The following is a 56,596-nucleotide window of genomic DNA, read 5'->3' as shown; positions in this document are numbered from 1 at the left end:
CGGCGCCTCGGTGCTGCTCGCCGGTCTGTTGATGCTGTTGTTCATCGCCGCCATCGCCTGGTTTTTTGCCCTGCCCGCCTGGCTGTGGGCGCGCTGGCTGCGGCGCAACGAAGCGCCCCTGGCCGACGCTCTGGCCTTCGCCGCGCTGTGGTTGGGCCAGGAAGCTTTCCGCGGCTGGTTCCTGACCGGTTTCCCGTGGCTTTATTCCGGCTATAGCCAGCTCGACGGCCCGCTGGCGGGGCTCGCGCCGCTGGGCGGGATGTGGCTGATTTCCTTCACCCTCGCCCTGACCGCCGCGCTGCTGTACAACGCTTCCTGCCTGCTGCGCGCCGGGCGCAAGGGCTTCATCGCGGCGGGCCTGGTGCTGCTGGTCGGTCCGTGGGTCGCCGGCATGGCGCTCAAGGGCCACGCCTGGACCAGTCCTTCGGGCGACCCGCTGAGCGTGGCGGCGATCCAGGGCAATATCGAACAAAGCATGAAGTGGGACCCCGAACAGCTCAACGCGCAATTGGCCCTGTACCGTGACATGAGCCTCAGTTCCAAGCGCGTCGACCTGCTGGTCTGGCCGGAAACCGCGGTGCCGGTGCTCAAGGAATCCGCTCAGGGTTATCTGGACATGATGGGCAGCTTCGCCGCCGAGCGGCATTCGGCGCTGATCACCGGCGTGCCGATTCGCCAACTGGTGCGCCACGAGAAACGCTACTTCAACGGCATCACCGTGACCGGCGAAGGCGATGGCACCTACCTCAAGCAGAAACTCGTGCCCTTCGGCGAGTACGTGCCGCTGCAGGACCTGCTGCGCGGGCTGATCGCATTCTTCGACTTACCCATGTCGGATTTCGCCCGGGGTCCGGCCGATCAGCCGCTGCTGCAAGCGAAGGGTTACCAGATCGCCCCGTTCATCTGCTACGAAGTGGTCTACCCGGAATTCGCCGCCAGCCTTTCGGCGCGTAGCGACCTGCTGCTGACCATCAGCAACGACACCTGGTTCGGCACTTCGATCGGCCCGTTACAGCATCTGCAAATGGCGCAGATGCGCGCGCTGGAAGCCGGCCGCTGGATGATTCGTGCCACCAACAACGGCGTGACCGGCCTGATCAACCCCTTCGGCCAGATCACCGTCAGCATCCCGCAATTCGAGCGCGGCATCCTCTACGGCGAAGTGGTGCCGATGCAAGCCCTGACGCCTTACCTGCAATGGCGTTCGTGGCCGTTGATCATCCTGTGCGTGTTGCTGCTGGGCTGGGCGTTGATGGCCGGACGGATGGCCAGGACCGTTTGACACACCTCTTGTAGGGCTGGATATCTCTGTGGCGAGGGAGCTTGCTCCCGCTCGGCTGCGCAGCAGTCGCAAAACCGGACAGTGCGGTTTACCTGAAGCACTGCTGGGGCCTGCTTCGCAGGCCAGCGGGAGCAAGCTCCCTCGCCACAATAGCGTTCACCTTGATAAGTCAGCGGTAGAACAACCAATACCCCACCTGCCCCACCGCTTCATTCATCAACTGTCCCGACTGCCAGATCGACTTGAACTCCGGCATCCAGCCGCCCAATGGCCGGGCGTTATCCTGGCCGAGAAACCCCATCGGCGCGGGAACCACCTCGAAACCCGCCCGCTGGAAGCTCCAGACTGCGCGCGGCATATGCGCAGCATGGGTCACGACGACCACGCGCTTGACCCCTTCAGGCAACAGGATCTGCGCGCTCATCTGGGCATTTTCCCAGGTCGTGCGGCTGCGCTCTTCCAGCCAGCGTACGGTCACCCCGTGATCATCGAGCATCGCGTCGGCCATCAGCTTCGCTTCGCTGGGCGGAGTGCCGTAGTGCAAGCCACCCGTAGTCAGCACAGGCAGGCCGGACGCCTTGGCCAGGCGCGCCGCATAACGCTGGCGCTCCAGACCGATACCGGTGGGCTGGTCAGTGCCCCAGGCCAGGTCGCCTCGCTCACGACCGGACCCCAGCACCACGATGGCGTCGGCACGCTGAGCCAGGGTTGCCCATTCACTGCGCGCCAGTGGCGGCTCACGCTCCAATGCCTCGGCGCTCCACTGCACCACCACCGGCAAGCTCATCAGCCAGAAACCGCCCAGGCCCGCGGCAAAACACAGGCGAGCCAGGCGCGGCCGGGAGTCGCGCCACCACCAGGCAAGCGCCAGCAGGAGTAAAAGAATGCTGGGCGGCAATAAAAGTTGTTTGATGAAATAACGAAACGGCATCGGGCATCTCCAAAGATGCCCGAAGCCTAGGTGGGTTGACGCAATGCGACAACAGATTCGAAAAAAGCCGAATCAAAAAAAAGCGACACGCGTGGATCCGGCTTCACTTGAACTGCAGCGACCGGACCTTTACAGCATCCTTGTCGGGCGTCCGGTCCTTGAGCCAGACAACCTTGGCCGGACGGGGCGCATCGAGACGCTTGTTTGCCTGGACACCACTGGAGGAGGCCTGGTGCCCGACCTGCTCAAGGTAAGCCTTGACCACTTCGAACTCTGCGGGGCTCAAGCCGCGTAGTTCCAGCTCTGCCGGGCGCTCATCACGCAAGCGACCGGCGGTTCTTGCCGCGTCCAGGGCGACCCCGAGACGATCGATCAGTTTTTCGTACAACTCAGGTGTAGCGACTTTTCGTTGTAATTCAACCATCCCTCACCTCATTGAAGATAAGACTCACTCCCCATTGAGAAGCTTAGCTTCGCTGGGCAAACCGGCAGGACGCCGCGACCAACGGCCCTGAACGCCGGCCGTCGGCAATGGTCGGCAACGCCTGGACACGCAATCAAGGTTTCCCTCGGCAGAGCGCGGTCATGTATGCTACGGCGCTTCCTGTAACTCCACTTCCAGCCTGGCTGGGCATCGAAAACGCCGCATCCGGCGTCGTCTGCGTCCAGCATGGCAATGAAGAGGATTGGGCCACCCCATTCAGTACAAAAGTAGCCATGCACGAACACTACCAGCCCCGTGAAATCGAAGCCGCCGCCCAGTCGTTCTGGGATGAGCAAAAGTCCTTTGAAGTCAGTGAACAGCCAGGCAAGGAGACGTACTACTGCCTGTCGATGTTCCCTTACCCCAGCGGCAAGCTGCACATGGGGCACGTGCGCAACTACACCATCGGCGACGTGATCTCCCGCTACCAACGCATGCAGGGCAAGAATGTCCTGCAACCGATGGGTTGGGACGCCTTCGGCATGCCGGCGGAAAACGCCGCGATGAAAAACAACGTGGCCCCTGCCAAGTGGACCTACGAAAACATCGCCTACATGAAGACCCAGCTGCGCAGCCTGGGCCTTGCGGTGGACTGGTCCCGCGAGGTCACCACCTGCAAGCCCGAGTACTACCGCTGGGAGCAGTGGCTGTTCACCCGCCTGTTCGAAAAAGGCGTGATCTACCGCAAGAACGGCACCGTGAACTGGGACCCGGTGGACCAGACCGTACTGGCCAACGAGCAGGTCATCGACGGTCGCGGCTGGCGCTCCGGCGCGCTGATCGAAAAGCGCGAGATCCCGATGTACTACTTCAAGATCACCGCCTACGCGGATGAACTCCTGGAGAGTCTCGACGAGCTGACCGGCTGGCCCGAGCAGGTCAAGACCATGCAGCGCAACTGGATCGGCAAGTCCCGGGGCATGGAAGTGCAGTTCCCGTACGACGTCGCCTCCATTGGCGAAGCCGGCACCCTGAAAGTCTTCACCACCCGTCCGGATACCCTGATGGGCGCCACCTACGTAGCCGTGGCCGCCGAACATCCGCTGGCGACCCTCGCGGCGCAGAGCAACCCCGAGCTGCAGGCGTTCATCGCCGAATGCAAGGGCGGCAGCGTCGCCGAAGCCGATGTCGCCACCCAGGAAAAGAAAGGCCTGCCGACCTCGCTGTTCGTCGAACACCCGCTCACCGGCGAGAAACTGCCGGTGTGGGTCGCCAACTACGTGCTGATGCACTATGGCGACGGCGCCGTGATGGCCGTGCCGGCTCACGACGAACGCGATTTCGAGTTCGCCCACAAGTACAACCTGCCGGTCAAACCGGTCGTGCGCACCAGCGCCGGTGACCAGACCCCGGCGCCATGGCAGGATGCCTATGGCGAGCACGGTGAGCTGATCAATTCCGGCGCGTACAACGGCCTGGATTTCGCCGGCGCATTCGATGCCATCGAAGTCGCCCTGATCAAGAAAAACCTCGGCGCCTCGCGCACCCAGTTCCGCCTGCGTGACTGGGGCATCAGCCGCCAGCGCTACTGGGGCTGCCCGATTCCGATCGTGCATTGCGACACCTGCGGCGACGTACCGGTACCGGAAGACCAGTTGCCTGTGGTCCTGCCGGAAGACGTCGTACCCGATGGCGCCGGCTCGCCCCTGGCGCGCATGCCCGAATTCTACGAATGCAGTTGCCCGAAATGCGGCGCACCGGCCAAGCGTGAAACCGACACCATGGACACCTTCGTCGAGTCCTCGTGGTATTACGCCCGCTACACCTCGCCGCATTATGAAGGCGGCCTGGTGGAAAAATCCGCGGCCGACCACTGGTTGCCGGTGGACCAGTACATCGGCGGCATCGAACACGCCATCCTGCACCTGCTTTACGCGCGCTTCTTCCACAAGCTGATGCGCGATGAAGGCCTGGTGAGCTCCAACGAGCCGTTCAAGAACCTGCTGACCCAAGGCATGGTGATCGCCGAGACTTACTATCGTCGCGAAGCCAACGGTGCCTACACCTGGTTCAACCCGAGCGACGTCGAACTCGAACGCGACAGCAAAGCCAAGGTCATCAGCGCCAAACTGATCGCCGACGGCCTGCCGGTGGAAATCGGCGGCACCGAAAAAATGGCCAAGTCGAAGAACAACGGCGTCGACCCACAGTCGATGATCGATCAGTTCGGCGCCGACACCTGCCGCCTGTTCATGATGTTCGCTTCGCCACCGGACATGAGCGCCGAATGGTCCGACTCCGGCGTCGAAGGCTCGCACCGCTTCCTCAAGCGCGTCTGGCGCCTGGCCCAGGCTCACGTCAACCTGGGTCTGCCGGGCAAACTGGACCTCGCCGGCCTGAACGACGAGCAGAAGGCCATTCGTCGCTCGATTCACCTGGCGATCAAGCAGGCCAGCCATGACGTCGGCCAGAACCACAAATTCAATACGGCCATCGCCCAAGTGATGACGCTGATGAATGTGTTGGAAAAAGCCGCGCAAGACACCGAACAGGATCGCGCGCTGGTTCATGAAGGCCTGGAAGCGGTGACGCTGCTGCTCGCGCCAATCACCCCGCACATCAGCCATGAACTGTGGAATCAACTGGGTCACGCCGACCCGGTGATCGACGCCGGTTGGCCGGTGGTGGACGAAACAGCGCTGGTACAAGACAGCCTGACCCTGGTCATCCAGGTCAACGGCAAGCTGCGCGGCCAGATCGACATGCCGGCCGCCGCCACTCGCGAAGAAGTCGAAGCCGCCGCACGCGCCAACGAAAACGTACTGCGCTTCGTCGATGGCCTGACGATCCGCAAAGTGATCGTCGTGCCCGGCAAACTGGTCAATATCGTCGCAAGCTAATTGGATCGGGCGTCCAGGCCATCGGCCGGACGCCGAATATGACCTGCGGGGCCGCACAGTCGGCCCATGGGTTTCAAGGGGAGCAACAAGATGATCAAACGTAATCTGCTGGTTATGGGCCTGGCGGTCCTGTTGAGCGCCTGCGGCTTCCAGCTGCGCGGCACTGGCACCACCGAGCTGGCCATCAAGGAACTGGACCTCAGCGCGCGGGACGCTTATGGCGATACCGTGAAACTGCTGCGTCAGACCCTGGAAAACAGCGGCGTGAAAGTCTACAGCGGCGCACCGTACAAGCTGGTATTGGCAAGCGAACAGCAAAGCCAGCGCAGCCTCAGCTATGCCGGCGCCGGTCGTTCGGCCGAGTACGAGCTGACCAACGTGCTGACCTACGAAATCCGCGGCAACAACGGTCTGTCGTTACTGGACGACAAGCTGCAGGTGCAGAAGGTCTACCTGCACGACGGCAACAACATCACCGGTTCCGATCAGGAATCCGTCGAAGTGCGCGGCGAAATGCGTCGTGAACTGGTCCAGCGCATGATGTTGCGCCTGCAACAGCTGAGCCCGGCTCGACTGGACCAGCTGCAACAGACCGCCGACGCTCGCGCCAAGGCCGAAGCCGAAGCGCTGGAAGCGGCACGCAAGGCTGAGGCGGAAACTCCGCAACAGTCGCCGTTGCAGATCCCGGCCCAATAAGCCTTGCGGGGCGCTCCGGCGCCCCGCTCGCCTGCGCCTATGAAACTCGCTCCCGCTCAACTCGGCAAACACCTGCAAGGCGCCCTCGCGCCCGTCTATATCATCAGCGGCGATGACCCGCTGCTGTGCCAGGAAGCTGCCGACGCCATCCGTTCTGCCGCCCGCCAGCAAGGTTTCGACGAACGTCAGGTGTTCGCCGCCGACGCCAGCTTCGATTGGGGTACGTTACTGCAGGCCGGGGCAAGCATGTCGCTGTTCGCCGAGAAACGCCTGCTGGAACTACGCTTGCCCTCCGGTAAACCCGGTGACAAGGGCGCCGCCGCGCTGATCGAATACTGCTCGCGGCCCGCCGAGGACACGGTACTGCTGATCAGCCTGCCGAAACTCGACGGCAGCGCGCAGAAAACCAAGTGGGGCAAGGCGCTGGTCGAAGGCCAGCAGACTCAGTTCGTGCAGATCTGGCCGGTGGATGTCAGTCAGTTGCCCAGCTGGATCCGCCAGCGCCTGTCCCAGGCCGGCCTGTCGGCCAGCCAGGACGCGGTTGAGCTGATTGCCGCCCGGGTCGAAGGCAACCTGTTGGCCGCCGCCCAGGAAATCGAAAAACTCAAGCTGATGGCCGAGAGTGGCCAGATCACGGTGGAAACGGTCCAGGCGGCCGTGGCCGACAGCGCACGCTTCGATGTCTTCGGGCTTACCGACGCAATCCTCAACGGTGAAGCCGCCCACGCCTTGCGCATGCTGGAAGGCCTGCGGGGCGAAGGCGTCGAACCGCCGGTGATTCTCTGGGCGCTGGCCCGGGAGTTGCGCCTGCTCGCGAACCTGTCGTTGCAATACAGTCAGGGCGTGCCGCTGGACAAAGCCTTCAGCCAGGCCCGGCCGCCGGTATGGGACAAACGCAAACCGTTGATGAGCAAGGCGCTGCAACGTTACTCGGCATCACGCTGGGCGCAATTGCTGCTCGAAGCCCAGCGCATCGACGCACAGATCAAGGGCCAGGCCGCAGGCTCGCCGTGGATGAGCCTGAGCCGGTTGTCGCTGTTGATGGCTAGCCAACGGCTGTCATTACCCGCTGAATAAACCGGTACCTGTGGAGAGGGAGCAAGCTTCCTCGCCACAAACTCCGTTCACTCAGGTGACATATCCTGCACAGCGCAGGGACTGGACAAAACCCCAGCCCTGACCCATCATCTGCCCCGCTAAACCCAACCTGTGAGAGATCCCATCATGAGCAAAAAGCCATCCAGGCATGGCCCCAACAAGGCCAAGTCCATCGTCGCCCAGCCCCTGTTCCGCAGCCGCCAGGAACGACCCGCCAAGGGTAAAGGCAGCTACCGCCGCGAAGCCTTCCAGTCTGACAACTGGGAGGCTTCTTGCTTTCTGGCAGCCTGAAACACTCGAACAAGCTCTACAGCCCCTGCCCATGTTAAGGTCAGCACTTGATTCGTTTATCTGGACCCGTGCATGCCCCTTTGCCTTTCCCGTCGTTGGCCACTGCGCCAATTGATAGCTGCCGCAAGCGTTGCGTTATTGGTCGCCTGCGCTGAAAAACCCACCGCCGCCGACGCCCAACCGCTCAAGACCCTGCCTGCCGTGACCGCACCGGCCATCGTGCCGCCCGTAGTGCCGACCGGGGAGAACCTGGATATTGCGCCGACCCAGACCTTCGCCGAATGGCAAGCCGGGTTTCGCAAGGAAGCACTGGCCGCCGGGATCCGGGCCGACCTGTTCGACCGTGCCTTCATCGGCGTCAGCCCGGACATGAGCGTGATCAAGGCGGATCGCAGCCAACCTGAATTCAGCCGGCCGGTATGGGAATACCTTGATGGCGCCTTGTCACCTTTGCGGGTGCGCAAAGGCCAGACCTTGCTCCAGCAGCACGCCGACATCCTGCAAAGCATCGAACAGCGCTACGGCGTTGATCGCCAGGCGCTGGTAGCGGTGTGGGGCATGGAGAGCAATTTCGGCCAGTTCCAGGGCACCAAGTCAGTGATCAACTCCCTGGCCACCCTCGCCTACGAAGGACGGCGCCCGGGCTTTGCCCACGCACAACTGATTGCCGCGCTGCAAATTCTGCAACAGGGCGATATCACCCCGGAAAAAATGCTCGGCTCCTGGGCCGGCGCCATGGGCCAGACCCAGTTCATTCCAACCACCTACAACACCCATGCAGTGGACTTCGATGGCGATGGGCGTCGTGATATCTGGGGCAGCGCCACCGACGCCCTGGCCTCGACCGCGCATTACCTGCAAAGCTCCGGCTGGCAGCGCGGCCAACCATGGGGATTCGAGGTCTCGCTCGGTGAAGGCTTCGACTACACCCTGGCCGATGGCACGATTCGCAAACCCGTCTCCGAATGGGAGCGCCTGGGCGTTTCCGAATATGGCGGTTTGCCGATTGCCCCGGATGATAAACAGCTCTCGGCTTCCCTTCTCCTGCCGGCAGGCCATCGCGGCCCGGCATTCCTGATATTCGATAACTTCCGAGCCATCCTCAAGTACAACAACTCATCGTCCTACGCCTTGGCGGTTGGGCTGTTGTCGCAGCGCTTCGCCGGCGCAGGCCTGGTCTACGGCCAGTGGCCAAAGGAGGACCTGCCCCTGAGCCGCAGCGAACGTATCGAATTGCAGACCCTGCTGGGCAAGCACAACTACGATGCGGGCACGCCCGACGGCATTATCGGCGCCAACACCCGCAAGGCGATCCGCGGCGCCCAGCAGTCCTTTGGCTGGCCGGCGGATGGGTATCCGACGCACAAGTTGCTGGAGGCGTTGCGTAGTCGCTGAATCGATGTAGGGCGGCTGACGCCATCGCGAGCAAGCTCGCTCCCACAGGTGTTCATATATCCCCTGTGGGAGCGAGCCTGCTCGCGAAGACTGACTACCAGGCAACAAAAAATTAGCGACTGAACACCACATCCTGCTCCAGCACCAACCTCTTCCCCCCCGCATCCAGCGTCACCAGCGCGCCCATCGGCAACGTCAGGTTCGGATCGCAGTGCCCGCTGCGCCAGCCGGACAACACCGGAATACGCAGTGGTTCGAAGGTCTGCTTGAACAAGCGGTTGAGCGCCTCGCCATCCACACCGGCGACATCCCCCAACAGCACGCCTCGCAGCTTCGCCAGGGTGCCTGCCAGCCGCAATTGGGTCAGCAGACGGTCGATGCGATATAGCGGTTCATTGACGTCCTCAACCAGCAGGATCACGCCTTCGGCATCAATTTCGTAGGGCGTGCCCATGGTCGCGGCGATCATCGACAGATTGCCGCCCAGCAGGCGCCCATGGGCGATGCCGGGTTCCACGGTGGTCAACGGATAGGCTGCGGGATGGCTCAGTACGTCACCCGCTTTCAATTGGCCGCGCAGCAGGCTGAAGAACGAGGTGACGGTCGGGGGTTCCTTGTCGCCCAGCAGGTCGGCGTTGAGCAACGGCCCGTGAAAGGTCACGAAGCCGGCGTAACGGCTGATTGCCAGGTGCAGTGCGGTGATGTCGCTGTAGCCGACGAAGGGCTTGGGGTTTTGTTTAATAAGCTGGAAGTCGATGCGATCGAGCAGGCGGGGGGTGCCGTAGCCTCCGCGCAGGCAGATGATCGCGTTTACCTCTGGGTCGGCGAAGGCGGCGTGCAGGTCGTTGAGGCGTATTTCGTCGCTGCCGGCCAGGTAGCCGTCTTTTTCGTAGACGCCGGGGAAGATTCGCAGATCATGGCCCCTGGCGCGCATCCATTGGATAGCTTTTTCCGTGTCCAATGGGGCCGGCCCGGCGGGGGCGATCACTCCGATCAGGCCTTTTTGAAGGAGGGCCGGGACGGGGTGGTGTGGGATCAGGGTGTGGGCCATGGGTTTTCCGGTTCTTTGATCGTGTGAATATCCGTTTCTGCGGTAATGGCTACTTAGGGTTCCGCTCTTACAGCGGCTCACTTTTGGAAGAGCGCCAAAAGTAAGCAAAAACGCTCTGCCCCACCACTCGGTGCCTCGCCTAGGCTCGGCATGCCCTCACTCCGGCATTGCTCCGTGGGCCCGCCGCGAAGGGCCATCCATGGCCCAGCGCGGCTATCCCGGCATCCATGCCGGGATGCCCACTCCACAATGCCTGCGTTCGGCCAGCGTGGTTTAACGGGGCGCTCAAATCAAGATCAGGATCAAGATCAAGATCAAGATCAAGATCAGGATCAGGATCAGGATCAAGATCAAGAGCGGTCGGGGCGGGGCGGGGCTGGTATTCATGTGGCTAACCACCGCTATCGCGAGCAGGCTCGCTCCCACAGGAGAAACGCGATCCATCAGAAACCAGGTCGGCCCCAAAGCCGCCTAGCTTTTGCTTTTTGCTTTTTGCTTTTGATCTGGAGCGCCCCGTTAACCACGATGGCTGAATGAAGGCATTGCGCAGTGGGTAACCCGGCATGGATGCCGGGTTAGCCGCGCTGGGCCATGGATGGCCCTTCGCGGCGGCCCACGGAGCGATGCCTTCGTTCAGGCATGCCGAGCCTAGGCGAGGCACCGAGTGGTGGGGCAAAGCCTTTTTGGTTACTTTTTTGGCGTCTGAAAAAAGTGACCCGCCGTAAGGGCGGAACCCTAAGCCGCCGTTACGCTAAAACGGATATGCACACCACCCAGAAAAACCCAACGCCAAATCAGGACCCAAGCAACTCAGCCTTGACTAACTTAGCCTGCTCATCCGCATGATACGAAGACCGCACCAACGGCCCCGAAGCCACGTTCTTGAAGCCCATCTTGTACCCCTCCTCCGCAAACCAGGCAAAGGTATCCGGATGCACAAAACGCTGCACCGGCAAATGGCTACGGGAAGGCTGCAGGTACTGGCCCAGGGTCAGCATGTCGATGTCGTGCTCACGCATGCGCTTCATGACCTCGATGACTTCCTCATCAGTCTCACCCAGACCCAGCATCAAGCCAGACTTGGTCGGAATATGCGGCATCATCTGTTTGAAACGCTGCAGCAGGGTCAGCGACCACTGATAGTCCGAACCCGGGCGCGCAGCCTTGTACAGGCGTGGCACGGTTTCCAGGTTGTGATTGAACACATCCGGCGGCTCGGCGGCGGTGATTTCCAGGGCAATGTCCATGCGGCCACGGTAATCGGGCACCAGGGTTTCCAGCTGCACGTTCGGCGACAGCTTGCGAATCTCGCGGATGCAGTCGGCGAAGTGCTGGGCACCGCCGTCACGCAGGTCGTCACGGTCCACCGAGGTGATGACCACGTATTTCAGCTTCAGGTCGGCGATGGCGATGGCCAGGCTTTCCGGCTCGTTGGTGTCCAATGGCTTCGGACGGCCATGGCCGACGTCGCAGAACGGGCAACGACGGGTGCAGATGTCGCCCATGATCATGAACGTCGCGGTGCCGCCAGAAAAGCACTCGCCCAGGTTCGGGCAGGAGGCTTCTTCGCAGACGCTGTGCAGCTTGTGCTTGCGCAGCAGGGCCTTGATCCGGTCGACTTCCGGAGAGACCGGGATGCGCACGCGGATCCAGTCGGGTTTCTTCGGCAGTTCGGTGGTCGGGATGATCTTGACCGGAATGCGTGCAACCTTCTCGGCGCCGCGCAGCTTGACGCCGGCCTCTACCTTGGCACGCGGGGCCGGACGTTCGGTGACGTCCAGCGTCGGGATCATGGTTTGCACTGCATCAGTAGTCATATCAGTCGATTCCGCCCGTGAGGGTCGTCTGCTCAGCATAGTCGAGGTGTTTGACGAGCTGCGCGCGCAGCCGGGCACTTACCTCGGCAAATTCAATCGATCCTGTGTGATCGCGCAGCTGGGTCATTGCCAGCCCTGCATAGCCACAGGGATTAATCCGTCTAAACGGTTCAAGATTCATGTCCACGTTCAACGCCAGGCCATGGAACGAACAGCCATGGCGGATGCGCAAGCCGAGCGAGGCGATCTTCGCCCCGTCGACGTAGACGCCCGGTGCATCCGGCTTGGCCGCCGCGGTCACACCGTAGCTGGCGAGCAGCTCGATCAGGCATGTTTCCATGCGAGTGACCAGCTCGCGCACACCGAACCCCAGCTTGCGCACATCCAGCAACAGATAGGCAACCAGTTGGCCGGGGCCATGGTAAGTCACCTGCCCGCCCCGGTCGACCTTCACCACCGGGATATCGCCCGGCAGCAGCAAGTGCTCGGCCTTGCCGGCCTGGCCCTGGGTGAACACCGGCGGGTGTTCCACCAGCCAGACTTCGTCGTCGGCGCTGGTGCCACGTTCGTTCGTGAAGCGCTGCATGGCGTGCCAGACCGGCTCGTAAGCCATGCTGCCCAGCTCGCGAAAGCCCAGCGTGCCTGGCATCACAACACCATATGCACGAAACCGGTCGCTCGCAGCTCGCTGTTGATGTCGTAGAGCTGTTCCTGGCCGGTGGCAATGATATGCAACTGGATGGTCGTGTATTTGCCGTTGGTACTCTGGCGCTCGGCCAGGGTCTTGTGGTCAACGGTGGCATGTTTTTCAAGGATCGCGATGATCTTGTCCTTGAAGCCCACACCGGTATCGCCGATTACCTTGATCGGATAATCCGCGCAGGGAAATTCGATCTTTGGCGCCTTTACTTCGGAGTCTGTCATGGCGTAACGGCCTCGCAAGCCGTGATAACGAACATGGCCCCGCACCGGAAAGGAACGGGGCCATGCAGGTCAACACTCGAAATCAGTTGAACAAGCCGTAGAAGAATAGACGGATGCTATCCCACATGCGGCGGAAAATACCACCTTCCTCGACCGCGTCCAGCGCGATCAGGTCGGCGCTGTGTACCACCTTGTCGTCCAGTTTGACTTCGACCTTGCCGATCACGTCACCCTTGGCGATAGGCGCGGTCAGCTGAGGGCTCATGGTCATGCTGGCGGCAAGCTTCTTGAGCTGGCCTTTAGGCAAGGTCATGGTCAGGTCCTGCGCCAGGCCGGCTTTCACCTGGTTGCTGGTGCCTTTCCACACCTGGGCCTGGGCCAGTTCGGTGCCCTTCTGGTAGAAGGTCTGGGTTTCGAAGAAACGGAAACCGTAGGTCAGCAGCTTCTGGGTCTCGGCGGCGCGGGCCACTTCGCTGTTGGTGCCGAACACCACGGCGATCAGGCGCATGCCGTCACGAACCGCCGAAGACACCATGCAGTAGCCAGCCTCCTCGGTGTGGCCGGTCTTCAGGCCATCGACGGTCTTGTCGCGCCACAGCAACAGGTTGCGGTTGGGCTGCTTGATGCCGTTCCAGAAGAATTCCTTCTGGGAGTAGATGGCGTAATGCGCAGGGTCTTCGTGGATGATTGCCCGGGCCAGGATCGCCATGTCGTGAGCCGAGGAATAATGCTCGGGGTTCGGCAGGCCGGTCGGGTTCATGAAGTGGCTGTTGGTCATGCCCAGGTCGGCGACCGTCTTGTTCATCATGTCGGCGAACGCGTCTTCGCTGCCGGCAATGTGCTCGGCCAGGGCGACGCTGGCGTCGTTGCCGGACTGGATGATGATGCCGTGCAGCAGGTCGCTGACGGTCACTTGCGAGCCGACCTTGATGAACATCCGCGAACCGCCGGTGCGCCAGGCGTTTTCGCTGACGGTCACCGGATCGTTCTCACCGATCTGGCCGCGACGGATCTCCAGCGTGGCGATGTACGCGGTCATCAGCTTGGTCAGGCTGGCCGGTGGCAGGCGCTGGTCACCATTGTTCTCTACCAGCACATTGCCGCTGCTGGCATCCATGAGGACATAGGCTTTGGCCGCCAGTTGCGGAGGCGAAGGCATCATCTCGACCGCGAACGCGGCCGGAGAGAGAAGCAGCGGGACTAGCAGGCAAAGGCGTTTGGCAAAGGTGGTGATGTTCATCCGTCTCTCGAAATCGCTAATGGGACTGCCCGAAGGCAAAAACTGAACTGGCAATTCTACAAGGAGCTGCCGCGTATTTAAGTTGCTCACTCACAACCCTTGCCGGGCTTTTGTTATTCGTGGAGCCAACAACCTGACCCGCCCAAACCACGGGCGGGCCTCAATCAATCACTCGGACGTGACCAGGCTCGGCGAACCGAGATTGGCCAGGCGCACGCTATTCTGCACCTGCTGGACCTCACCCGGAGAACCGATCGGCCCCAGGCGCACCCGATGCAGGGTCTGCTGGTTGCGCACGATCGAGCTGATGAACACCGGCGCGCTGACCATCGAGCTCAGCTTCGACCTCAACAGTTCTGCAGCGTCCGGGTTGGCGAACGCGCCCACTTGCAGATACTGGCCAGACGCTGTTGCAGAAGCGTTTTTTTTTGCATCGATCTGCACCGGCACCACGGCCGCGGCGTGTTGCTGCGGCGGCGGGGTCCATTGCTCGACCGTGCCGGTGGAGGCCGTCACGGTCGGCGCGGCATTTTGCGCCACTTTTGGTTCGTTGAGCATCAAAGGCGCCGGACGGCCACGCTGGGCCCACCACTCCTGCGGATCGATGCCTTCGACCTTGACCCGGGCGGTGCCGGTTTCAGCGTAACCGAGCTTTTTCGCCGCCGCATACGACAAGTCGATGATGCGGTCGGAATAGAACGGCCCACGGTCGTTGACCCGCAGGATCACGCTCTTGTTGTTGTCCAGGTTGGTCACCCGCACATAACTGGGCAGCGGCAGGGTCTTGTGCGCGGCGCTCATGCCATACAGGTCGTAGACCTCGCCATTGGCGGTGTTCTGGCCGTGGAACTTGGTGCCATACCAGGACGCCGTGCCCGAGGCGACGTAGCGCTTGGAATCGGCTATCGGGAAGTAGGTCTTGCCCAGCACCGTGTACGGGTTGGCCTTGTAGGGGCCGGTGTGCAGGGTCGGCGTCGCATCGGGAATGCGCGAGACATCGACATCCCACCACGGCGCGCCATCCTTGTGGGCCCGGTTGATGTCCAGGCCCGGTGTGGCCCGCACGACATTGGGACTTTTCTGGGTCGGTGCGCGACTGGTCGAACAGCTCACGACCAGCAAAGACAGCGCCGCCAATGCCACCAGCTTGAGGGGCCTGGCTTTCAGGGGTTGATAGGTAGGCATTGCCCGCATTATTTGACGCCCCGTGCTTTGACCAGCTCTTCAGACAGTTGATATACGGCCATGGCGTACATCACGCTGCGGTTATAACGCGTAATCGCGTAGAAATTCTTCAGGCCCATCCAGTATTCGGGGCCCTGCTCGCCTTCCAGGCGCATCGCGGTGACCGGCATGTCGTCACGCAGCGCATCATGACTCGACCAGCCCAGCGCTCGCAACTCCCCGACGGTTTTTGTCGGCTCGATGCCCGTGGTCAGGCCTTGGTCCACCTGGTCGCCGCGCACGTCCGCAAGGCTGACCACCGGCTCGCCGGCCTCCCAGCCATGCCGTTTGAAATAACTGGCAACACTGCCGATGGCATCGGTCGGGTTGGTCCAGATATTGATGTGGCCGTCGCCGTCGAAGTCCACCGCATAGGCGCGGAAACTGCTGGGCATAAATTGTGGCAAGCCCATGGCCCCGGCGTAGGAGCCCTTGAGGGTCAGCGGATCGACCTGCTCTTCGCGGGCCAGCAGGAGGAATTCGCGTAGCTCCTTGCGGAAGAACTCGGCGCGCGGCGGGTAATCGAAGCCCAGGGTCGACAAGGCGTCGATCACCCGGAAATTCCCGGTGTTGCGGCCGAAGAAGGTCTCGACGCCGATGATTGATACGATGACCTGGGCCGGTACGCCATATTCCTGCTCGGCGCGGGCCAGGGCGGCTTCGTGCTGGCGCCAGAAGTCCACGCCCCGGGCGATACGCGCCTCGGTGATGAACATCGGCCGGTACTCGCTCCACTGCTTGACCCGCTCGGCGGGCCGGGAAATCGCGTCGAGGATCGACTGCTTGCGCTCGGCCTCGCGGAACACCCCCATCAGCTGTTCGCCGGCGAAACCGTAGTCGCGAGTCATCTCACCGACGAATTCGGCCACCTGCGGCGAGCCTTCGTATTCGCCGGCCAGGGCCTGCGGCGCACAGCCCAGGAAGCCGACCAGGCCGACCCACGGCGCATATCGCGTCGACCAGCCACGCATTGCTTGCATTGAACTCTTCACCTTATTCAAACCTGCGCGATCCACTTGCGATGCGTATGGATCGACATCAAAACCCCAAACGCTGACAGTAGTGTCACCAGCGAAGTTCCTCCGTAGCTAATGAACGGCAACGGCACCCCCACCACCGGCAGCAGGCCACTGACCATACCGATGTTGACGAAAACATAAACAAAAAACGTCATGGTCAGGCTGCCCGCCAGCAACTTGCCGAACAGCGTCTGGGCCTGGGCGGTAATCACCAGCCCGCGCCCGATCAACAGCAGATAGATCAGCAACAGCACGCAAATGCCCACCAGGCCGAACTCCTCGCCCATCACGGCGATGATGAAGTCGGTGTGGCTTTCTGGCAAAAAGTCCAAGTGCGACTGGGTGCCCATCAGCCAGCCCTTGCCGAACACCCCGCCGGAACCGATGGCGGCCTTGGACTGGATGATGTTCCAGCCGGTGCCCAGCGGATCGCTTTCCGGGTCGAGGAAGGTCAGTACCCGCTGCTTCTGGTAGTCGTGCATCACGAAATACCACATGGCCACCGACACCGGCACGGCGGCGGCGATCACGCTGAGGATCCAGCGCCAGCGTAATCCGCCCATGAACAGCACGAACGCACCGCCGGCGAGGATCAGCAGCGAGGTGCCGAGGTCCGGCTGGCGCACGATGAGGATGAACGGAATGCCGATCAGCAACAGACTGATGCACACATGCTTGAGCTGCGGCGGCAAGGACCGCTTGGACAGGTACCAGGCGATGGTCGCGGGCATGATGATCTTGAGAAATTCCGAAGGCTGGAAGCGGATCACCCCGGGAATGTTGATCCAGCGAGTGGCACCCATGGCGTTGTGGCCCATGATGTCGACCACCACCAGCAAACCCACGCCGACCACGTAGGCCAGCGGCACCCAGCGCGCCATGAACCGTGGTTCGAGTTGGGCGATGACGATCATCGACACCAGGCCGATGCCGAACGAGGTGGCCTGCTTGGCCAGCAGGTCCCAGCTCTTGCCACTGGCCGAATACAGCACGAACAGGCTGCCGGCGGCCAGCGTCAGCAACAGGATCAGCAACGGACCGTCGATGTGCATGCGCTGCAGCAAGGTGGCGCGACGGCGCATCACATCTTCGCTGGAGAGGATGCGGTCGAAATTATTCTTCACGGGCCGTAGCCTCCGCGCTGATGGGGCTTGCGAATTCGGGCTTGAGCTGGCCGTGCTCATCCAGCAGCCAGGCGTCCATGATCTGGCGCACCACCGGCGCGGCGACGCCGGAACCGGATTCACCGTTCTCGACCATCACCGACACGACGATCTTCGGGTTTTCGGCGGGCGCGAAGCCAACGAACAAGGCGTGGTCGCGATGGCGTTCCTGGACCTTGGAGCGGTCGTACTTCTCGCCCTGCTTGATCGCTACCACCTGGGCGGTACCGCTCTTGCCGGCAATGCGGTATTGCGCGCCGATGGCCGCCTTGCGCGCGGTACCCCGGGCGCCGTGCATGACCTGCTGCATGCCGTTGTTGACCTTCTGCCAGTCCGACGGGTTGCGCAGGATGATGTCCGGCATCGGGTCCGGGTCCACCGGTTTCTGGCCTTCGATGGTCTTCGCCAGGTGCGGCCGATACCATTTGCCTTTGCTCGCCACCAGCGCCGTGGCCTGGGCCAGTTGCAGCGGCGTGGCCTGCATGTAGCCCTGGCCAATCCCCAGGATCAGCGTTTCGCCGGGGAACCAGGCCTGGCGCCGGGTCGCCCGCTTCCATTCCCGGGACGGCATCAGGCCCGGGGACTCTTCGAACATGTCCAGGGAGACTTTCTGGCCGAGGCCGAACTTGTTCATGTAGGACGACAGCCGATCGATCCCCAGCTTGTGGGCCAGGTCATAGAAGTAGGTGTCGTTGGACCGCATGATCGCCGCTTCCAGGTCCACGTAGCCGTCACCGGTGCGGTTCCAGTTACGGTACTTGTGGTCGTAGTTGGGCAATTGGTAATAACCCGGGTCATAGACCCGGCTTGACGCGGTCACTACCCCGGCATCCAGCCCGGCAATCGCCACGGCCGGCTTGATGGTCGAACCCGGCGGATAAAGGCCGCGCAGCACGCGGTTGAACAGCGGCCGGTCGATGGAATCGCGCAGCTCGGCGTAGGCCTTGAAGCTGATGCCGGTGACGAACAGGTTCGGGTCGAAACTCGGCTGGCTGACCATCGCCAGGACTTCGCCGGTGTTCGGATCCAGCGCAACCACCGCGCCACGTCGCCCACCCAGCGCCGCTTCGGCGGCTTCCTGCAACTTGATGTCGAGGCTCAGGACGATGTCCTTGCCAGGAATCGGGTCGGTACGCTTGAGCACCCGCAGCACGCGGCCGCGAGCGTTGGTCTCGACCTCCTCGTAGCCGACCTGGCCGTGCAGCTCGGCCTCGTAGAAGCGCTCAATGCCGGTCTTGCCGATATGGTGAGTGCCGCTGTAGTTGACCGGATCGAGGGTCTTGAGCTCTTTTTCGTTGATCCGCCCCATATAGCCGACCGAGTGGGCGAAGTGCGGCCCCTGGGGATAATGCCGCACCAGCTGCGCCACCACCTCGACGCCCGGCAGGCGGAACTGGTTAACCGCGATCAGGGCGATCTGTTCTTCGGTCAGCTCGAACATGATCGGCACCGGCTCGAAGGGGCGCCGGCCCTGGCGCATGCGCTTCTCGAAGATCGCCCGGTCCTCGGGGGTCAATTGCAGCACTTCGACGATCACGTCGAGGACTTTCTGCCAGTCACCGGACCGCTCGCGGGTCATGCTCAGGCTGAAGCTCGGCCGGTTATCGGCCACCACCACGCCATTGCGGTCGAAAATCAGCCCGCGGGTCGGCGGGATCGGCTGCACGTGAACACGGTTACTTTCCGACAGGGTCGAGTGGTACTCGTACTGGATCACCTGGAGGAAATACAGCCGCGCGATCAGCACGCCGATCAGCGTGACCACCGTAATGGCGCCGAACACGACGCGGCCCCGCACCAGGCGGGCGTCTTTTTCGTGGTCCTTGATGCGGATCGGCTGAGGCATGAGGGCAGGATTACTTGTGATAAGGGTGCCCGGACAGGACTGTCCAGGCACGATACAACTGTTCACCGATCAGGATCCGCACCAGCGGATGCGGCAACGTCAGGGGCGACAACGACCAGCGTTGATCGGCCCGGGCGCAGACTTCCGGCGCCAGCCCTTCCGGACCGCCGACCATGAAATTGACCGTGCGCGAATCCAGCCGCCAGCGATCGAGCTCCACCGCCAGTTGCTCGGTACTCCAGGGCTTGCCATGAACTTCGAGCGTGACGATGCGCTCGTTCGGCCCGACCTTGGCCAGCATGGCTTCACCTTCCTGGCGGATAAAGCGCGCCACGTCGGCGTTCTTGCCGCGGGTATTGAGCGGAATTTCCACCAGTTCCAAAGCCAGCTCGGACGGAAGACGCTTGGCATATTCATGCCAGCCTTCTTCCACCCACTTGGGCATGCGAGAACCGACGGCGATCAGGCGCAGTCGCACAGCGATCCCTTATTGCTGGTCTTTGTTGAGCTTGGTGAAGTGCTCATGGGTGTTTTCCGGGCTGTGGTGCGCGGCGCTGGCCGAACGGCTCTGCTCGGCACCGGCCCACAGGCGCTCCAGGTCATAGAACTGGCGCGCCGAGGCGGTCATCATGTGCACGATGACGTCGTCCATGTCCAGCAGGACCCAGTCGCTGTCGCCCTTGCCTTCTTCGCCCAACGGCTTGACGCCCTGGGCCTTGACGGCTTCGCGGACCTTGTCCAGCATCGCGCCGATCTGGCGGTTGGAGGTACCGGTGGCGATGATCATGAAGTCAGTGATGCTCTGCTTTTCGCGAACGTCGATCACTTGGATATCCTGGGCCTTGACGTCTTCCAGGGCCGCCACGGCCACCTTGACCAGCTCTTCGCCGGCCAGCGCCACGCCGGTGTGTGCTTCTACCGGCAGCGGGGCGCTCTTGAAAGTGCCCTTGCGCTTTACTTTGTTCAGGTCTTTGTCAGTCATATAAAACTCGTTTTGCTCGTATGTTCGGGCGCTTCGGTACACGTTGATTCGTGTCGGCGGAGCACGCCTTGTTCAGTTCGACGCACGGTACAGACCGTGCGCATCGATGTAGGCCAGGACCGCGTCGGGCACCAGGAAACGTACCGACTTACCGCTGGCCAGCAGTTGACGGATCTGGGTGGCGGATACCGCGAGCGGCGTCTGCCAGACGAATGCAATCTGTCCGCTCGGCCCCTTGAGGGCCAGCGGGTCGCTCACCGAGCGCGCCGCCAGCAGGTTGCGCAAGGCATCCGGCGGTTCGCTGTCGGCATCCGGGCGTTGCAGCACCAGGATGTGGCAATGCTGGAGCAACTCTTCCCAGCGGTGCCAAGTGGGCAGGCCGCAAAATGCGTCCCAGCCCAGAAGCAGGAAAACCTGGGCATCGGCGGCCAGTTCGGCGCGCATCAGCTCCAGGGTATCAATGGTGTAGGACGGTTTGTCCCGCTGCAATTCGCGGGCGTCCACCACCAACGGCGCCACACCGGCCACCGCGCACTCGACCATCGCCAGGCGATCCTGCGCCGACACCTGCGGCGTATCCCGATGAGGTGGCCGGGCGCTGGGCGTCAGGCGCAGCTCATCGAGGGCCAGGGCATCGGCGACTTCCAGCGCACCGCGCAAATGGCCGATGTGCACCGGGTCGAACGTACCGCCCAGGATACCGATGCGCCTTGGCGCGGTCGCCGTCACAGCGGGCGTAGTCATAGAGGCCAGTGGGTCGAGGTCGCCCAAGTCAGGCTGGCTCCTGTCCGCGCAACTGGCCGTCGCCGACCACGATGTACTTCTCGCAGGTCAGGCCTTCCAGGCCCACCGGGCCACGGGCGTGCAGCTTATCAGTAGAAATGCCGATCTCGGCGCCCAATCCGTATTCGAAGCCGTCGGCAAAACAGGTCGGGGTGTTGATCATCACCGACGCCGAATCCACTTCAGCCACGAAGCGCCGGGTTTCGCCCTGGTGCTCGCTGACGATGGAATCGGTGTGGTGGGATCCGTGGCGATTGATGTGTTCGATGGCCTGGTCCAGCCCGTCCACCACGCGGATCGACAGGATCGGCGCGAGGTATTCGGTGTCCCAGTCTTCTGGCGTGGCGACTACGGCCTCGATGATCGCCCGCGTGCGCTCGCAACCACGCAGCTCGACGCCTTTTTCGCGGAACTGGGCCGCCATCGACGGCAGGAAATCCCCGGCGACGGCCTGGTCCACCAGCAGGGTCTCCATCGCGCCGCAGATGCCATAACGGTAGGTCTTGGCATTGAAGGCGATGCGCTGGGCCTTGGGCAATTCGGCGTGGGCGCTGACGTAGACATGGCAGATGCCGTCCAGGTGCTTGATCACCGGTACGCGGGCGTCGCGGCTGACCCGTTCGATCAGGCCCTTGCCGCCACGCGGGACGATCACGTCGACGAACTCGGGCATGGTGATCAACGCGCCGACCGCGGCGCGATCGGTGGTTTCCACCACTTGCACGACCGCTGCCGGCAGGTTGGCTTCGGCCAGCCCGCGCTGGATGCAGGCGGCAATCGCACGGTTCGAATGGATCGCCTCGGAGCCGCCGCGCAGGATGGTCGCGTTACCCGACTTCAGGCACAGGCTCGCGGCATCGATGGTCACGTTCGGCCGCGACTCGTAGATGATCCCGACCACACCCAGGGGCACGCGCATCTTGCCGACCTGGATACCCGACGGCCGATAGCTCATGTCGCGGATCGCCCCGATCGGGTCCGGCAGAGCCGCCACCTGACGCAGACCGACGATCATGCCGTCGATGCGTGCCGGAGTCAGCGCCAGGCGCTCGAGCATGGCCGGCTCGAGCCCATTGGCCCGGCCGACGGCCAGGTCCAGCTCGTTGGCGGCGGAGAGCTCGGCGCGCGCAGCGTCCAGCGCATTGGCGGCGGCCTGCAGGGCGCGGTTTTTCTGCGCGGTGCTGGCACGGCCGATGATGCGCGACGCTTCGCGGGCGGCGCGACCCAGGCGGGTCATGTAGTCAAGAACGGACTCAGTCATGGTCTGTGTGGTCTTGGCAAAGAGGAAAGCGGCAGATTATAGCTGTCGTAACCCGCGACTAACAGCATGGACTGACAGCGGTGACCGGCGGAGAAGCAAAACCGGCATGAATCGCTAGTGTTTCCGTGAATGTTCAGCGGTAATTAAGCTTTCCATTGTTATCATCGCGCTACTTTTGGCCCTGTTCCGTCCATGACCATGACCGATTCGCCTCCGATGCCCACTGCTTTGCCACACGCTTTTTTTGACCGCGACGCCCAGGAACTTGCCAAGGATCTGCTGGGCAAGGTGATTCGCCACAAGGTTGGCGACCTGTGGCTGAGCGCGAGGATCATCGAGACCGAAGCGTATTACTTCGCCGAAAAGGGCAGCCACGCCTCGTTGGGCTACACGGAAAAGCGTAAGGCTTTGTTTCTGGATGGTGGCCACATCTATATGTACTACGCGCGGGGCGGCGATTCGCTGAATTTCAGCGCCCAAGGCCCGGGTAATGCCGTATTGATCAAATCGGCGTATCCCTGGGTGGACGCCATCAGCGGCCCGGCAAGCCTGGCGCAGATGTTGTTGAACAACCCCGATGCCCAAGGCCGACCACGTACGCCGCAGAAACTTTGTGCCGGACAGACCTTGCTGTGCAAGGCGCTGGGCCTGAAAGTGCCGGACTGGGATGCCAGACGCTTCGACCCTGAACGGCTGCTCGTGGAGGATGTGGGTGTGCCGACGGTCAATGTGATCCAGACCACTCGCCTGGGTATCCCACTGGGACGAGATGAGCACCTGCTTTACCGCTTCGTCGACGCCGCCTACGCGCCATGGTGCACCCGTAACCCGTTGCGACGCGGGCAGGTCGAGGGACGGGATTATTTTCTGCTTTCCTGAATCGACAATTTGCCCTGGGGGAGCGAGCGGGCTCGCTCCCACAGTAAAAAAATATGCGGTTTGAACAATAAATGGAGTTGTCCTTATGGGCCCTTGGCTCGATAGCATTACCGGCTGGCTGACCGTCAACCCGCAATGGCTGGCGGTGGCGGTGTTTGTCGTTGCTTGTATTGAATGCCTGGCGATTGCCGGGTTGATCGTGCCGGGCACCGTGCTGTTATTCGCGATCGCGGTGCTGGCCGGCAGCGGCGCGCTGTCCCTGGGCGAGACATTGCTGCTGGGCCTCTTGGGGGGGCTGCTGGGGGATCTGGTGTCCTATTTCCTCGGCCGGCATTTCCACCAGAACATCCGGCGCCTGCCGGGGCTGCGGCAACATCCGGAATGGATGAGCGCGGCCGAGAGCTACTTCCAGCGCTATGGCATCGCCAGTCTGCTGGTGGGGCGGTTTATCGGACCGTTGAGGCCGATGCTGCCGATGGTGGCGGGAATGTGCGACATGCCGTTCCCGCGCTTCGCCGCCGTCAGCGTGCTGGCCGCGGCAGGCTGGACCGTGGCTTACCTGCTGCCGGGCTGGGCCACCGGCGCGGCGTTCCGCCTGCCGTTGCCCGAAGGTTTCTGGCCGCAGGCCGGCGTCGTCATCGGCAGCATCGCCGTGATGCTCGGGCTGAGTGTCAACAGCAGCTTGCGGCGTCATCGCCATGCCTCAGCGATCATCGCAACTGTCGGTCTGGCGATCCTGATCGGCCTGTTTGTCGGCTTCCGTTACCTGACGGCCTTCGACCAGGGCCTGATGGCCCTGGTGCAGGAGCATCGCAGCGCGACCCTGGACGAGATCGCCGTGACGTTCACGCTGATCGGTGAATTCCGCTACATGTTGATCGTCTGCAGCCTGGTGACTGTGTTGCTGTTGTTTGCACGACAATGGCGGCAGGCAATCTTTGCCGGCGGCACGATGCTGCTTACGGCCCTGGCCAACACTGGCTTGAAATTGTTTTTCGCCCGCGTGCGCCCTGAGATCCTCAGCGAACCCTTGACCAGCTACAGCATGCCCAGCGGCCACGCCTCCGGCGCTTTCGCCCTGTTCCTCAGCCTGGCGATACTGGCCGGTCGCGGCCAACCACCGCGCCTGCGCCTGACCTGGCTACTGCTCGGCTCGTTGCCGGCGCTGGCGATTGCCTTGTCGCGGGTGTACCTCGGCGCCCACTGGCCGAGCGACATTGTCGCCGGGGCCATGCTCGCCGCCACGGTCTGCGCCGCTGTCCTGTGGCTGAGCCAGCGCCAGGAACCGCTGCGCGCCATGTCGCCGAAAGTCTGGTGGCTGGTCCTGCCGGCGCTGGCGGCGGCGTTCAGCTTCTTCGCCCTGCGGCACCTGCCGCATGCGATGTTGCGGTATGCCTACTAAAGCGCAAACGCCGCCCTCCTGTGGGAGCGAGCCTGCTCGCTCCCACAGGGGTGCGCATTGATCTGACAGATCAGCACCTTAGGCAAACAGCTCCCCCTGCAACTCATCCAGCAAGGCCTGGATCGCATCCAGGCGCTGCTGCGGGTCGTCGAGTTGCAGCAGGTCGATTTTGTCCAGTTCGTTGAACGGCAGCAGGTAAGCCAATTGATTGGCCAGTGACTGCTGACCGGTAGCCTCGGTGCCCATGTTCAGCGCTTCGACCATCGGGTGCTCGGCCAGGGCCTTGAGCAGCGCCACCAGGTCGGCATCCTCGTCCTGCAACGGTTGCTCCGGTTCGTCTTCCAGCCACTCGATTTCAGCGACAGTCAGTTGATCCGGCTGGACACTGCTGGCATGCACGATGAAGCGCCGCCCGCCCTGCACGCGAATGCCCAGCAGGCCGTTGTCCTGCTGGGAAAAATCGGTAATCAGCGCCTCGCACCCCACCCGTGCGTAGCCGTCGGGCGCGATACCGACCTCTTCGCCGTCGAGGATGCAGACCACCCCGAAGCCTTCGCCTTTTTTCATGCAGCGCCCGATCATGTCGAGGTAACGCGCCTCGAAAATCTGCAGGTCAAGGATGCAACCGGGAAACAGCACGGTGTTCAATGGGAAAAGCGGCAAGCTCATAACCTGTTCCTTAGACCGTCATCGACACCACCAGCGGCAGCAGCACCGCCGTGGCCACGCCCATCAGACTCATCGCCAGCGCCGCGAAGGCACCGGACTCCTCGCTTTCCTGCAAGGCCACCGACGTACCCACCGCATGGGCAGTCAGCCCCAGGGCGATGCCCCTGGCCTCAGGGCTATGGACACCGAGCCGGGTCAGAATACTCGGGCCGAGGATCGCGCCAAGCACCCCGGTGATCAACACGAACACCGCCGCCATCGCCGCCACGCCACCGATCTGCTCGGCCACCAGCATGGCGATCGGCGAAGTCACCGATTTCGGCGCCATGGTCATCAGGATCATGTGCTCGGCGCCAAAAGCCCAGCCCAGCACCACCGCAGAGCCGGTGGCAAACACCCCGCCTATCACCAGCGTAGTAAAAATCGGCCAGAACAATTGGCGGATCCGGCGCAGGTTCAGGTACAACGGCACCGCCAGCGCCACGGTGGCCGGGCCCAGCAGAATGCTGAGGATCTCGGTGCTTTTGCGGTATTCCGCGTAGCTGATGCCGCAGCCGACCAGCACGACGATCAACAGCACCATCGACATCAATACCGGCTGCAGGAACACCCAACGGGTCTTTTCGTACGCCGCCAGCACCAACTGGTAGGCGCCCAGGGTAATGCCGATGCCGAACAGTGGATGGTGGATCACCGACGTCCAGGCCCCCTGCCAATCGAACATCATCGGGCGTCCTCCGGCTCGACAATATGACGCCGGGCCAACCGTTGCATCAGCACGCCTGTCAGTGCCACGGAGAGCACCAGCGACAACACCAGCGCGCCAACGATGGCCCAGAAATCGGCAGCGATTGCCCGGGCGTAGACCATCACGCCCACCGCCGGCGGCACCAGCAGCAACGGCAGATAACGCAGCAGGCTGCCGGCGGCCAGGTTCAACGGCTCGCTGACTTCGCCACGGGCGATCAGGTAACCCAGCAACAGCAGCAGCCCGATGATCGGCCCCGGCAGGATCGGCAGGAACAAATGATTGATGGCGGTGCCCAGCAATTGGAACAGCACCAGCCAGGTCAGGCCCCGTAGCAACATCCGTTCTCTCCCCTGTAACACGTGTTCAAGCATGCGCGCGCATTATAAACACGCCCGCGCTATGGGTCGGCATTCGTAAAAAGCATGGTCGATGACCTGCCCCGCCGGTCATGTTGATCTACAGTGGTCTGCGGGGACACAGATCCCCGTTCCAGAAAAAATAGAACAGATGACCCAGGAGAGTCTCAATGCCCTACGTTCCCGTTGCAGAGCTCAAGGATTATGTCGGCAAGGAACTTGGATACTCCGACTGGCTGACCATCGACCAGGAGCGTATCAACCTGTTCGCCGAAGCCACCGGCGACTTCCAGTTCATCCACGTCGATCCGGTCAAGGCCGCGCAGACCCCGTTCGGCAGCACGATCGCCCACGGGTTCCTGTCGCTGTCGCTGATGCCCAAGTTGATGGAAGACATCCTGCTCCTTCCTGAGGGGGTGAAGATGGTGATCAACTACGGGCTGGACAGCGTGCGCTTCATCCAGCCAGTGAAGGTCGACTCCAAGGTCCGGCTCAAGGTCGACCTGGTGGACGTTACCGAGAAAAAACCTGGCCAATGGCTGCTCAAGGCCACCGCCACCCTGGAAATCGAAGGCTCGGAAAAACCGGCCTACATCGCCGAGCCGCTGTCACTCTGCTTCGTATAGGCCCTCGCGGTCGCGAAACCGCTCATGCAGTTTCGCATCGCTTCAACGCGCATAGCTGCGGCATACTCGTCGCCTGATTACCTGGATCCCGTTATGCGCGCACTTGTCCCCCTGACCCTGACCCTCCTGCTCACCGCCTGCGGAAACGGCGAATCGCCGCTGCCCCCAGACGCACGCCTGCCCGATGGCGGACGCTATCGCGGCGATCTGGTAGACGGGCTGTTGCAGGGCCAGGGACGCATCGACTACCCCAACGGCAGCTGGTACGCCGGGCAGTTCGACAAGGGCCAGTGGCACGGCACCGGGGAATGGCATGGCAGCAATGGCGAGGTCTATCGCGGCCAGTTCCAGCACGGCCTGTTCCACGGCCAGGGCAGCCTGACCACACCGACCAGCAGCTATACCGGCGGCTTCAAGCTGGGCCGGCGGGACGGTGAAGGCACGCTCAAGGAAAACGGCGTGACCTACCGGGGCGAGTTCAAGGCCGACCGCTACTCCGGTCTCGGCCGCCTGGAACTCGACGACGGCAGTCAGTACCAGGGCCCGTTCGTCAACGGCAAGCCCAACGGCGAAGGCCAGCGCTTCGACGCCAGCGGCAACCAGTTCACCGGCCATTTCGTCGACGGCCAGCTCCAGGGCAAGGGCACGTTCAACAGCGCCGAAGGTGACGTCTACATCGGCGGCTTCAGGAACAATCAGCTCAACGGCCGCGGTCGCTACGAAAACGCCGATGGCGATGTCTGGATCGGCCAGTTCAAGGACGGTGCGCTGACCGGCAAGGGCGAATTGATCGGCGCCGATGGCAGCCACTACCGCGGTCGTTTCAATGACTGGCGCTTCACCGGCGAAGGTCGCCTGAACCTGCCCGACGGCAGCTTCTACATTGGCCAGTTCGAGGGCGACAGCTACCACGGGCGCGGCACGCTGGTGCTGACCGACGGCACCGTGCAGAGCGGCACCTGGGCCAACGGCCAACGGATACGTGACGCCGACGGCAGGCTGTTGCCCGATGTGCTCGAACTCGGCCTGCTGGCCCAGGGTCGCCTGCTGGACGAGGCCCTCGCCAACATCCCGGCCTCGACGCCGGCGGTGGAGCTGTACAGCCTGACCCTGGGCGGCGATGGCAAGCAAAGCGTGTTCCTGCGTGAGTCCGACTACGTCGCCAACATGCTCGCCAGCCGTTTTGGCGCGTTCGGCCAGATTCGCCTGGTGAACCATCGCGACCACCTTGGCGACCGGCCCATGGCCACTCGCGAAAACCTGCGCCGTGCCGCCGCCACGCTGGCCGAACGCAGCGGCCCGGAAGACCTGGTGTTCATCTACCTGACCAGCCACGGCAGCAGCGAACATGAACTGGTACTCGACCAGCCGCGCATGGAGCTGGCCGACCTGCCCGCCGACGAGTTGGCCGCGGTGCTGGCGCCGCTGAAGAATCGCGACAAGGTCATTGTGATCTCGGCCTGTTATTCCGGCGGTTTCATCCCCGCACTCAAGGACGAACGGACCCTGGTCATGACCGCCTCCCGGGCCGACCGAGTGTCTTTCGGCTGCTCCGAGGAGGCCAACTTCACCTACTTCGGCGATGCCTTGTTCGCCCAGGCGCTGAACCAGACCGACGATCTGGAACAAGCCTTCAAGCGGGCCAAGGGCATCGTTGCCGAACGGGAGCAGGCGGACAATTTCGAGGCGTCCGAACCACAGATGTGGGCGCCCCGGACCGTGCTTTCTCACTGGCAGCTGCTGCGCAAGCAACAGGCGCGAAAAGCATTGCAAAGTGCTGCATTGAACGACGAGGCTAAAAAGAGCAACTAAGCTGAACCGTATCAAGGGGGAAACACTATGTACTTGACGCCTCAGCATGTTTTGCTCGCCGGCGCGACCGGATTGACCGGGGAGCATCTACTCGACCGGCTGCTGAACGAGCCGACCATCACGCGGGTACTGGCGCCTTCCCGCCGGCCATTGGCCGAACACCCGCATCTGGAAAACCCGGTTGGGGAACCGGCCGAACTGCTGCCACGGCTTGGCGGCCAGGTCGACATCGCCTTCTGCTGCCTCGGCACGACCATCAAGAAAGCCGGCTCCGAATCGGCCTTCCGCGCGGTGGACCTGGACCTGGTGGTGGCCTTCGCCAAACGCGCGCGGGAACTGGGCGCACGGCACCTGGTGGTGATCAGCGCCCTCGGGGCCGACCCGAAATCGTCGATTTTCTACAACCGGGTCAAGGGCGAAATGGAAGCTGCGCTCCGCGCGCAGGATTGGCCGCAACTGACCATCTGCCGACCTTCGTTGCTGTTGGGCGACCGGGTTGAACCACGCCTGGCCGAGCAACTGGCCGGCCCGTTGTCCAAGCTGATCCCCGGCAAATACCACGGCATCGAAGCCTGCCAACTGGCCCGGGCCATGTGGCGACTTGCGCTGGAGGAGCAGGATGGGGTGCGGGTAGTGGAGTCGGATGAGTTGCGCAAGCTGGGCAAATGATCTGACGCCAGGGGCAGCGCGATCAGTGTGGCGAGGGGATTTATCCCCGCTGGGCCGCGAAGTGGCCCCCGGGCTAACCGAAAATGTCATGCCGTTGCCAGGGAATATCCCAGCCTCTTGGGACTGCTTCGCAGTCCAGCGGGGATAAATCCCCTCGCCACAGATAAATCCCTCAGCACAGTTAGATTTTCTTAAGCCACGGTGGGTGCTACATCCCACCGGTCGCTTGAAACCCCACGCCAATCACCGTCAGCAACGACAACGGTAACAACAACGTATCCAGCAGCGCGCTCCCCGGCAGATCGAGGCCCGGATAGCTCGGCGCCTCGGCGCCAAAACGGTCCTTGGCGCAGCAACCGCCATTGAGCGCGTACATGTCCAGCCGCGTCCCCGCATACACCACCGGCGCTCCCGGCTTGGCGGCATCAAGGGTGCGCGCGGTGGCGCAACCGGTCAGTTGCACCACCAGCAACACCACCAACAGCTTATTCATCGCTCCCCGGATGATGCTCGCCCCAACGTGGCAGCATGTCTTGCGGGAGGTTCAGCAAGTTGAGGATCCGCGCGACCACAAAATCGATCAGGTCGTCGATGGTCTGCGGCTGATGGTAGAAGCCCGGCGAGGCCGGCAGGATGGTCACGCCCATGTTCGACAGCTTGAGCATGTGCTCCAGGTGAATGCTCGAATACGGCGCTTCCCGCGGCACCAGGATCAACTGGCGGCGCTCCTTGAGCGTGACGTCCGCCGCCCGCTCGATCAGGTTGTTGCAGGCCCCGGTGGCGATCGCCGACAGCGTACCGGTGGAACACGGCACCACCACCATCGCCGCCGGCGCGCCGGAGCCCGAAGCCACCGGTGACATCCAGTCTTCCTTGCCATACACACGGATCTGCCCTGCCGCCGCACCGGTGTACTCGGTGAGAAAGGCCTGCATCATCTGCGTCTTGGGTGGCAACGTCACGTCGGTCTCGGTGGCCATCACCAACTGCGCGGCCTTGGAGATGAGGAAGTGCACCTCGCGATCTTCACGCACCAGGCAATCGAGCAGGCGCAAGCCGTACTGGGCGCCGGAAGCGCCGGTCATTGCCAGCGTGATGCGTTCGGGGCCGTTGCTCTCCAAGCGAGTATTCATTTCAGTGCCTCGGCGAGTTTGCCGTGCAGGCCGCCGAAGCCGCCATTGCTCATGATCACCACATGGGTGCCGGGCTGGGCCTGGCTCTTCACGCGCTCGATGATGCCCTCCAGGGAATCGCTGACAATCGACGGCACCGTGCACAGCGCAGCCGTGGCGCCGAGGTCCCAGCCGAGGTTGGCCGGGGCGTACCAGATCACCTGATCGGCATCGACCACGCTTTCCGGCAGGCCGTCGCGGTGAGCGCCGAGCTTCATGGAATTGGAACGCGGCTCGATGATCGCAATCAGCGGCGCATCACCGATGCGCTTGCGCAGACCGTCGAGGGTGGTGGCAATAGCGGTCGGATGGTGGGCGAAGTCGTCATAGATGATGATGCCGTTCACCTCGGCGACTTTCTCCATCCGCCGTTTCACACTCTTGAACGCGCTCAACGCGGCGATGCCCATGGACGGCACCACCCCGACGTGCCGGGCCGCCGCCAGGGTCGCCAGGGCGTTGGCGACGTTGTGCTGGCCGGTCATGTCCCATTCGACCACGCCTTGGGACTGACCTTCAAACATGACTTCGAACGCCGAACCGTCATCCTTGAGCAGCTTGACCTGCCACTGCCCCCCCGCACCGGTAGTCTGCACCGGGGTCCAGCAGCCCATTTCAATAACGCGCTGCAGGGCCGGCTCGGTGGTCGGATGGATGACCAGGCCTTCACTTGGGATGGTCCGCACCAAATGGTGGAATTGGCGCTCGATGGCCGGCAGATCGGGGAAAATGTCAGCGTGGTCGAACTCAAGGTTGTTGAGGATCGCCGTGCGCGGACGGTAGTGGACGAATTTCGAGCGTTTATCGAAAAACGCGCTGTCGTATTCATCGGCCTCGATCACGAAGAATGGCGTGCCACCGAGGCGCGCCGACACCGAAAAATTCTGCGGCACGCCACCGATCAGGAAACCCGGGCTCATGCCCGCATGTTCCAGCACCCAGGCAAGCATGCTGCTGGTAGTGGTCTTGCCGTGGGTGCCGGCGACGGCCAGGACCCAGCGGCCCTGCAACACATGATCAGCCAGCCACTGCGGCCCCGACACGTATGGCAAGCCTTTGTTGAGTACGTATTCCACCGCCGGGTTGCCACGGGACATGGCGTTGCCGATGACCACCAGGTCCGGCGCCGGGTCCAGTTGCGCCGGGTCGTAGCCTTGGGTCAGCTCAATGCCCTGGGCCTCCAGCTGTGTGCTCATCGGCGGGTAGACGTTGGCGTCGGAGCCGGTCACATGATGGCCCAGTTCCTTGGCCAGGACCGCCATCGAACCCATGAAAGTGCCGCAAATACCGAGAATATGGATGTGCATAGTCGACCTCGTAAACATGGCCGCAGGTTAGCGTAGGGAGGGGGAAATCGCACCTTGTGTTTCGAACTTATCCGCGCCAGAACACCGCAGATTCCTGCTCGAGCACAGGTATTTGTGGCGAGGGAGCAAGCTCCCTCGCCACAAAAGCAGTCCGTAGCTCAGCGTGCAATCGCGTGTTTGCGCAGCTTGCGATAGAGGGTATTGCGGCTAATCCCCAGCTGTTCGGCGGTGTGGGTCATGTGCCAACGCTGACGTTCCAGCGCATCGAGCAACGCCAGGCGCTCGGCATCTTCCAACGGATGCTCGGTCGGGGTTTCGACCACCGCAACCGGGCGCTGGCGGATCATCGCCGGCAGATCTTCCAGCCCAACCCGCCCGCCGTCGCACAACGCCGCAAGAGTCCGCAGCACATTGCGCAACTGCCGCACGTTGCCCGGCCAGTCGAACGCCAGCAGCGCCTGGCGCGCCGGTTCATCGATGGACACCGTCTCGGCACCGCTCTCATCGGCCAGCAGGAAATCCAGCAACTGGGATTTGTCGCTGCGCTCGCGCAACGCCGGAAGTGGGATTTCCAGGCCGTTGAGGCGGTAGTACAAATCCTCACGAAAACTGCCGTCGGCCACACGGTCGAGTAATTGCCGGTGAGTCGCGCTGATGATGCGCACGTTCACCGCCTCGGGCTCGCCGCCGATGGGCACTACCTGGCGATCTTCCAGCACCCGTAGCAAACGGGTCTGCAAGGCCAGGGGCATATCGCCGATCTCATCGAGAAACAGCGTGCCACCGTCGGCCTGTTGCAGCTTGCCGCGCATGCCTTCCTTGCGCGCGCCGGTGAAGCTGCCGCCGCGATAACCGAACAGTTCGCTCTCGATCAGACTTTCCGGAATCGCCGCGCAATTGAGCGCGACGAAGTTTTTCCCGGCGCGCTGGCTGGCAAGGTGCACGGCCTTGGCAAACGCCTCCTTGCCGGAACCGGTTTCGCCCTGGATCAGCAGCGGCACATCGCGCTCGAACACTCGCAAAGCCTTGCGAAAATGTTCCTGCAACGCCGCGTCCCCCAGGCAGATGCCCGGCAGACGGGCGGGCTCGACAGACTTGAGCGCAGGCGCGACCGCAGCCGGCACGCTACGCGCTTGCCCACGCAAGACCGCGAACAAGTGCCGACCGTCACGGGTACGCAGCGGCCAACTGGCACTGGCCTGGGCGCTGGCCCGGCCCAGCAACTCATCCAGCGAACAGTCGAAGAAGTCCTCGACCCGCTGGCCGAGCAAGCCACCGCGAAGGTGTCCGAGCAGGTTCAGCGCGCTCTGGTTGACTGCACAGATGCGTCCTTCGCCGTCGAACGCCATGAGCCCCTCGCTGAACAACCCCACGGACTCGGCCTGCAGATGAAAGCGCAGCAGCCATTGATTGTCGAAACAACGGAGGAAATAACAGCTCTCGATCATCTTCGCCGAGAGGTTGACCAGGGCCATGGTGTGGAACTGGCTCTGGCGCGAAACGTCCGGCCGCGCCGAGGACACGTCGAGCACCGCCAGCAGCTCGCCATGAGGGTCGAACACCGGGCTCGCCGAGCAGGTCAGGCCGGTGTGGCGGCCGCGAAAATGTTCTTCCTGGTGGATGGTCAGGGCCTGGCGTTCCACCAGGCAGGTACCGATGCCGTTGGTGCCTTCACAGGCTTCGCTCCAGTCGGCGCCGAGCCAGAGACCGGCCCGTTCGAAAATCTTCCGTTCGCTGGGGGCGGTGACGCAATTGAGGATCACACCCCGGGCATCGGTCAACAGCACCGCATGGCCGGCGCCGGACAATTGCTGGTGCAAGCTGGTCATCTCGGTACCGGCGATATGCAGAACCTGCTGCAAGCGCTCGCGGCTTTCCAGCAACCGGCCATGCTCGAGCACGGTCGGCGCCAGGTTCTGCGCCGGGTCGAGGTGGTAGTCCTCAAGGCAGCGCAGCCAGGAGCGAGCAATCGACGGATCGCTGCCAGGCCCCTGCAAATGGGCCTTGCCCTGGGTGACCGTGAGGACTTGCCGGGCATGGCGACTCAAATGGTTGCTGTGCATTTCTTATTGTTCTCCCGAAGGGCCCTTTGGACCTGCCGACACCTTACCCGTGGCGAGGGAGCTTGCTCCCGCTGGGCTGCGCAGCAGCCCCAAAACCGGAGCACGCGGTGCATCAGGCTGACCGAGTTGGCTTTGGGGGGACCGCTTCGCGGTCCAGCGGGAGCAAGCTCCCTCGCCACGAAAAGCGGTCCGTCCATAGACTTGGCTTCGACGCCAGCATCCTCCAGCCCACCGACCTTTGCAATGCTGGTGCGACCTGCCAGTCACAGACTGTCTCAACCATGGCACAAACTGTCACACCCGCCGTATCGCAACCGTGACACAGCCCCTCCGTTTGTCCGACCAGCTCCTCCCAAAGTCTTGATTTCCGGGCCCCCGCAGGGCAATGGCCCGACCTTTGCTCTAGGCTTGAGTACCAGCGCGTTTTTTGCGCGGCTCCCTAATAAGCACAAAAGCCAAGGAGAACTCATCATGCGTTACGCTCACCCCGGTACTGAAGGCGCTATCGTTTCGTTCAAGGCCAAATACGGTAACTACATCGGCGGCGAGTTCGTCGCGCCTGTCAAAGGTCAGTACTTCACCAACACGTCCCCGGTCAATGGCCAGCCCATTGCCGAGTTCCCCCGTTCCACCGCCGAAGACATCGACAAAGCCCTGGACGCTGCCCACGCGGCCGCTGATGCCTGGGGCGCCACGTCAGTCCAGGCGCGTTCGCTGATCCTGCTGAAAATCGCCGACCGCATCGAACAGAACCTCGAAACCCTGGCGATCACCGAATCCTGGGACAACGGCAAGGCGGTGCGTGAAACCCTCAACGCCGACATCCCCCTGGCCGCCGACCACTTCCGCTACTTCGCCGGTTGCCTGCGGGCCCAGGAAGGCGCCGCCGCCGAGATCGACGGCAACACCGTGGCCTATCACATCCATGAGCCGCTGGGCGTGGTCGGGCAGATCATCCCGTGGAACTTCCCGCTGCTGATGGCCGCCTGGAAACTCGCGCCGGCCCTGGCCGCCGGCAACTGCGTGGTGCTCAAGCCTGCGGAGCAGACCCCGCTGGGCATTTGCGTGCTGATGGAATTGATCGGCGACCTGCTGCCGCCGGGTGTACTGAACGTGGTGCAAGGCTTCGGCAAGGAAGCCGGCGAAGCGCTCGCTACCAGCAAACGCATCGCCAAGATCGCCTTCACCGGCTCGACACCGGTCGGCTCGCACATCATGAAATGCGCCGCCGAAAACATCATCCCGTCCACCGTGGAACTGGGCGGCAAGTCGCCGAATATCTTCTTCGAAGACATCATGCAAGCCGAGCCGAGCTTCATCGAGAAAGCCGCCGAGGGCCTGGTGCTGGCGTTCTTCAACCAGGGTGAAGTCTGCACCTGCCCATCCCGGGCGCTGGTGCAAGAGTCGATCTACGACGAATTCATGCAAGTGGTGATGAAGAAGATCCAGCAGATCAAGCGCGGCGACCCGCTGGACACCGACACCATGGTCGGCGCCCAGGCGTCCGAGCAGCAATTCGACAAGATCCTGTCTTACCTGGAAATCGCCCGGGGCGAAGGCGCCGAGCTGCTGACCGGCGGCAAGGTGGAAAAACTCGAAGGCAACCTGGCCAGCGGTTATTACATCCAGCCGACCCTGCTCAAGGGCACCAACAAGATGCGCGTGTTCCAGGAAGAGATCTTCGGCCCGGTGGTAAGCATCACCACCTTCAAGGACGAAGCCGAAGCCCTGGCGATCGCCAACGACACCGAGTTCGGCCTCGGCGCCGGCCTCTGGACCCGCGACATCAACCGCGCCTACCGCATGGGCCGGGCAATCAAGGCCGGGCGCGTCTGGACCAACTGCTACCACCTGTACCCGGCGCATGCCGCGTTTGGCGGCTACAAGAAGTCCGGCGTCGGGCGTGAGACGCACAAGATGATGCTCGATCATTACCAGCAGACCAAGAACCTGCTGGTGAGCTACGACATCAATCCGCTGGGGTTCTTCTAAGCCAGAGCGGGCGAGGCAGGCTTTCCCGCTTCGCCCTCTGGATTGCTTTCGCGAGCAGGCTCGCTCCCACAGGGATCTGTGGATGACTCTGGCTTCCAGGGTTGAAGCAGTTCCACTGTGGGAGCGAGCCTGCTCGCGAAGGCGGCGGTACATCCAGCACAGCTACAACCGAATCACCGCCTCATGAGCAAGCCCGCTTTCACTGGGCCAAAGAACAATAAAAACAGGTAAACCCTTATGCCAAGCGATCATGCAAACCCGCAACCGGCAACGTCCTCGGTCGACTTTGAAAAAGTCGGCTCCGAATATTTCCAACAACGCGAGCTGAAAAAAGGCGCGGCAGGCTGGGTCCTGCTCGTGGGGGCTGGGGGTGGCGTATGTCATCTCCGGTGACTATGCCGGCTGGAACTTCGGCCTGGCCCAGGGCGGCTGGGGCGGAATGTTCCTGGCCACGCTGCTGATGGCCGCGATGTACCTGTGCATGTGTTTTTCCCTCGCCGAACTGTCCTCGATGATCCCTACCGCTGGCGGCGGCTACGGCTTTGCCCGCAGCGCATTCGGGCCTTGGGGCGGATTTCTCACCGGCACGGCGATTCTCATCGAATACGCCATCGCCCCGGCGGCGATTGCCGTATTCATCGGTGCTTATTGCCAATCGCTGTTCGGGATTGGCGGCTGGATGATCTACCTGGCGTTCTACATCATCTTCATCGCCATCCACATATTCGGGGTCGGCGAAGCCCTCAAGCTGATGTTCATCATTACTGCTGTCGCCGCCTTGGCGCTGGGGGTTTTCCTGGTGGCAATGGTGCCGCACTTCAATGTCGCCAACCTGCTGGACATCCCGGTCACCGAAGCCAAGGGCGCCAGCCCGTTCCTGCCCTTCGGCTACGTCGGCGTCTGGGCGGCGATTCCTTACGCGATCTGGTTTTTCCTCGCCGTCGAGGGCGTGCCACTGGCCGCAGAAGAAACCAAGAACCCCAAGCGCGACCTGCCGCGCGGCTTGATTGGCGCCATGCTGGTGCTGGTGGCGTTCGCCCTGCTGATCCTGGTGATCGGCCCTGGCGGCGCGGGCTCCAATGCGCTGATGGCGTCCGGCAACCCGCTGGTCGAAGCCCTGGCCAAGGCCTATGGCGGCTCAACCTGGATGGGCAGCTTCGTCAACCTCGTCGGCCTGGCTGGTCTGATCGCCAGTTTCTTCTCGATCATCTACGCCTACTCGCGGCAGATCTTCGCCTTGTCCCGCGCCGGCTACCTGCCGCGCAAACTCTCGGAAACCAATAAGAGCAAGGCACCGGTACTGGCGCTGGTGATTCCCGGCATCATCGGTTTCGGCCTGTCCTTGACTGGCCAGGGCGACCTGCTGATTCTGGTGGCGGTGTTCGGCGCGACCATTTCCTACGTGCTGATGATGGCCGCGCACATCACCCTGCGCATCCGCCGCCCCAAAATGGACCGGCCATACCGCACGCCGGGCGGCATCTTCACCTCGGGCGTGGCGCTGGTATTGGCTTGCATCGCCGTAGTGGCGGGCTTCCTCGTGGACCCACGAGTGGTGATCGGCGCCGCGATCATCTATGGAGTGTTAATTGCTTACTTTGCTTTCTACAGTCGGCATCACTTGGTAGCAGGCACGCCCGAAGAGGAATTCGCGGCCATTCAAAAAGCCGAAGAAGCCCTGCACTAAGCCGTAACGTGCCGAAAACCACGGCGCCGCCCAGCGGCGCCGTCACGGAGAACCTGTATGGCCAGCTTTGCACACACGGTCGGCGCCCAGACCTACCGCTTCGACAGCCTCAAAGACCTGATGGCCAAGGCCAGCCCGGCGCGTTCCGGGGACTTCCTGGCCGAGATCGCCGCGCTCAATGATGGCGAGCGGGTCGCCGCGCAGATGGCCTTGGCCGACTTGCCACTCAGCCACTTCCTGCAGGAAATGCTGATTCCCTACGAGGCCGACGAAGTCACCCGGCTGATCGTCGACACCCATGACAAACAAGCCTTCGCCGCCGTCAGCCACCTCACGGTCGGCGGCTTTCGCGACTGGCTGCTCAGCGACGCCGCCGACGAACACAGCCTTCGGGCGCTGGCCCCCGGCCTGACGCCAGAGATGGTCGCTGCAGTCTCGAAGATCATGCGCGTGCAGGACCTGGTACTGGTGGCGCAGAAAATCCGCGTGGTCACCCAATTCCGCGGCACCCTTGGCCTGCGCGGGCGCCTGTCCACTCGCCTGCAACCGAACCATCCGACCGACGAACGAACCCGCCGGCATCGCCGCGAGCATCCTCGACGGCCTGCTCTTCGGCAATGGTGACGCCATGATCGGCATCAACCCGGCCACCGACAGCACAGCCTCGATCTGCGCGATGCTGGAAATGCTCGACGCCATCATCCAGCGCTACGACATCCCGACCCAAGGCTGCGTGCTGACTCACGTCACCACCTCCATCGAGGCGGCGAACCGCGGCGTGCCGCTGGACCTGGTGTTCCAGTCCATCGCCGGCACCGAAGCGGCGAACGCGAGTTTCGGCATCAGCCTGAGCCTGTTAAAAGAAGGCTACGACGCCGGGCTCAGCCTGAAGCGCGGTACCCTCGGCAACAACCTGATGTATTTCGAAACCGGCCAGGGCAGCGCGCTGTCGGCCAACGCCCACCACGGCGTCGATCAACAGACCTGCGAGACCCGGGCCTACGCCGTGGCGCGCCATTTCAACCCGTTCCTGGTGAACACGGTGGTAGGCTTCATCGGTCCGGAATACCTGTACAACGGCAAACAGATCATCCGCGCCGGCCTCGAAGACCATTTCTGCGGCAAGCTCCTGGGCGTGCCGATGGGTTGCGACATCTGCTACACCAACCACGCCGAAGCCGACCAGGACGACATGGACACCCTGCTGACCCTGCTGGGCGTGGCCGGGATCAACTTCATCATGGGCATCCCCGGCTCCGACGACATCATGCTCAACTACCAGACTACCTCGTTCCACGATGCCCTCTACGCCCGCCAGACCCTGGGCCTGAAACCGGCGCCGGAATTCGAGCAATGGCTGGCCAACATGGGCATCTTCACCCAGGCCGATGGTCGGGTGCGGTTCGGTGACAACCTGCCGCCGGCGTTTCGTCACGCCTTGGCGCATTTGGGATAAGGAAACTGCCCATGGATAAAAACCCCGTCGATTCGCAAAACCCCTGGCTGAATCTGCGCAACCTGACGCCGGCGCGCATTGCCTTGGGCCGCACCGGCACCAGCCTGCCGACCTCGGCGCAACTGGATTTCCAGTTCGCCCACGCCCAGGCCCGCGACGCCGTGCATCTGGCGTTCGATCACCAGGGCATCCGCGCACAACTCACAGAGCGCGGCCGCGAAAGCCTGCTGCTCCACAGCGCGGCGGCCGATCGAAACAGCTATCTGCAGCGTCCGGACCTGGGCCGACGGCTCGACGATGCTTCCGTACAAATCTTGCAGGACTACGCGGCGGCCCATCCGGGCGGCGTGGATTTGGCTATCGTAGTGGCTGACGGCCTGTCGGCGCTGGCGGTGCATCGCCATACGCTGCCGTTCCTGGCGCGGCTGGAAGAACAGATCGCCGCTGAAGGCTGGTCTGTGTCGCCAATCGTTTTGGTAGAACAAGGCCGGGTGGCCGTGGCCGATGAAGTGGCGCAGCGGCTCGGCGCCAAGATGTCGGTGATCCTGATCGGCGAACGCCCTGGCCTCAGCTCCCCCGACAGCCTGGGACTTTATTTCACCTACGCCCCCAAGGTCGGCCTGACCGACGCCTATCGCAACTGCATCTCCAACGTCCGCCTCGAAGGCCTGAGCTACGGCATGGCGGCCCATCGCCTGATCTACCTGATGCGCGAGGCCTGTCGCCGGCAGCTTTCGGGGGTCAATCTGAAGGACGAAGCCCAGGTACACACTCTAGAGGCGGAAAACGGTGCCGATATGAAAGGTAATTTCCTACTGGCGCCGCCCCCAAGCTGATCCGTTTGGCCAATTGCGTTTTTGATCCGCTTTCAGGCAGCATCCTGGCACGGTAGTCCGCCGTTGTTGTCGGACGCCATGTCGACCCTTGCAGACGAGACCTACCATGCGGATTATCCAAGCGACGCTGGAACACCTGGACCTGCTGACCCCATTGTTCGTCAAATACCGGGAGTTCTATGGCTCGCTGCCCTACCCGGACTCGTCCCGGGCCTTCCTGGAAAAACGCCTGCGCCGTAAGGAATCGGTGATCTACCTGGCCCTGCCGGATGACGATGACAGCCGGTTGCTGGGGTTCTGCCAGCTCTACCCAAGCTACTCGTCGCTGTCCCTCAAGCGCGTCTGGATCCTCAACGACATCTACGTCGCCGAAGACGCCCGCCGCCAACTCGTCGCCGACAACCTGATCCGCACCGCAAAAAAAATGGCCAAGGAAACCAACGCCGTGCGCATGCGCGTCTCCACCAGCAGCAACAACGACGTGGCGCAGAAAACCTACGAATCGATCGGCTTCAAGGAAGACACCGAGTTCAAGAACTACGTATTGCCGATCAGCGAAGGGCTTTGATCCCATCCCTGCGAGATCCCCCCGTGGCGAGGGGATTTATCCCCGCTGGAGCGCGAAGCGGTCCCGATAGCGGCAACTCGGTTAACCTGGTGACCGCGTGCTCAGGTTTTGGGGCTGCCGCGCAACCCAGCGGGGATAAATCCCCTCGCCACAGGAATTCAATCTTGCCGAAGGATGTTCGCCAGTCTCCAAATCCCCAGCTACAAACTCCCCCCGCTCACCACCCTCCACCCCGTATAATTCCGATCTTCCCGATTTGTAAGAAAAAACTGCACACGCTGTAGTCTTACTCCAAGCCAGCCCCACCAGCCCGCCGAGCCGGGCCGCCACCAAGGTGTCATTCATGGATTTCAACCCCCTCGACCTCATTCTGCATCTCGACGTCTACCTCGACATGCTGGTGACCAACTACGGGACGTGGATCTACGCTATCCTGTTCCTGGTGATCTTCTGTGAAACCGGCCTGGTGGTGATGCCGTTCCTGCCGGGCGACTCCCTGTTGTTCATCGCCGGCGCGGTGGCAGCCGGTGGCGCCATGGACCCGCTGCTGCTCGGAGGGCTGTTGATGCTCGCGGCGATCCTCGGCGACAGCACCAACTACCTCATCGGTCGCACCGCCGGCGAGAAGCTGTTCAGCAACCCGAACTCGAAAATCTTCCGCCGCGACTATCTGCAACAGACCCACGACTTCTACGACAAACACGGCGGCAAGACCGTAACCCTGGCGCGCTTCCTGCCCATCATCCGCACCTTCGCGCCCTTCGTCGCCGGCGTCGGCAGAATGCCCTACCCACGTTTCTTTGGCTTCAGCGTGCTCGGCACCGTGCTCTGGGTCGGTGGCCTGGTGACCCTCGGCTACTTCTTCGGCAACGTGCCCTTCATCAAGCAGAACCTGTCGCTGCTGGTAGTGGGCATCATCCTGCTGTCGCTGCTGCCGATGATCATCGGCCTGGTACGCAGCAAAATGAGCCAGCGCGGCTCAAAAGCCGAGACGCGCTGATCGGCCATGTGGTCTCTCAGCACCTGGCGTCGCCGCCGCACCCTGGCCAAACACCCCGTTGCCGACGAAACCTGGCAGCGGGTGCGTCATCAACTGAGCTTTCTCGACGGTATCAGTGCCGAAGAAGATCGATGGCTGCGTGACGCCAGCGTGCTGTTCCTGCACGACAAACACCTCACCGCCCTGCCCGGCGTCGAACTGCACCAGGAACAACGCCTGTTGCTTGCCGCCCAGGCGCAATTGCCGCTGATGCACCTGGGCGAGTTGAACTGGTACCAGGGCTTTCATGAAATCGTCCTCTACCCAGACGACTTCCTCAGTCCCCAGCGCTACCGCGACGCCAGCGGCATCGAGCACGAATGGGACGGCGAACACAGCGGCGAAGCCTGGCCCCAAGGCCCGATCATCCTGGCCTGGGATGGCGTGATGGCGAGCGGCGGCTGGGAAGGCTACAACCTGGTGATCCACGAACTGGCGCACAAACTCGACATGCTCAACGGCGACGCCAACGGCCTGCCGCCGCTGCACGCCGACATGCGCGTCAGCGACTGGGCGCAAGCCATGCAAGAGGCCTTCGACGACCTCAACCGCCAACTGGACCTGAACCCCGACGCAGAAACCGCCATCGATCCCTACGCGGCGGAAAACCCGGCGGAGTTCTTCGCCGTCACCAGCGAATACTTCTTCAGCGCCCCGGACCTGCTGCATCAGGCCTACCCAAAGGTCTACGAACAGCTCAAGGCGTTCTACCGCCAGGACCCGTTGGCCCGGCTGCGGCAACTTCAGGCCGAAGATCCGGTCTATCAGGCGTCATACCAAGGTCTCTAGGGTTTGTACGAAAAGTCGCCGAGCGGCGATCAGGCAAGGCGAAAACAGGCGAGGAAGCGGAGTTGACTGGTTGTCAATGAGCATTCCGAGCCTGTTTTCAACGCAGCATGATCGTCGCGCAGGCACTTTTCGTACAAAGCCTAAGACCCTGGTAGCGTGGCATCAGCGGCCGAATATGCCTATAATCGCCGCCACTTTTTGGTCAATCCGACCAGTCATCTGGTCAACTAACGGGGGCACCGCCCAATGAGCTACAGCAAGATTCCGGCTGGCAAAGACCTGCCGAACGACATCTACGTCGCGATCGAAATCCCGGCCAACCACGCCCCGATCAAATACGAAATCGACAAAGACAGCGACTGCCTGTTCGTTGACCGTTTCATGGCCACCCCGATGTTCTACCCGGCCAACTACGGTTACATCCCCAACACCCTGGCCGACGACGGCGACCCCCTCGACGTGCTGGTCGTGACCCCTTACCCGGTTGCCCCAGGCTCGGTCATCCGCGCCCGTCCTGTCGGCATCCTGAACATGACCGACGACGGCGGCGGCGATGCCAAAGTCATCGCAGTACCACACGACAAACTGTCGCAACTGTATGTCGACGTGAAGGAATACACCGACCTGCCCGCCCTGCTGATCCAGCAGATCGAACACTTCTTCGAGAACTACAAAGACCTCGAAAAAGGCAAGTGGGTCAAGATCGAAGGCTGGGCCGGCGCCGACGCCGCCCGCGAAGCGATCACCAAGTCGGTTGCCGCCTACAAGGGCTGAAACTGCAAGTAAAAGAACCCCGGTATGCACCGGGGTTTTTTTATGCCTTAATGCCGCTTAATACGTGAAAGTATTAACATGGCCGCGCAATTGTTTATTTATGTTTAACTTGCCTAGTTCCATTCAGGCAAACGGAAAGATCATCTTATAAATCGGAACGACATGTTTATTGCTGAAAACACAGTCGGCCCTAAACTTTCCGTTTATGAAAATCATATCCAGCGGCGATCGCTTCAGAGCCCTTCTCAAAGAAGCCAACATCCGATCTGTCGACTTCGCCAGGCTTTACGGCGTGAAGTCGCAGCACGTAAACAACTGGTTCAACCGCGGCATCCCGCCGGGGCGCATCCACAACATTGCCCGCATGCTGACCGTCAGCCCGGAATGGCTCGCCAGCGGTAAAGGCCCGCAAACCCCGTTGGGACTCGGCCCAGGCATTACCTACGACGCCGCAGAAACCCAGGGCATCTACAGCGTGCCGGAAACCCTCGACATTGAACTGCCCTTCCACAAGGAAGCGCCCATCGCCCCCGGCGAAACCACAACCCACATCATCGAAGATCCCGACCAATCCATCCGCCTGCCCCGCAGCCACCTCGACTCACTCGACATCAACCCCAACGACGTCATCTGTATCACCATGGTCGGCGACAGCATGGCCGAACGCATCGAAGACGGCTCCACCGTCGCCATCGACCGCGGCCTGACCCAAGTCGTCGACGGCCAGATCTACGCCCTCGAACACGACGGCATGCTCCGTATCAAATACCTGCACCGCATCCCCGGCAACCGACTACGCCTGCGCAGCCAGAACAGCGCCGCCTACCCCGACGAAGTCTTCAGCGCCGAACAGATCGAAGCCCAGAACATCCGCGTGATCGGCTGGGTCTTCTGGTGGTCCACCCTCTCGAAAAAACGACCGCAGGTGTTCGACTGATCCACCCAAGAGCAGGGGCTGTGGCCACAGTCTTTGTGGTGAGGGGATTTATCCCCGCTGGGCTGCAAAGCAGCCCCCTGCTTTCTACCAGACTCCCCCGCTAACCCAATGATTCCACACCAATTACCACTGGGATTCCGAAGCAAACCCGCGTATCCTGCGCCCCACATTTGCGAGCCCAAGCCTCGCACCGACAAGGCAGATCACTTTCTGACCAAGTCCCACAGCCGGCCGCAAGAGCCGGATGTACGTTTTGAAGGCTGGTAAGGTTTGTCAAAAACGAGCTGAATCAGTCAACGAGAAGCCGGCCATAAGCCGGCTTTTTATTGTCTGAGATCTTTAGCCCCGCCCTACCTCATCTCAACAACATCCAATGCCCGATTCGCCAACAATTCACTCAGTTCAATCAACTGCAAGATCCCCAACGCGACATGCCGTCGCGAACCTTCGACTACGCCCACAGCCAGCCCCCCGAGCACTTTTCCCACGACCCGGCCGGCAACCTGCTGCTGCACGACCGCCCCGGCCCGACCACCCTCAAGGGCAACCGCCTGCTGATGGAGGGCGACCGCCACTACGACTACGACGCCTACGGCAACCTGATCCGCGAGCGCTGCGGCAAAGCCCAGTGCCTGGTCACCGAATACCGCTACGACAGCCAGCACCGCCTGATCGGCCTCACCACCCCGGACGGTAACGAAACGTCCTACCGCTACGACGCCTTCGGCCGACGCATCGAAAAGACCGTGGACGGCCAGACCACCGAATTCATCTGGCAAGGCGACCAGCTCATCGCCGAAAGCAGCGACCATCATTACCAAAGCTACGTCTACGAGCCCGGCACCTTCCGTCCCCTCGCCCTGCTCCAAGGCCAAGGTCCAAAAAACGCCACGCCGTTCTACTACCACAACGACCACCTCGGCACCCCGCAGGAACTGACCAGCCACCAGGGCGAAATCGTCTGGGCGGCGCGTTACACCGGCTACGGCAAACTCAGCAAACTCGCCCACGGCACCGGCAAACAACTGACCCAACCGCTGCGTTTCCAAGGCCAGTACCACGACTTGGAAAGCGGCCTGCATTACAACCGGCATCGCTACTACAATCCGGACACGGGGCGGTACCTGACGGCGGATCCGAGCAAGCTGGCGGGTGGGCTCAATGGGTATCGGTACACCCTGAACCCGACGGGGTGGGTGGATCCGTTGGGGTTGGAAGGTTGCCCGGGAGATGGATGTAAGAAGCCGGCGGTTGGCGAGCAGGATCCGGCGGCGAAGGTCGGGGTGGATGAGGGAGAGCCACCACCTCCGGCACCACCAAAACCAGACAAATGGAGTCGAGATCCTAGAAGTATTCAGGATCAGATGACATTACAGGCCGCAAAAGAACATCGCGGAAGAAGAATCATAGAAGAGCTTGACGATCCAAAATTCAAAGGAATGGAGAAATGGGAACTAAAGACAAAATCCAATAACAGAAATGATTCCGTAGTGCATTACGTTCGGGACCCGAGCACAGACGAACTAATGGATTTTAAATTCAAAAAGCATAGCAATGACGACATAAAGCCTTGGGGCAATGACCCATCAGTACCACCCGGAGATATCAAGAAATGAAAGTTAGATGCATAGTGAATAATTTAAACAGCGACAAGCTCTCACCAGAAACACTCACACGCCTAAAACGCTACATATCTTTCCCGGATGGCGAACTGGATTTGGAAATAGGAAAAGAGTATGTCGTCTACGGCATTGAATTTTGGGATAATTGCCCGTGGCTATATCTATGCCCCGACGATTACGATGAATACCCAATCCCCGTTGCTGCAGATTTTTTCGAGATCATTGACAAACGTCTCTCAAACCACTGGCAGCTTAATTCAAAAGAAGTTAGCAATAGCAAGAATCAGACTCAATTGGTTTTTTCAGAATGGGCGACTGATGAATCATTTTACGAAAACCTTATCTCGGGCGAAAAATACGCCGAGGTCGTTTTCGAAAAGTATAGAAAAATTATGGACGCAGAGTAGCCAGGACAGTTTCCTAATGCGCACTTCCGCTAGGCAACCCATAAAATGATCATCAAAAAAATAACTATTGAGATTAACGGAAAGATCAATCACGCAATTTTTGAATGCGCCAGAAAAAATATAGCCCTGACAGTAAAAATCCCGGGCGAGCCAGAGAAAACATTCACAGACCTTGACTTCTACATGTGCCTTGGCAAGGTAAGACAATATTTCCCCAACGTTAAATTCCTATGCAAGGGTTCAAAAATCAACGTATACCCTTCGCGTATGTGCTCGCAAATGGCCAGCGGATTAGTGGCTTACGAGGTTTCCTGGGGCAAAGCCGCAGGCAGGGAGAACATAGTCCAGATTTTTGATTACGAGGACAAGGATCTAGTCGCCGATATTGAAACTCAGTTTGATTATCACAAGCGCTGGATGCTATCTGTAGGCAAAGATTTGTGACACCTATGTTAGACATATGATAACTCAGCGTTCACGCTGCGATAGCGTGACAAGGTCCTATAAAATTTCCCGCGTTCATCGTGAAACCTCAATCGTGGAATTGAAGCCGCGTAAAAGATCTTGCTAAGAAGACCTTTTACGCGTGACGCCTTCTTCTACCTCACCTCAACAATATCCAACGCCCGATTCGCCAACAATTCACTCACTTCAATCACCTGCAAAATCCCCAGCGCAATATGTCGCCTTGATCCATCCAGATCAAACGCCAAATCGCTGATCATTGCATTAGCCGAAGCCAAGTTCTCACTCAGATTCGCAAGCAAACACCCAGAATTAACGTCGGGATCAATCCGAAAAATGGAGTCAGTCTTGTCAGACGGTTCTCCCTTAGGCTTGGGCTTCAGGTAGTAATCCAACGCCCGCGTAGCAGTGGGAAAAGGGGACGGATTTATTTTTAATAAATCCACCCCATTCGCCCCAAAAGGCAAGACAATAAAACCTTATGAATAAAGAAACCAAAGTAAAAATCCTTGCGATGGATGACATGGTGGAAGATTGCGTGACCCTGCATACCTGCGGAGTCACTGTGGAGTGCTTTGTCAACTATTGCGCATACATCGTAGCCGTGGGCGAGACGTACTTGGCGGAACTGACAATTGACTATTCCGACCCCATTCAAATTGAATTAGCGCCTGAAACCAATGCATTGCTTGAGAAAAACGGGGATGGTTTCGGCTACTATTTGTATGGAGCATTAGAAGTAGGGACCTTTAGGACCTTCACCGTTTTTTCGGATGAAGACATTCATTTTGACTATCCAGAGGTGGCAGGGTGTTTTGTGAAAATCAAGGTAGATAGGATCAACGTTAGTTTCTTGTAATCATTACAAAACAGACACGCTGCAAAATTGTTATTCGTCTGGTTGCAGGTAGAGGCGCAAGGCGTTGCCGGCAAGATGTTAAGGCTGCGGATTTATGACACATGAGCTTATTGCCGATGGTGTCAGGTCAATTGGATGGGCTTGGCTCATACACCGCCATCGCGAGCAAGCTCGCTCCCACAAGGGATCGCCTAAAGGCCGGGGCCGTGTTTCGGGCCGGTTATCGCGTTGTGCTGTGCAAAAACGGAACCCAATCCCAACGCGCCCCTCAATCCCCATAGAGACCACGTATCACTCGGAGCGCCCCGTCATGAACCACCCCACCCTGACCTTCGCCCAACTCCACCCCGGCGATCGCTTCACCTTGCCCGCCGATCACCGCCTGTTCACCAAGCTCACCGACAACTCCGCCCGTGAGCACAGCGTGCATTCGATCAATCTGAAAGAGGAAGGCTTCGGCTACACCGAAGACCCCATCGAAACGCTGTCCGGGGATGCCCCGGTCGAGTACGTCCCGGTCGGCGGGCCGTTGCGTGCTGGGGGCTAGCGCTTATAGAGATCATAAACACCGGGCCATGAGCCATTGCTCCTTGCCCCAAGCCTCGAAGCGCTCCAGCACTTCCCAGCCCAGCCTGGCGTAATAATCCCGTTGGCTGTGGGTGTGCAGGAACAAGGTGGTAAAGCCTGCCTCTTTCGCATGGCTACAGATGCCGTCGATCAACAGCTCCGCGAGCCCTCTGCGACGGGCATTCGGGCTGGTGAATACGCAGGCAAGCCAAGGGCCGAGGTCGGGGCGATCAGGCAGATCGTCACCCGCCAGCGAGGCGCCGCCCAACAACTGGTCGTGCTCCAGGGCGATCAGGCATTTCCAGCGGCCATCGTGTTGCCCCGCTGCAAACTCTTCCTGCCAACTGGCGAGCGATTGCTGCGCAAATTCATAGCTGAACTCCAGATGAAGCCACTCGGCCATCAGGTTGCACTTATCCATGTGGTTAATGAGCCAATCCACTCGCAGCATTTCAACAGTCCTTTTGTAGTCGGTTTTCCAGCGCAAACACCCGCGCAGATGCCTACCCGCGCGCATTCCCAGTAAATACCCACCTGTAAGGCCTCAACCTATCGTAATCTCGCATCTGCACAAGCACAGCCCCGAGTCCGGCCGAGATCCCATTTCAAATGCCTTCCATTTATCAACTCAAACCCGCCTTCCAGAATTTGCTTCGCCCCACCGTCCAACGTCTTTACAACAAGGGTGTCACCGCCAACCAGGTCACGCTCCTGGCGGGTGCTGTGTCGGTGTTGGTGGGGGCGGTGATCGCGTGGTTCGCCAGTCATCCGTGGGTTTTTATCCTGGTGCCTGTGTGGATGTTCCTGCGCATGGCCTTGAACGCGGTGGATGGCATGCTGGCGCGGGAGTTTGGCCAGCAATCGAATCTGGGCGCGTACCTCAATGAGCTATGCGATATCATCGCCGACGCTGCCTTGATCCTGCCTTTTGCCCTGTTTGCCGATACCAGCCTGTTGCTCGTGTTGTTGGTCACGCTGTTGGCGTTGTTCAGCGAATACGCCGGCGTGCTGGGGGCGATGGTCGGGGCTTCGCGGCGTTATGACGGGCCGATGGGCAAGAGTGATCGCGCCTTCGTGTTTGGCGTGCTCGCGACCGGTATTGCCCTGGGTTGGCTCGGGGCGCTGTGGGTTGATGGTGTGATGGCGGTGGTTGCCGCCCTGCTGGTTTATACCTTGGTCAATCGGGTCCGTCATGGCCTGCGCCAGGTGTCGGAAAACGCTCCCTCAGCATAAGGAAGTTGCAATGCGCGAAGCCCAGGAACTGACGTTCACCACCCACGATGGCGTGGAGTTGTTCTACCGGCACTGGCCGGCTGTCGAGGCCGCGACGGGTGAACCCCGTCAGGCTGTGTTGTTGTTTCACCGCGGCCATGAACACTCCGGGCGCATCGCGCATCTGGTGGATGAGCTGGATCTGCCCGGGTTCGAGTTCTTCGCCTGGGACGCACGCGGCCACGGCCAGTCGCCTGGCGAACGCGGCGACAGTCCGAGTTTTGCCACCAGCGCGCGTGATGTGCAGACCTTTTGTGACCACATCGGCGCGACGCACCAGATCGACGAACAGAACATCGCCGTGGTGGCGCAAAGCGTCGGTGCGGTGATCGCATCCACCTGGGTCCACGATTACGCACCACGCATCCGTTCGCTGGTGCTGGCGTCGCCGGCCTTCAAGGTCAAGCTCTACGTGCCGTTTGCCCGTCCGGGCCTGGCGCTGATGCGCAAGTTTCGTGGCAACTTCTTCGTCAACAGCTACGTCAAGGCGAAGTTCCTCAGTCATGACCCGGAGCGGGTGGCGTCCTACGACAGCGATCCGCTGATCACCAAGGCCATTTCGGTGAATGTGCTACTGGGCCTGTACGAAGCGGCCGACCGGGTTGTCGCCGACGCGCAGGCAATCCAGGTGCCGACGCAGCTGTTGATCTCCGGTTCCGATTTCGTGGTGCATCGCAAACCCCAGGAGCAGTTCTTCGAGCGACTGGGCAGCCTGCACAAGGAAAAACACATCCTGCCGGGTTTCTTCCACGACACCCTCGGCGAGAAAAACCGTGCGCCGGCGATTGCCAGTGCCCGACGTTTTATCCTGCAAAACTTTGCCCGACCGCTGGACCGCCCCTCCCTGCTGGACGCCGATCGCCTGGGCGTGACCTGCGCCGAAGCCGAAACCCTGGCCACACCGCTGCCCCACAACTCGTTGCGCGACCTTTACTGGCGCATGACCCGCGCCAGCATGCGGTTTGGCAGCAAGTTGTCCGCCGGGGTGAAGCTGGGCTTCGACACCGGGTTCGACTCCGGCAGTACCCTGGATTACGTCTATCGCAACCGCCCCACCGGCACGTCGGCGCTGGGCAAGATGATCGACCAGAACTACCTGAACTCCATCGGCTGGCGTGGCATTCGCCAACGCAAGTTGCACGTCGAAGAGTTGCTGCGCCTGGCGATGGGCAAATTGCGCGAGCAGGACCGCGAAGTGCGCATCGTCGACATCGCCGCCGGACACGGCCGTTACATTCTCGAGGCGCTGCAAGGCGTCAGCCCGTTGCCGGAGTCGATCCTGCTGCGCGACTACAGCGACATCAACGTGCGCGACGGCAGTGCGCTGATCGTTGAAAAAGGTTTGGGCGATATCGCTCGATTCGTCAAAGGCGATGCCTTCGACCGTCAGGATCTCGCCGCCCTGGAACCCAAGCCGACCCTCGCCGTGGTGTCGGGCCTGTATGAGTTGTTCGCCGATAACCAGATGGTCGCTGGCTCTCTGGCCGGCCTGGCCGAAGCGGTCGAACCCGGTGGTTTCCTGGTCTACACCGGTCAGCCGTGGCACCCGCAGCTGGAATTGATCGCCCGCGCCCTGACCAGCCACCGTGCCGGCCAAGCCTGGGTGATGCGTCGGCGCACGCAAGCGGAAATGGACCAATTGGTTGAGGCGGCGGGTTTCCGCAAGATCACCCTGCGGGTCGATGAGTGGGGCATCTTCAGCGTTTCGCTGGCTCAGCGAGTCCAGTAATGAGCGCGGTCATTGTTCCGGTCCGCGAGCCCGCGCTGCTGAAACCGGCGGTGCTCTGGCTGCTGTTGCTGGCGCCGCTGTTCTTCAGCACCTACGGCTTCGCCACCTGGGTCACGTCCCAGCGCGACGACGTCGGCACGCTGGTGTTCGCTTGGGAAAGCCACATGCCGTTCCTGGCCTGGACCATCGTGCCGTACTGGTCGATCGACTTGTTGTACGGCCTGTCCCTGCTGCTCCCCAACAGCCGCGACGAACTCAAGCGCCACGCCCTGCGCCTGCTCACGGCCCAGGTGATTGCCGTCAGTTGCTTCCTGCTCTGGCCGCTGACGTTCACCTTTGCGCGGCCGGAAATGGACGGGGTGTTCGGCTGGATGTTCGACGTGCTGGCCGGCTTCGACAAGCCGTTCAACCAGGCGCCGTCCCTGCACATCGCGCTGCTGGTGGTGCTCTGGGTCTGCTATCAACGTCACCTGCAAGGCTTCTGGCGCTGGTTGATGCACGGCTGGTTCGCCTTGATTGGCGTGTCGGTATTGACCACTTACCAACACCATTTTGTCGACGTCCCCACCGGTGCGTTGGCCGGTTGGTTGTGCGTCTGGCTGTGGCCGCTGGACCGACCGAGCCCACTGCGAAGTGCACGCCTGACGCGCGACCCGGCGCGCCTGCGCCTGGCCTTGCGTTATGGCCTCGGCGCCGCAGTGCTCTTCACGTTGGCGTTCGCCTTCGGCGGCGCGTGGCTCTGGCTGATCTGGCCGGCGGTCGCGGTGCTCATGGTGGCGTTGAATTACCTGGCGTTCGGCGCCAGCGGGTTCCAGAAGCGTGAAGATGGCCGGCTGAGCCCGGCGGTGCGCTGGTTGCTGGCGCCCTATCTGGCGGCGGCGTGGATCAATTCCCGCGTGTGGACGCGCAAACATCCGCAGCCGGATCAGGTGGCGGATGACGTATGGCTCGGGCGGATTCCTACGTCGGCAGAACTGCGGAACACCCCGTTCAACGCCGTGCTCGACCTGTGCGCGGAACTGTCCATGGACAGCTCAGCCATCGCCTATCGCACCTTGCCGGTTCTCGACCTCAGCGCACCGACCGCCGAACAATGCCTGAGCGCCGCGCAGACCATCGAACACCTGCGCCAGCACGGGCCGGTACTGGTCTGCTGCGCCTTGGGTTATTCGCGTAGCGCCACCGTCGTGGCGGCGTGGTTGCTGCACAGCGGTCGGGCCGACAGTGTCGAGGCGGCCATCGCCCGGATCCGCCGTGCGCGCCCGGGTGTCGTATTGCACCCGGTCCATCGCCAGGCGCTGGAGCAAATGACCACTGGTTCGGGGAGTCGCCATGAGCAGTGACATGGAACTGCACACCGTGGCGAGCCTGCTGCGACGCGGTCATTCGCTGGACCAGCTCTCCACCGGCCTGACCTTGCTGGCGGCGCTGATCGGCCTGGGCCAATGGCTGGTGGGCAGCGTCGACCCATGGCTGCTGTTGCTGAGCTTCGGCGTGTTCGTCCTCGGCTTGCAGGAAAAATATCTGGCGTTTCGCGTGGCGTTCGATGCCGATCTGTTTCAGATCGTCGCGGATGCCGACAAGCCGCTGACCGAACGTACCCAGGCGCTGGACGCCGCCCTCGCCAACCTCGGCCTGCAACCGGTCGAGCGTGGCGGGCGGTCATGGCCCGAGCGCAGCCACGGTTCCATGCGCCTGCTTCGCCGCCAAGCCTTGCTGGTGGCTACGCAAGCGGTGCTGACGGTGAGCTTCGTATTGGCGAGCCCCTGGCTGGTCTACTCGGGTCTGGGTGTTTAAAAACAGCAGGTGAATGGCTTTTGTGGCGAGGGTTTGTCAGCTATAGAAGTCGCATAAAACCAAAGCTTTCAGGACAAGGAATCCTCATGTTCGAACCCGTGGTCGCCAACCTCATCACCTCCGCCGCGCGGATGGTCACCGGTGCTCGCAGCCTGTGGCTCGGCTGCGCGCCCACGCCGGTGCAGCGGATCTATTTCGCCAACCACAGCAGCCACGGCGACTTCGTGCTGCTCTGGGCCTCGCTACCGCCGGCGCTGCGCAAGCTGACTCGGCCCGTCGCTGGCGCCGACTATTGGCAAACCAGCCCGATGCGCCGCTACATCATCAACCGGGTGTTCAACGGCGTGCTGGTGGATCGCGAGCGCAAGGACCCTTCCTACAGCCCATTGCAGCCAATGCTCGATGCGCTGGAGAACGGCGACTCGCTGATCATCTTCCCCGAGGGCACACGTAACCCGGATGAAGGCCTGCTGCCGTTCAAGAGCGGGATCTACCACCTGATGAAAAGCCACCCCGGGGTCGAGGTGATCCCGGTGTGGATCGCCAACCTCAACCGCGTCATGCCCAAGGGCCGCGTATTGCCCTTGCCGCTGCTGTGCACCACCAGTTTCGGCGCGCCGCTGTGCATCGAAGAAGGCGAAAGCAAAGAGCAATTCCTTGAACGCAGCCGCGCCGCACTGCTGGCGCTGGCCCCGGAGCACGTCTGACATGGATCGATATACCCTGATGTTGTTTGGCGGGATCGGCGCGATTCTGCTGCTGGCTTCGCTGGTCGGTTTCATACTCAAGCTGCGGACCAAAGGCGCACCGAACTCGGTCATCGAGAACCTCAATGCGCGGATCAATGCCTGGTGGATCATGGTGCTGGTGATCGGCATCGCGTTCTGGCTGGGCAACGCGGCGGTGATCCTGTTGTTCTACGCTGTGTCGTTCTACGCGCTGCGGGAATTTCTGACGCTGACGCCCACCCGGCGCAGCGATTATCCGGCGCTGGTAGCGGCGTTCTACCTGGCGTTGCCGCTGCAATACCTGCTGATCTATTACGACTGGTACGGGCTGTTTTCGATCTTCATTCCGGTGTACGTGTTCCTGCTGCTGCCGATCCTCGCGTCCCTTGGCGGCGACAGCACGCACTTCTTGGAACGCGCCTCCAAAGTCCAGTGGGGCTTGATGATCGCGGTGTTCTGCATCTCCTTTGTTCCGGCGTTGCTGACCTTGGACATTGCCGGTTTCGAAGGGCGCAACCTGCTCTTGATCGCCTATCTGGTAATCGTGGTGCAACTGTCGGATGTGTTGCAGTACGTGTGCGGCAAGTTGTTCGGCAAGCACAAGATCGCACCGAACCTGTCACCGTCGAAAACCGTCGAGGGCTTTGTCGGTGGCATTTTCCTGGCCTCGCTGATTGGCGGTGCGTTGTGGTGGATCACCCCGTTCAACCCCTGGCAGTCGTTCCTCATTGCCTTGCTGATCAACCTGCTGGGGTTTGCCGGCGGCATCGTCATGTCGGCGATCAAGCGCGACCGAGGCGTCAAGGATTGGGGACATATGATCGAAGGTCACGGCGGCATGCTCGACCGCTTGGATTCGGTGTGCTTCGCCGCACCGATCTTCTTTCATCTGGTTCGGTACTGGTGGACTTGAAAAAGCCCCTCGGATAAAGGTCTGGAAATGCAGAGGCCAGGGGGGCCCCCCCCCTGACTCTCTTTATGCCGCCTGCGCCAGTCGGAGTCATGCCCGATGTCATCCTCTATCAGATGACGCGTGATTCAGCAGGATCTCACGCTTTCACACCGTAAGCTCATGTTACAATCCGCAAACGAAAAACTATGGTAACCATACCTACTGGCCGGACTTCCTCTCGAATGTTCAGTTACGCAGCGCAGTCATAGCCTTGCGCCACCACCGTATCGCTACCTCAACAGTTGCAATCTTCGAACTGCATTCATGAGTTTTGAGTGCATATTAAAAACAAATTTATACACAGGTCCATGGGCGATTTTTCTATGAACACCAAGCATCAAGTTACTTAACGGTCACGCTATCAGGAAAGGACAGGCGGCCAGTCTTCAGACTATTGCGACACTGGGGTAAACAGTGCCTTTTGAGCGTACAGCGGTACGGGCAAAAGAAGACAGAGGAAAGACAGAGAGTCCATGGATAGTACGAAAAAAAATACAGGCACAAATAACGCTCTGCCTAGAATCGGCTGGTGCGTCGCATCATTGTCCGCCGACATTGCCAGCGTCCGCTACAGAGCCGTTCTGCCGCTGTTGGCATTGGAAGAAAAACAATACCACTGCACGTTGTTTACCCATACAACCAAAATTGATCTTGATGACCTTGACGTCCTGGTCATCGTCAAAAACTTTACCGTCGAGAGCTTTCTCCTCGCCCAGGAGGCCCGCGCCAAGGGGGTGACGGTCATCCTTGACCTCTGCGATAACATATTCATCGAAGCGTATGGCAAGAACAGCAAGACTCGAGCGTCGGACATGTTCATGGCGATTGCCAAACATGCAAGTGCCATTGTCGCCACTACTGAGCCGCTGGCGGCGATCATAAGAGAGCAGATAAGCTACACCGTACCTGTTTATGTTATTCCTGACGGCGTGGAGGCCGATGCCTCCGCGTGTGCACGGCGCCTGGCGCGAACTCAGGAACAGGCGTCAACGCTTCTCGCTAACTCGTTATCGCAACAAGCTAATAAAGTCCGAAGTCGTATCAGCGCCCTGCGCACGGTCTCGTTCAAAGGATTGCTCAAGGCTCAGCTCACACGATTCAGAAATTGGTTGAGCTGGCGTTTCTGGATGCATCAAGGCCGTAAGGCCCATGGCATCTTGCGCTCGGCTGCCAACCAATGTGTGCGCAAGTTATCAAGACCTGCAGCGCCCAGATCGAACCCGACCGTCAGCGACGACGCCACGGGCGGTGCCAACAAATTAAGCATTCTCTGGTATGGCAACCACGGGGCGCCCCATGCGCGCTTCGGAATGCTGGACCTTCTTGAGATCCGTGGCGCGCTGGAGCAGGCTGCGATCGAATTTCAGGCTGAGTTGGTTGTGGTCAGCAACAACCGCAGCAAATATGAAAAGTACATAAAACCCATGGCCATCCCTTCGCGCTATCTGGAATGGTCAAGTGCCGTTGTCGAACAGTGCCTCGCCGAGGCGCGGGTGGTGGTTGTTCCGAACATGCGCGATGCCTTCAGCCTGTGCAAATCGGCAAACCGTACCGTTCATGCGCTGACCCGTGGCGTACCGGTTGTCGCGACTGCCACGCCCGCCCTGGCCCCCCTCGCCGGTAGCATCGTGGTCGACGACTTCCTGCAGGGGCTGCGGCGCTATCTTTCGAGCATCCCCCACGCCAAAGCGGATGTGGCAAAGGGGCTGGAGCTCATCGAGAAACATTTCAGCCCCGAGGTCATTGGCACTGCGTGGAGCGACGCGATCAAGGCGGCGGTTCTTACTCAAGGCGAACAGCAAACACCTGCCGATCCGGAACTCATCGTCGCCCTGCACCTGATCCAGGACCTGGACCTTGCGCTGCCAGTCATGCTCGCCGCAAAAGCACGAGGGATTGGCGTAGCCGCCTGGTGCAGCATCTCACTGTTGAAAAAGTCGCCTCGCGTTGCCGCAAGCACTCACGCCCACGATATCCCCCTGGTAGCGATTGCCGAAGGCGAAGGGGCGGCGCAACCTCCCTTCCCGGCAAATGCAAAGGTTCTGCTCAGCGTCGCGGAAACAAACCTGGGGCCACACCGCTTCACC

General features: G+C 61.5%; 53 protein-coding genes and 4 pseudogenes (2 of these 57 running past the window's edge). 32 read left to right on the top strand and 25 right to left on the bottom strand.

Annotation, left to right across the window (positions count from 1 at the left end):
* On the top strand, nt 1-1,282 hold the 3' portion of the coding sequence (gene lnt / locus PSH78_RS03820; protein ID WP_305498599.1) for an apolipoprotein N-acyltransferase. 242 nt of this gene lie to the left of the window's left edge; the window shows 1,282 of its 1,524 coding nt (coding positions 243-1,524); its start codon lies off the left edge, out of view; the stop codon is at nt 1,280-1,282.
* Between the two features lie 169 nt (nt 1,283-1,451).
* Here lnt and PSH78_RS03815 read toward each other — a convergent pair whose 3' ends face one another.
* Nucleotides 1,452-2,213, bottom strand: coding sequence for a YdcF family protein (locus PSH78_RS03815; RefSeq protein WP_305498597.1), 762 nt, complete (start codon nt 2,211-2,213; stop codon nt 1,452-1,454).
* A 103-nt stretch (nt 2,214-2,316) separates the two neighbouring features.
* On the bottom strand, nt 2,317-2,637 hold the full coding sequence (locus PSH78_RS03810) for a hypothetical protein (protein ID WP_305498595.1): 321 nt from the start codon (nt 2,635-2,637) through the stop codon (nt 2,317-2,319).
* A 293-nt stretch (nt 2,638-2,930) separates the two neighbouring features.
* Here PSH78_RS03810 and leuS point away from each other — a divergent pair, with 293 nt between their 5' ends.
* From leuS to PSH78_RS03785, 5 genes are all read left to right on the top strand, one after another.
* Nucleotides 2,931-5,537 carry a leucine--tRNA ligase gene (gene leuS, locus PSH78_RS03805; RefSeq protein ID WP_305498593.1) on the top strand — a complete coding sequence of 869 codons (2,607 nt, stop codon included), beginning with the start codon at nt 2,931-2,933 and terminating at the stop codon, nt 5,535-5,537.
* Nucleotides 5,538-5,627: 90 nt separating this feature from the next.
* Nucleotides 5,628-6,233 carry an LPS assembly lipoprotein LptE gene (gene lptE / locus PSH78_RS03800; RefSeq protein ID WP_305498591.1) on the top strand — a complete coding sequence of 202 codons (606 nt, stop codon included), beginning with the start codon at nt 5,628-5,630 and terminating at the stop codon, nt 6,231-6,233.
* Between the two features lie 39 nt (nt 6,234-6,272).
* The gene (holA, locus tag PSH78_RS03795) at nt 6,273-7,310 is read left to right on the top strand and encodes a DNA polymerase III subunit delta (protein WP_305498589.1); all 1,038 of its coding nucleotides are present in this window, start codon (nt 6,273-6,275) and stop codon (nt 7,308-7,310) included.
* A gap of 147 nt (nt 7,311-7,457) precedes the next feature.
* On the top strand, nt 7,458-7,622 hold the full coding sequence (arfA, locus tag PSH78_RS03790) for an alternative ribosome rescue factor ArfA (RefSeq protein ID WP_030140368.1): 165 nt from the start codon (nt 7,458-7,460) through the stop codon (nt 7,620-7,622).
* Nucleotides 7,623-7,694: 72 nt separating this feature from the next.
* Nucleotides 7,695-9,017 (top strand): lytic murein transglycosylase, encoded by a 1,323-nt coding sequence (locus tag PSH78_RS03785; protein ID WP_305498588.1) that lies wholly within the window; start codon nt 7,695-7,697, stop codon nt 9,015-9,017.
* Nucleotides 9,018-9,129: 112 nt separating this feature from the next.
* On the opposite strand, the gene PSH78_RS03780 is transcribed toward PSH78_RS03785, so the two are convergent.
* The 13 genes from PSH78_RS03780 to PSH78_RS03720 form a co-directional block, all read right to left on the bottom strand.
* Complete coding sequence (locus tag PSH78_RS03780; RefSeq protein WP_305498586.1) at nt 9,130-10,068, bottom strand: LD-carboxypeptidase; 939 nt, start codon at nt 10,066-10,068, stop codon at nt 9,130-9,132.
* Between the two features lie 794 nt (nt 10,069-10,862).
* On the bottom strand, nt 10,863-11,885 hold the full coding sequence (gene lipA, locus PSH78_RS03775) for a lipoyl synthase (RefSeq protein WP_014340371.1): 1,023 nt from the start codon (nt 11,883-11,885) through the stop codon (nt 10,863-10,865).
* A gap of 1 nt (nt 11,886) precedes the next feature.
* Nucleotides 11,887-12,534, bottom strand: coding sequence for a lipoyl(octanoyl) transferase LipB (lipB, locus tag PSH78_RS03770; protein ID WP_305498585.1), 648 nt, complete (start codon nt 12,532-12,534; stop codon nt 11,887-11,889).
* The gene (locus PSH78_RS03765; RefSeq protein WP_053125656.1) at nt 12,534-12,809 is read right to left on the bottom strand and encodes a DUF493 domain-containing protein; all 276 of its coding nucleotides are present in this window, start codon (nt 12,807-12,809) and stop codon (nt 12,534-12,536) included. Before PSH78_RS03765 ends, lipB begins: the two co-directional genes overlap by 1 nt.
* Before the next feature lie 82 nt (nt 12,810-12,891).
* Nucleotides 12,892-14,049 carry a D-alanyl-D-alanine carboxypeptidase family protein gene (locus PSH78_RS03760; protein ID WP_305498584.1) on the bottom strand — a complete coding sequence of 386 codons (1,158 nt, stop codon included), beginning with the start codon at nt 14,047-14,049 and terminating at the stop codon, nt 12,892-12,894.
* A 168-nt stretch (nt 14,050-14,217) separates the two neighbouring features.
* Nucleotides 14,218-15,243, bottom strand: a complete 1,026-nt coding sequence (locus PSH78_RS03755) for a septal ring lytic transglycosylase RlpA family protein (protein WP_305498582.1) — start codon at nt 15,241-15,243, stop codon at nt 14,218-14,220.
* Nucleotides 15,243-16,253 (bottom strand): lytic murein transglycosylase B, encoded by a 1,011-nt coding sequence (gene mltB, locus PSH78_RS03750; RefSeq protein ID WP_305498581.1) that lies wholly within the window; start codon nt 16,251-16,253, stop codon nt 15,243-15,245. The genes PSH78_RS03755 and mltB overlap by 1 nt, the downstream gene beginning before the upstream one ends.
* A gap of 17 nt (nt 16,254-16,270) precedes the next feature.
* Nucleotides 16,271-17,374, bottom strand: a complete 1,104-nt coding sequence (gene rodA, locus PSH78_RS03745) for a rod shape-determining protein RodA (RefSeq protein WP_305501174.1) — start codon at nt 17,372-17,374, stop codon at nt 16,271-16,273.
* 31 nt (nt 17,375-17,405) lie between these two features.
* The gene (gene mrdA / locus PSH78_RS03740; RefSeq protein WP_305498579.1) at nt 17,406-19,301 is read right to left on the bottom strand and encodes a penicillin-binding protein 2; all 1,896 of its coding nucleotides are present in this window, start codon (nt 19,299-19,301) and stop codon (nt 17,406-17,408) included.
* Nucleotides 19,302-19,311: 10 nt separating this feature from the next.
* Nucleotides 19,312-19,779: a 23S rRNA (pseudouridine(1915)-N(3))-methyltransferase RlmH gene (gene rlmH, locus PSH78_RS03735; protein WP_003185785.1), complete on the bottom strand. Its 468-nt coding sequence runs from the start codon at nt 19,777-19,779 to the stop codon at nt 19,312-19,314.
* A gap of 9 nt (nt 19,780-19,788) precedes the next feature.
* Entirely contained in the window at nt 19,789-20,283 is a 495-nt protein-coding gene (rsfS, locus tag PSH78_RS03730) for a ribosome silencing factor (protein ID WP_305498577.1), read from the bottom strand.
* Between the two features lie 72 nt (nt 20,284-20,355).
* Nucleotides 20,356-21,027: a nicotinate-nucleotide adenylyltransferase gene (gene nadD / locus PSH78_RS03725; RefSeq protein ID WP_305501173.1), complete on the bottom strand. Its 672-nt coding sequence runs from the start codon at nt 21,025-21,027 to the stop codon at nt 20,356-20,358.
* Nucleotides 21,028-21,055: 28 nt separating this feature from the next.
* Entirely contained in the window at nt 21,056-22,327 is a 1,272-nt protein-coding gene (locus PSH78_RS03720; RefSeq protein WP_305498575.1) for a glutamate-5-semialdehyde dehydrogenase, read from the bottom strand.
* Between the two features lie 198 nt (nt 22,328-22,525).
* On the opposite strand from PSH78_RS03720, the gene PSH78_RS03715 reads away from it, so the two are divergent.
* On the top strand, nt 22,526-23,206 hold the full coding sequence (locus PSH78_RS03715; protein WP_370871057.1) for a DNA-3-methyladenine glycosylase: 681 nt from the start codon (nt 22,526-22,528) through the stop codon (nt 23,204-23,206).
* An 85-nt stretch (nt 23,207-23,291) separates the two neighbouring features.
* Nucleotides 23,292-24,608, top strand: a complete 1,317-nt coding sequence (locus tag PSH78_RS03710; protein WP_305498571.1) for a bifunctional DedA family/phosphatase PAP2 family protein — start codon at nt 23,292-23,294, stop codon at nt 24,606-24,608.
* Between the two features lie 78 nt (nt 24,609-24,686).
* Here the strand turns inward: PSH78_RS03710 and PSH78_RS03705 are convergent, their stop codons facing one another.
* The 3 genes from PSH78_RS03705 to PSH78_RS03695 are packed head-to-tail and all read right to left on the bottom strand — an operon-like array spanning nt 24,687 to nt 26,366.
* Nucleotides 24,687-25,277, bottom strand: coding sequence for an LON peptidase substrate-binding domain-containing protein (locus PSH78_RS03705; protein ID WP_305498570.1), 591 nt, complete (start codon nt 25,275-25,277; stop codon nt 24,687-24,689).
* 10 nt (nt 25,278-25,287) lie between these two features.
* Nucleotides 25,288-26,004, bottom strand: a complete 717-nt coding sequence (locus tag PSH78_RS03700; protein ID WP_305498569.1) for an LrgB family protein — start codon at nt 26,002-26,004, stop codon at nt 25,288-25,290.
* Complete coding sequence (locus PSH78_RS03695; RefSeq protein WP_305498568.1) at nt 26,001-26,366, bottom strand: CidA/LrgA family protein; 366 nt, start codon at nt 26,364-26,366, stop codon at nt 26,001-26,003. Before PSH78_RS03695 ends, PSH78_RS03700 begins: the two co-directional genes overlap by 4 nt.
* Before the next feature lie 188 nt (nt 26,367-26,554).
* On the opposite strand from PSH78_RS03695, the gene PSH78_RS03690 reads away from it, so the two are divergent.
* The 3 genes from PSH78_RS03690 (at nt 26,555) to PSH78_RS03680 (ending at nt 29,491) form a co-directional block, all read left to right on the top strand.
* Nucleotides 26,555-27,010 (top strand): MaoC family dehydratase, encoded by a 456-nt coding sequence (locus PSH78_RS03690; protein ID WP_305498567.1) that lies wholly within the window; start codon nt 26,555-26,557, stop codon nt 27,008-27,010.
* A gap of 93 nt (nt 27,011-27,103) precedes the next feature.
* Entirely contained in the window at nt 27,104-28,822 is a 1,719-nt protein-coding gene (locus tag PSH78_RS03685; RefSeq protein WP_305498566.1) for a C13 family peptidase, read from the top strand.
* Nucleotides 28,823-28,849: 27 nt separating this feature from the next.
* Nucleotides 28,850-29,491, top strand: a complete 642-nt coding sequence (locus PSH78_RS03680; RefSeq protein ID WP_305498565.1) for an oxidoreductase — start codon at nt 28,850-28,852, stop codon at nt 29,489-29,491.
* Between the two features lie 208 nt (nt 29,492-29,699).
* Here the strand turns inward: PSH78_RS03680 and PSH78_RS03675 are convergent, their stop codons facing one another.
* The 4 genes from PSH78_RS03675 to PSH78_RS03660 all read right to left on the bottom strand — a co-directional run bounded on the left by PSH78_RS03675 (nt 29,700) and on the right by PSH78_RS03660 (nt 34,033).
* A complete protein-coding gene (locus PSH78_RS03675) occupies nt 29,700-29,984 on the bottom strand; it encodes a YceK/YidQ family lipoprotein (protein ID WP_305498564.1) in 285 nt (94 codons plus the stop codon).
* A complete protein-coding gene (ubiX, locus tag PSH78_RS03670) occupies nt 29,977-30,624 on the bottom strand; it encodes a flavin prenyltransferase UbiX (protein ID WP_305498563.1) in 648 nt (215 codons plus the stop codon). The genes PSH78_RS03675 and ubiX overlap by 8 nt, the downstream gene beginning before the upstream one ends.
* On the bottom strand, nt 30,621-31,970 hold the full coding sequence (mpl, locus tag PSH78_RS03665; RefSeq protein WP_305498562.1) for a UDP-N-acetylmuramate:L-alanyl-gamma-D-glutamyl-meso-diaminopimelate ligase: 1,350 nt from the start codon (nt 31,968-31,970) through the stop codon (nt 30,621-30,623). Before mpl ends, ubiX begins: the two co-directional genes overlap by 4 nt.
* Nucleotides 31,971-32,128: 158 nt before the next feature.
* Nucleotides 32,129-34,033, bottom strand: coding sequence for a sigma-54-dependent Fis family transcriptional regulator (locus tag PSH78_RS03660; RefSeq protein WP_305498561.1), 1,905 nt, complete (start codon nt 34,031-34,033; stop codon nt 32,129-32,131).
* 471 nt (nt 34,034-34,504) lie between these two features.
* Here PSH78_RS03660 and PSH78_RS03655 point away from each other — a divergent pair, with 471 nt between their 5' ends.
* From PSH78_RS03655 to PSH78_RS03615, 9 genes and pseudogenes are all read left to right on the top strand, one after another.
* Nucleotides 34,505-36,025: an aldehyde dehydrogenase family protein gene (locus PSH78_RS03655; RefSeq protein ID WP_305498559.1), complete on the top strand. Its 1,521-nt coding sequence runs from the start codon at nt 34,505-34,507 to the stop codon at nt 36,023-36,025.
* Between the two features lie 237 nt (nt 36,026-36,262).
* Nucleotides 36,263-37,712, top strand: a pseudogene (gene eat, locus PSH78_RS03650) (ethanolamine permease).
* 57 nt (nt 37,713-37,769) lie between these two features.
* Nucleotides 37,770-39,168: pseudogene (locus PSH78_RS03645) on the top strand (ethanolamine ammonia-lyase subunit EutB).
* Nucleotides 39,169-39,179: 11 nt separating this feature from the next.
* Nucleotides 39,180-40,004 carry an ethanolamine ammonia-lyase subunit EutC gene (eutC, locus tag PSH78_RS03640; RefSeq protein WP_305498558.1) on the top strand — a complete coding sequence of 275 codons (825 nt, stop codon included), beginning with the start codon at nt 39,180-39,182 and terminating at the stop codon, nt 40,002-40,004.
* 106 nt (nt 40,005-40,110) lie between these two features.
* Nucleotides 40,111-40,572, top strand: coding sequence for an N-acetyltransferase (locus PSH78_RS03635; protein ID WP_186641436.1), 462 nt, complete (start codon nt 40,111-40,113; stop codon nt 40,570-40,572).
* 343 nt (nt 40,573-40,915) lie between these two features.
* The gene (locus PSH78_RS03630) at nt 40,916-41,572 is read left to right on the top strand and encodes a DedA family protein (protein ID WP_305498554.1); all 657 of its coding nucleotides are present in this window, start codon (nt 40,916-40,918) and stop codon (nt 41,570-41,572) included.
* Nucleotides 41,573-41,578: 6 nt separating this feature from the next.
* Nucleotides 41,579-42,400, top strand: coding sequence for a zinc-dependent peptidase (locus PSH78_RS03625; protein WP_305498552.1), 822 nt, complete (start codon nt 41,579-41,581; stop codon nt 42,398-42,400).
* A 246-nt stretch (nt 42,401-42,646) separates the two neighbouring features.
* Nucleotides 42,647-43,174 (top strand): inorganic diphosphatase, encoded by a 528-nt coding sequence (ppa, locus tag PSH78_RS03620; protein WP_024780093.1) that lies wholly within the window; start codon nt 42,647-42,649, stop codon nt 43,172-43,174.
* 205 nt (nt 43,175-43,379) lie between these two features.
* Nucleotides 43,380-44,111, top strand: coding sequence for a helix-turn-helix transcriptional regulator (locus PSH78_RS03615; protein ID WP_305498549.1), 732 nt, complete (start codon nt 43,380-43,382; stop codon nt 44,109-44,111).
* 350 nt (nt 44,112-44,461) lie between these two features.
* Here PSH78_RS03615 and PSH78_RS26565 read toward each other — a convergent pair.
* Nucleotides 44,462-44,563, bottom strand: a pseudogene (locus PSH78_RS26565) (DUF6124 family protein); the annotation flags it as partial.
* On the opposite strand from PSH78_RS26565, the pseudogene PSH78_RS03610 reads away from it, so the two are divergent.
* The 3 genes and pseudogenes from PSH78_RS03610 to PSH78_RS03600 all read left to right on the top strand — a co-directional run.
* Nucleotides 44,561-45,442: pseudogene (locus PSH78_RS03610) on the top strand (RHS repeat-associated core domain-containing protein); the annotation flags it as partial. The pseudogenes PSH78_RS26565 and PSH78_RS03610 sit on opposite strands and share 3 nt — an antisense overlap.
* 299 nt (nt 45,443-45,741) lie before the next feature.
* Nucleotides 45,742-46,140, top strand: a complete 399-nt coding sequence (locus PSH78_RS03605) for a hypothetical protein (RefSeq protein ID WP_305498548.1) — start codon at nt 45,742-45,744, stop codon at nt 46,138-46,140.
* A 45-nt stretch (nt 46,141-46,185) separates the two neighbouring features.
* Nucleotides 46,186-46,584 (top strand): hypothetical protein, encoded by a 399-nt coding sequence (locus PSH78_RS03600; RefSeq protein ID WP_305498546.1) that lies wholly within the window; start codon nt 46,186-46,188, stop codon nt 46,582-46,584.
* 155 nt (nt 46,585-46,739) lie between these two features.
* On the opposite strand, the gene PSH78_RS03595 is transcribed toward PSH78_RS03600, so the two are convergent.
* Nucleotides 46,740-47,051, bottom strand: coding sequence for a DUF6124 family protein (locus PSH78_RS03595; protein WP_305498544.1), 312 nt, complete (start codon nt 47,049-47,051; stop codon nt 46,740-46,742).
* Between the two features lie 35 nt (nt 47,052-47,086).
* Between PSH78_RS03595 and PSH78_RS03590 the strand changes: the two genes are divergently transcribed.
* Both PSH78_RS03590 and PSH78_RS03585 read left to right on the top strand, forming a co-directional pair.
* A complete protein-coding gene (locus tag PSH78_RS03590; protein ID WP_305498542.1) occupies nt 47,087-47,464 on the top strand; it encodes a hypothetical protein in 378 nt (125 codons plus the stop codon).
* 310 nt (nt 47,465-47,774) lie between these two features.
* A complete protein-coding gene (locus PSH78_RS03585) occupies nt 47,775-48,011 on the top strand; it encodes a hypothetical protein (protein ID WP_305498540.1) in 237 nt (78 codons plus the stop codon).
* A 12-nt stretch (nt 48,012-48,023) separates the two neighbouring features.
* On the opposite strand, the gene PSH78_RS03580 is transcribed toward PSH78_RS03585, so the two are convergent.
* A complete protein-coding gene (locus tag PSH78_RS03580; RefSeq protein WP_305498539.1) occupies nt 48,024-48,482 on the bottom strand; it encodes a GNAT family N-acetyltransferase in 459 nt (152 codons plus the stop codon).
* A 158-nt stretch (nt 48,483-48,640) separates the two neighbouring features.
* Here PSH78_RS03580 and PSH78_RS03575 point away from each other — a divergent pair, with 158 nt between their 5' ends.
* The 7 genes from PSH78_RS03575 to PSH78_RS03545 all read left to right on the top strand — a co-directional run.
* Nucleotides 48,641-49,264, top strand: a complete 624-nt coding sequence (locus PSH78_RS03575) for a CDP-alcohol phosphatidyltransferase family protein (protein ID WP_305498538.1) — start codon at nt 48,641-48,643, stop codon at nt 49,262-49,264.
* A 10-nt stretch (nt 49,265-49,274) separates the two neighbouring features.
* On the top strand, nt 49,275-51,032 hold the full coding sequence (locus PSH78_RS03570) for a bifunctional alpha/beta hydrolase/class I SAM-dependent methyltransferase (RefSeq protein ID WP_305498537.1): 1,758 nt from the start codon (nt 49,275-49,277) through the stop codon (nt 51,030-51,032).
* Nucleotides 51,032-52,375, top strand: coding sequence for a phosphatase PAP2/dual specificity phosphatase family protein (locus PSH78_RS03565; protein WP_305498536.1), 1,344 nt, complete (start codon nt 51,032-51,034; stop codon nt 52,373-52,375). Before PSH78_RS03570 ends, PSH78_RS03565 begins: the two co-directional genes overlap by 1 nt.
* Nucleotides 52,365-52,829, top strand: coding sequence for a hypothetical protein (locus tag PSH78_RS03560; protein WP_305498535.1), 465 nt, complete (start codon nt 52,365-52,367; stop codon nt 52,827-52,829). Before PSH78_RS03565 ends, PSH78_RS03560 begins: the two co-directional genes overlap by 11 nt.
* A gap of 86 nt (nt 52,830-52,915) precedes the next feature.
* Nucleotides 52,916-53,536, top strand: a complete 621-nt coding sequence (locus tag PSH78_RS03555; protein ID WP_305498533.1) for a 1-acyl-sn-glycerol-3-phosphate acyltransferase — start codon at nt 52,916-52,918, stop codon at nt 53,534-53,536.
* Nucleotide 53,537: 1 nt separating this feature from the next.
* Nucleotides 53,538-54,470, top strand: a complete 933-nt coding sequence (locus PSH78_RS03550) for a phosphatidate cytidylyltransferase (protein ID WP_135847378.1) — start codon at nt 53,538-53,540, stop codon at nt 54,468-54,470.
* 512 nt (nt 54,471-54,982) lie between these two features.
* On the top strand, nt 54,983-56,596 hold the 5' portion of the coding sequence (locus PSH78_RS03545) for a hypothetical protein (protein WP_305498529.1). It continues 822 nt past the right edge of the window; 1,614 of the gene's 2,436 nt are visible here — the first part of the coding sequence; it begins with the start codon at nt 54,983-54,985; its stop codon lies beyond the right edge, outside the window.

This window comes from Pseudomonas sp. FP198, assembly GCF_030687895.1.
In the GTDB taxonomy this organism is placed as follows: domain Bacteria; phylum Pseudomonadota; class Gammaproteobacteria; order Pseudomonadales; family Pseudomonadaceae; genus Aquipseudomonas.
This window is presented reverse-complemented; position numbering and strand designations above follow the sequence as displayed.

Bases quoted from the DNA above. Each gene is read 5' to 3' on its own strand.
- PSH78_RS03570 (WP_305498537.1), top strand. From the start codon at position 49,275: ATGCGCGAAGCCCAGGAACTGACGTTCACCACCCACGATGGCGTGGAG.
- PSH78_RS03590 (WP_305498542.1), top strand. From the start codon at position 47,087: ATGAATAAAGAAACCAAAGTAAAAATCCTTGCGATGGATGACATGGTG.
- PSH78_RS03700 (WP_305498569.1), bottom strand. From the start codon at position 26,004: ATGATGTTCGATTGGCAGGGGGCCTGGACGTCGGTGATCCACCATCCA.
- PSH78_RS03715 (WP_370871057.1), top strand. From the start codon at position 22,526: ATGACCGATTCGCCTCCGATGCCCACTGCTTTGCCACACGCTTTTTTT.
- rodA (WP_305501174.1), bottom strand. From the start codon at position 17,374: ATGCGCCGTCGCGCCACCTTGCTGCAGCGCATGCACATCGACGGTCCG.
- arfA (WP_030140368.1), top strand. From the start codon at position 7,458: ATGAGCAAAAAGCCATCCAGGCATGGCCCCAACAAGGCCAAGTCCATC.
- holA (WP_305498589.1), top strand. From the start codon at position 6,273: ATGAAACTCGCTCCCGCTCAACTCGGCAAACACCTGCAAGGCGCCCTC.
- PSH78_RS03675 (WP_305498564.1), bottom strand. From the start codon at position 29,984: ATGAATAAGCTGTTGGTGGTGTTGCTGGTGGTGCAACTGACCGGTTGC.
- PSH78_RS03760 (WP_305498584.1), bottom strand. From the start codon at position 14,049: ATGAACATCACCACCTTTGCCAAACGCCTTTGCCTGCTAGTCCCGCTG.
- PSH78_RS03710 (WP_305498571.1), top strand. From the start codon at position 23,292: ATGGGCCCTTGGCTCGATAGCATTACCGGCTGGCTGACCGTCAACCCG.
- PSH78_RS03680 (WP_305498565.1), top strand. From the start codon at position 28,850: ATGTACTTGACGCCTCAGCATGTTTTGCTCGCCGGCGCGACCGGATTG.
- PSH78_RS03815 (WP_305498597.1), bottom strand. From the start codon at position 2,213: ATGCCGTTTCGTTATTTCATCAAACAACTTTTATTGCCGCCCAGCATT.
- PSH78_RS03565 (WP_305498536.1), top strand. From the start codon at position 51,032: ATGAGCGCGGTCATTGTTCCGGTCCGCGAGCCCGCGCTGCTGAAACCG.
- lipB (WP_305498585.1), bottom strand. From the start codon at position 12,534: ATGCCAGGCACGCTGGGCTTTCGCGAGCTGGGCAGCATGGCTTACGAG.
- PSH78_RS03560 (WP_305498535.1), top strand. From the start codon at position 52,365: ATGAGCAGTGACATGGAACTGCACACCGTGGCGAGCCTGCTGCGACGC.
- PSH78_RS03555 (WP_305498533.1), top strand. From the start codon at position 52,916: ATGTTCGAACCCGTGGTCGCCAACCTCATCACCTCCGCCGCGCGGATG.
- mrdA (WP_305498579.1), bottom strand. From the start codon at position 19,301: ATGCCTCAGCCGATCCGCATCAAGGACCACGAAAAAGACGCCCGCCTG.
- PSH78_RS03765 (WP_053125656.1), bottom strand. From the start codon at position 12,809: ATGACAGACTCCGAAGTAAAGGCGCCAAAGATCGAATTTCCCTGCGCG.
- ubiX (WP_305498563.1), bottom strand. From the start codon at position 30,624: ATGAATACTCGCTTGGAGAGCAACGGCCCCGAACGCATCACGCTGGCA.
- PSH78_RS03580 (WP_305498539.1), bottom strand. From the start codon at position 48,482: ATGCTGCGAGTGGATTGGCTCATTAACCACATGGATAAGTGCAACCTG.
- PSH78_RS03695 (WP_305498568.1), bottom strand. From the start codon at position 26,366: ATGTTGCTACGGGGCCTGACCTGGCTGGTGCTGTTCCAATTGCTGGGC.
- leuS (WP_305498593.1), top strand. From the start codon at position 2,931: ATGCACGAACACTACCAGCCCCGTGAAATCGAAGCCGCCGCCCAGTCG.
- PSH78_RS03655 (WP_305498559.1), top strand. From the start codon at position 34,505: ATGCGTTACGCTCACCCCGGTACTGAAGGCGCTATCGTTTCGTTCAAG.
- PSH78_RS03630 (WP_305498554.1), top strand. From the start codon at position 40,916: ATGGATTTCAACCCCCTCGACCTCATTCTGCATCTCGACGTCTACCTC.
- PSH78_RS03575 (WP_305498538.1), top strand. From the start codon at position 48,641: ATGCCTTCCATTTATCAACTCAAACCCGCCTTCCAGAATTTGCTTCGC.
- PSH78_RS03780 (WP_305498586.1), bottom strand. From the start codon at position 10,068: ATGGCCCACACCCTGATCCCACACCACCCCGTCCCGGCCCTCCTTCAA.
- PSH78_RS03720 (WP_305498575.1), bottom strand. From the start codon at position 22,327: ATGACTGAGTCCGTTCTTGACTACATGACCCGCCTGGGTCGCGCCGCC.
- mpl (WP_305498562.1), bottom strand. From the start codon at position 31,970: ATGCACATCCATATTCTCGGTATTTGCGGCACTTTCATGGGTTCGATG.
- eutC (WP_305498558.1), top strand. From the start codon at position 39,180: ATGGATAAAAACCCCGTCGATTCGCAAAACCCCTGGCTGAATCTGCGC.
- PSH78_RS03625 (WP_305498552.1), top strand. From the start codon at position 41,579: ATGTGGTCTCTCAGCACCTGGCGTCGCCGCCGCACCCTGGCCAAACAC.
- mltB (WP_305498581.1), bottom strand. From the start codon at position 16,253: ATGCAAGCAATGCGTGGCTGGTCGACGCGATATGCGCCGTGGGTCGGC.
- ppa (WP_024780093.1), top strand. From the start codon at position 42,647: ATGAGCTACAGCAAGATTCCGGCTGGCAAAGACCTGCCGAACGACATC.
- PSH78_RS03600 (WP_305498546.1), top strand. From the start codon at position 46,186: ATGATCATCAAAAAAATAACTATTGAGATTAACGGAAAGATCAATCAC.
- PSH78_RS03705 (WP_305498570.1), bottom strand. From the start codon at position 25,277: ATGAGCTTGCCGCTTTTCCCATTGAACACCGTGCTGTTTCCCGGTTGC.
- PSH78_RS03685 (WP_305498566.1), top strand. From the start codon at position 27,104: ATGCGCGCACTTGTCCCCCTGACCCTGACCCTCCTGCTCACCGCCTGC.
- lipA (WP_014340371.1), bottom strand. From the start codon at position 11,885: ATGACTACTGATGCAGTGCAAACCATGATCCCGACGCTGGACGTCACC.
- PSH78_RS03635 (WP_186641436.1), top strand. From the start codon at position 40,111: ATGCGGATTATCCAAGCGACGCTGGAACACCTGGACCTGCTGACCCCA.
- PSH78_RS03785 (WP_305498588.1), top strand. From the start codon at position 7,695: ATGCCCCTTTGCCTTTCCCGTCGTTGGCCACTGCGCCAATTGATAGCT.
- rsfS (WP_305498577.1), bottom strand. From the start codon at position 20,283: ATGACTGACAAAGACCTGAACAAAGTAAAGCGCAAGGGCACTTTCAAG.
- PSH78_RS03660 (WP_305498561.1), bottom strand. From the start codon at position 34,033: ATGCACAGCAACCATTTGAGTCGCCATGCCCGGCAAGTCCTCACGGTC.
- PSH78_RS03550 (WP_135847378.1), top strand. From the start codon at position 53,538: ATGGATCGATATACCCTGATGTTGTTTGGCGGGATCGGCGCGATTCTG.
- PSH78_RS03755 (WP_305498582.1), bottom strand. From the start codon at position 15,243: ATGCGGGCAATGCCTACCTATCAACCCCTGAAAGCCAGGCCCCTCAAG.
- PSH78_RS03810 (WP_305498595.1), bottom strand. From the start codon at position 2,637: ATGGTTGAATTACAACGAAAAGTCGCTACACCTGAGTTGTACGAAAAA.
- PSH78_RS03585 (WP_305498540.1), top strand. From the start codon at position 47,775: ATGAACCACCCCACCCTGACCTTCGCCCAACTCCACCCCGGCGATCGC.
- PSH78_RS03690 (WP_305498567.1), top strand. From the start codon at position 26,555: ATGCCCTACGTTCCCGTTGCAGAGCTCAAGGATTATGTCGGCAAGGAA.
- lptE (WP_305498591.1), top strand. From the start codon at position 5,628: ATGATCAAACGTAATCTGCTGGTTATGGGCCTGGCGGTCCTGTTGAGC.
- nadD (WP_305501173.1), bottom strand. From the start codon at position 21,027: ATGACTACGCCCGCTGTGACGGCGACCGCGCCAAGGCGCATCGGTATC.
- PSH78_RS03615 (WP_305498549.1), top strand. From the start codon at position 43,380: ATGAAAATCATATCCAGCGGCGATCGCTTCAGAGCCCTTCTCAAAGAA.